Raw genomic sequence first — 56177 nt, 5'->3', positions numbered from 1 at the left:
GATGCGGCAGGTATTCCGTTGATTTATGTCAACCGTCAGCCAGTAAACGTGGACCAGCTTCCCGAAAAGCAGGCCTTCGTGGCTTCCGACGAGAAAGAGTCCGGAACGCTCGAAACCAAGGAAGTTTGCCGCCTTCTGAAGGAGGCTGGGAAGACAGAGGCGAAAGCCGTCGTCATGATGGGCGAGCTCTCCAACCAGGCCGCCCGCATGCGCACGCAGGACATCAAGGACGTGATTGCGACGCCCGAGTGCAGTTTCATCAAGATCGTTGAGGAGCAGACCGCCAACTGGTCGCGCACACAGGGCGCCGACCTGATGACCAATTGGCTATCTGCCGGCGTGGAGTTTGACGCTGTCATTGCCAACAACGATGAGATGGCAATTGGCGCGATCCAGTCGCTGAAAGCTGCCGGAAAAGACATGAAAGACGTGATTGTCTCCGGCGTGGACGCCACTCAGGACGCGCTTGCTGCCATGGCCGCTGGCGACCTCGATGTCTCCGTCTTCCAGAACGCTGCGGGGCAGGGCAAGGGCGCTGTAGATGCGGCCCTGAAGATTGCGCGCGGCGAGACCGTCGAGAAGAAGGGCTATGTGCCGTTCGAACTCGTTACGCCGGCAAATCTCAAAGACTACCAGGCCAGGAACTAAAACAGATCGTAGCGTCGAAGGAGGCGGAGATGCCGCCTCTTTCGATTTCCGAGCGATGGAGGATAAGCCATGGTAAGTCCCACCACAGCGGCAGCTATCAAGCGCGTACTCGAGGCCACGGAAGCCGACGGCCTGCTTGCAATCGAGGGTATTCGCAAAGAGTTCCCGGGTGTTTTGGCGCTCGACAACGTGCAGCTTCGCGTCAGACCCGGAACTGTCCACGCATTGATGGGCGAAAACGGGGCTGGCAAGTCGACGCTCATGAAAATCATCGCCGGGATATACCAGCCAGACGCTGGTGAAATACGTCTTCGCGGTGTCCCGACAGTGCTGAAGTCACCGCTTGACGCGCTGGAGCAAGGGATCGCGATGATCCACCAGGAGCTCCAGTTAATGAACTGGATGACAGTGGCGGAGAACATCTGGATCAGACGCGAGCCCAAGAACCGCCTTGGACTCATCGACCATTCCAAGATGGTGACGATGACGGAGGAGCTTTTTGCTCGCCTGAACATCGTACTCGATCCACGAGCTCAAGTGTCCGAATTGACAGTAGCTCAAAAACAGATGGTCGAGATTGCGCGCGCAGTCAGCTACGAATCCTCCGTCCTCATCATGGATGAGCCGACATCGGCGCTGACAGACCGTGAAGTTGAGCATCTTTTTACGATCATACGTGACCTCCGCTCGCGCGGCATAGGCATCGTCTACATTACCCATAAAATGAACGAACTCTTTGAGATCGCCGACGAATTTACCGTGTTTCGCGATGGGAAATATGTCGGGACACATTCTTCAAAGGATGTAACCCGCGACGACATCATCCGCATGATGGTTGGACGTGAGATCACCAACATGTTTCCCAAGATCGACTGCCCGATCGGCGACGTCGCTCTTGAGGTTCGGAATTTGACGATTCCCGGGGTCTTCCATGACATCTCGTTTTCGGTCCGGCGAGGAGAGATCCTCGGCCTTGCGGGTCTCGTGGGCTCAAAGCGCTCCAACGTCGCCGAAGCGCTGTTTGGTGTTCAACCGGCAGCGTCAGGCGAGATCGTGATCGATGGCACGCCGGTAAAGATCGACAGTCCGAGCGCGGCCATGGCCCATGGCATGGCCTTTCTGACCGAGGATCGAAAGGAAACGGGCTGCTTCCTGATACTGAATTGCCTTGAAAACATTCAAGCCGCGCTGATCACGCGGTCGCACGTCAAAGCCGGCTTCGTCGATCAAGCAACAGTGACAAGACTCTCGGAGGAAATGGCCGCCAAGCTTCGTGTCAAGACGCCGAACCTCCAGGAGACCGTCGAGAATCTCTCGGGCGGGAACCAGCAGAAGCTCTTGATCGCACGCTGGCTTCTGACCAAACCGCGGATTTTGATCCTCGACGAGCCAACTCGCGGCATCGATGTCGGCGCTAAAGCGGAGATTCATCGCCTGATAACGGCCCTTGCCGCCGAAGGTGTGGCGGTCCTGATGATCTCATCTGAATTGCCGGAGGTCCTCGGGATGAGCGACCGGATCATGGTCATGCATGAAGGGCACGTTTCGGGCTTTCTTGATCGCGCCGAGGCAACTCAAGTGAAGATAATGAACCTCGCAGCACGCTAGTGTTCATTACGGGAGGAAAGATCTTATGACGAACGCGACATCACAATCGGCATTGCCGGCCACCCGACCCCGGCGACGCGTGCCGGCGGAACTGAGCATCCTGCTGATTCTTGTCGGCATCTCGCTGACATTTGAGATTCTGGGCTGGATCCTGCAAGGCCAGAGCTTCCTTGCCAACACTCAACGCCTCTCGATTATGATCCTCCAGGTATCGGTCGTGGGCATCATCGCGATCGGCGTGACCCAGGTCATTATCTCTGGCGGGATCGACCTGAGTTCCGGTTCGATCGTCGGTGCGACTGCCATGATATCCATGAGCCTGGCGCAAGTCGGCACGTATGATCGAGCAGTCTACCCCCACTTGACTGATCTGCCGGTAATACTGCCGGTTGCGGTGGGCTTGGTCGTCGGTCTGCTCTGTGGCATGATCAACGGCCTTTTGATAGCGTACACGAAAATTCCCCCCTTCATCGCCACCCTTGGTATGATGGTCACGGCTCGCGGTTTTGCCAAGTGGTATACGAAGGGGCAGCCGATCAGCTTTCCGACCGACAGTTTCGCTGCACTCGGAAAAGGTTTGGCCCCCATCTTTATCTTCCTTGCGGTCGCAGCGATCCTGCACATCGTTCTCCGCTATACGCGCTACGGCAAGTTCACTTATGCCGTCGGCGCCAATCCCCAGGCGGCGCGGGTGTCGGGTATCAACGTCGAGCGTCACACCGTCAAGATTTATGCCGTAGCCGGCTTGTTGTCTGGCCTTGCTGGTATTGTCGTCGCTGCCCGAGGTCTGACCGCGCAGGCCGGCATGGGCTCTATGTACGAGCTTGATGCGATTGCAATGGCTGTTATCGGCGGCGTTTCGCTCTCTGGCGGCCGCGGATCAGTCATTGGCACGATGATCGGAATGGTCATTTTCGGCGTGATTATCTCAGGTTTCACCTTCCTGCGGCTGGACGCCTATTACCAGGAAATGCTGAAGGGCGCGATCATTGTGGCGGCTGTCGTCGCCGACGTCTATCGCCAACGCAAGCGTATCAAGAAGAGCTGACGGATGGGCGGCCCCTGCCGCCCTCTGTCTTCGATAGGCGAAGATGGGACGACCCGAAATGAAGAAGCTGCTCATAACGACCGCGCTTTGCCTTCTAGCCGCGCCGGCCTTTGCTGGCACGCGCGTGGCGGTGACAATGACGTCGTTCGATAACCCATTTCTGACGATTCTGCTGAACGGAATCCGCGATGAAGCAAAACGGGTAAAAAATGTCGAACTCCTCACAGAGGACGCTCAACTCGATCCTGCCAAACAGCTCAACCAAATCCAAAACTTCATTGCCAACGGTGTTGATGCAATCATCGTGAATGCCGTTGACGGCGACTCGACGGCCGCGATCACACGGGTGGCAGCTGATGCGAAGATCCCGCTCGTCTACGTCAACCATCCGCCGGCCGAACTCGCTTCGGGATTGCCGGAAGGCACAGCCTTTGTCGGTTCCAACGAACTCGATTCCGGCACGATGGAAGCGAAAGCCGCCTGCAAGCTTCTGGGCGGCAAAGGTCGCGCCGTAATTCTGATGGGGCCGCTTGAAAACCATGCAGCCCTTGTGCGCACAAAGGATGTCGAGGCCGTCTTTTCTCAACTAGATTGCCGGATCGATATCGTCGAAAAGCAGACAGCGAACTGGAACAGGACCCAGGCGCAGGATCTCGTATCTTCCTGGCTGACGGCTGGGCTGAAGTTCGATGCGGTGGTTGCCAATAATGACGAGATGGCCATTGGCGCGGCTCAGGCTTTGAAGGCGGCTGGCGTCGCGATGAACGACGTTGTCATCACCGGCATCGATGCCACGCCAGATGGACTGGCCGCCATGAAGGCCGGAGACATCGACGCGACAGTTTTCCAGAACGCAACAAAGCAAGGCGAAGCCGCAGTCCAGACGGCTGTCAAGTTGGCAGGAAAGCAGGCCAGCGAGCGCACCCTTTGGGTACCGTTCGAACTCGTCACCCCCGACAACATGGCCGCCTACCAAAAATGACGGCCGCGGCCGCGGTCGATCTCCTCCCGGATCCCGCGGCCCCACCAATCGACGCCTTCTAAGGCATGTCGCTAAAACACGAAGGAACCAACATATGCGTATCGCCCTTGACCCGTTTATGCATCGTCATCTCAGCCTCGAGGAGCTGCCGCGGAAGGTCCGTGAGCTCGGCTATGAATGGATTGAGCTGAGCCCCCGCGCCGATTTTCTGGAGTGGTTCAAGGCTCCACGGGTTTTCCCTGAGCGTATCAAAACCTTCAAGAAAGCGCTGGCCGCCGAGGGCGTGAAGATCGCCTCACTGTTGCCGATGTATCGCTGGGCCTCGAATGACGAGACCGAGCGTCAGGCCGCTGTGCGTCACTGGAAGCGCGCCATCGAAATCGCGGTGGAGATGGAAGTCGATACGATGAACTCGGAATTCGGGCGTGGTCCGCACCCCGACAAGGGCTCGTGCTACTGCTGCCACACCGGGTCGATGATCGAGGCCTGTGAAGACGCATGGTGGCGCTCGATGGAGGAACTTGTACCGATCTTCGAACGTGAGAACATCAATTTACACGTCGAGCCGCATCCCGAAGACTGGTGCGAAACCTTGCAGCCCGCGCTCGACATCATCCGCACGGTGAATTCGAAGAACGTCAAGTTCCTCTATTGCGCCCCGCACACCTTCTACTTCGGCGACGATACCAAGGCGATGCTGCGCGAGGCAAAGGACGTTCTCGCGCACGTTCATGTGGCCGATACCTTCAATCACAAAGCGTCTTCGGGTCTGCGCTATATTCTCAACCCACCGGGTACCCAAGCGCGTGTTCACCAACATCTCAATATCGGCCAAGGCGAGGTTCCCTGGGACGACTTCTTCGGCACGCTCGCCGATATCGGCTTCGACGGCATTATGACCTCCTGCGTCTTCGCCTGGGAGGACAAGGCGGACGAGTCCGGACGGTTCATGTGTAGCGAAATGAACAATTACATCAAAAAGTACCGAAAGTGAGGCTTTCCAATGACTGTTAGAATAGGTGTCATCGGCACCGGTGCAATCGGCCGAGACCATGCACGCCGCATCAATCAGGTTCTTGGCGGGGCGACAGTCGTCGCGTTGAGTGACGTGAACCGCGCCTCGGCCGAAGCGGTGAAAAGCGACATTGCGCCTGACGCTGCAATTTTCACCACCGGCGAAGAACTGATTTCCTCACCCGATGTGGACGCTGTGCTTGTCACCTCTTGGGGTGCCACTCACGAACAATATGTACTGGCGGCGATCGCTGCCGGTAAGCCATGCTTCTGCGAAAAGCCTCTGGCGACAACCGCCGATGGCGCCAAGCGCATCGTCGATGCCGAAGTTGCGCACGGCAAACGACTTTTACAGGTCGGTTTCATGCGCAGATATGATGCGGGTTATGTCGCCCTGAAGCAGTTCGTGGATACCAAGATCGGTGCGCCGATCATGGTTCATGCCGCCCATCGCAACCCAGCCGTCCCCGAGCAGTATGTTACGCCGATGGCCATCCACGACACGATGATTCACGAAATCGACGTGCTGCGCTGGCTGTTGAATGACGACTACGTTTCCGCTCGTGTGCTGTTTCCCCGTTCGGCAGCGCGCAGTCATGCCAAGCTTAGGGATCCCCAGATTGTCATTCTGGAGACTGCCAAGGGCACGATCATCGATGTCGAAATCTTCGTCAACTGCCACTACGGCTACGACATTCAGTGCGAGGTCGTTGGCGAAGACGGTGTCGCCACTCTGCCTGAGCCGATGGCAATCCAGACGCGTCTCGGCGCCAAGCTTCAAAACGATATCCTCACCGATTGGAAGGATCGCTTCATCGCCAGCTACGACGTTGAGCTGCAGGACTTCATCAACGCCGCTACCAAAGGCACGGCGGCTGGCCCGAACTCCTGGGACGGTTATGTGGCGGCAATCACATCCGATGCCTGCGTAGCCGCGCAGGAGACAGAGGGTGCCGCAGTCGCGATTAATCTTCCCACTCGCCCTGCGCTTTACAACTGAGGTCCTCCATGCGTTTTGCCATCAACCACATCACCGCGCCCAAGCTGTCGCTTGAAAACTTCTTTACGGCGGCTCGCGACCTGGGTCTGACGGAGGTCGAGATCCGCAACGATCTTCCCGACATCGTCGGGACGGTGAAGCCTGAAGTCGTCAAAAAGGCCGCAGCGAGCGCCGGCGTCACGATCATTTCGATCAACGCGCTCTATCCGTTCAACGTCTGGTCGGGTGAATTACCGAAGAAGGCTGTGGCGCTCGCCGACTATGCGGCCGCTTCCGGCGCCAAGGCGCTTGTCATGTGCCCGCTAAACGACGGCACGAAAGTGTCGTTCGATGATCTCGTCGCGGCGCTGAAGGCCATGAAGCCCATCCTTGAGGAGCGCGGACTGACAGGCCTCGTCGAACCTCTCGGCTTCCCGATCTCCTCGCTGCGGACCAAGAAGGAAGCGCTTCGCGCCATCGACGCGGCTGAAGGAGGCGGCATCTACAAACTCGTGCACGATACCTTCCATCACCACCTGGCCGGCGAGACAGACTTCTTCCCGGAAAGGACGGGTCTGGTCCACATCTCGGGCGTCGTCGATCCGAATGTCGCCGTGGACGAGATGCTCGACGCCCACCGCGTGCTCGTCGATGCCAAAGATCGGCTGGAGAACATTCCGCAGATCAAGGCGCTCATCGCCGCAGGCTTCGAAGGCCCCTACAGCTTCGAGCCTTTTGCCGAGGAAGTGCATGCACTGGCAGATCCGGAAACCGCCGTGCGCGAGAGCATCAGCTACGTCTCGGGCAAGCTCTGAGCCGACAACCCGCTGCCTGCGCCTCGAGCGGCGCGGGCAGCATGTACGTTAGGCAATTGCAGCCGGGTGCCGGAGGAAGAAATGAACAAGTCATTGGATGTCATCACGATCGGACGCTCGTCCGTGGATCTTTACGGGGTACAGATTGGCGGTCGGCTGGAAGACATGGGGTCATTCCACAAATATATCGGCGGCTCGCCGACCAACATGGCCGCCGGCACCGCCCGCCTCGGCCTGCGCTCGGCGCTGATCACCCGCGTCGGCGACGAGCACATGGGCCGCTTCATTCGCGAGGAGCTTGCGCGCGAAGGCGTCGACGTCACCGGGGTCAAGACCGATCCCGAGCGGCTAACGGCACTCGTGCTCCTCGGCATCCGGGACGAGGACCGCTTTCCGTTGATCTTCTACCGCGAGAACTGCGCCGACATGGCGCTCTGCGAAGATGATATCGACGAGGCGCTGATCGCCCGTTCCCGCTCGGTCGTCGCGACCGGTACCCATCTCAGCCATCCGCGCACGGAAAAGGCCGTGCTCAAGGCCCTGGAGCTCGCGCGCAAGAATGGCGCGCGGACCGCGCTCGACATAGATTACCGTCCGAACCTCTGGGGCGTGGCCGGCCATGGCGACGGCGAGAGCCGCTTCGTCGAATCCGGCAAGGTGACCGCCAAGCTGCAATCGACGCTGCGTCTCTTCGACCTGATCGTCGGCACGGAGGACGAATTCCATATCGCAGGCGGCTCGACGAACACGATCGAGGCTCTGCGAGCCGTGCGTGCCGTCTCCACCGCCACGCTCGTCTGCAAGCGCGGCGCGGCCGGCGCCGTCGCCCTTACCGGTGCGATACCGAATACGCTCGACGAGGGAGAAAGCGGCCCCGGCTATCCGATCGAGGTTTTCAACGTTCTCGGCGCAGGCGATGGCTTCATGTCGGGCCTCATCAAGGGCTGGCTGGAGGATGCGCCCTGGCCACGCGCGCTTCAGTATGCCAATGCCTGCGGCGCCTTCGCCGTCAGCCGCCATGGCTGCACGCCGGCCTATCCGTCGTTGGAGGAGCTCGACTTCTTCCTGAAGCGCGGCATCAAGGACAAGGCGCTGCGCAAGGACGCGGAACTCGAGCAGATCCACTGGGCGACCAACCGCCACAATGACTGGTCGACCATGCGCGTCTTCGCCTTCGACCACCGCATGCAGCTGGAGGCCATGGCAGGTGCCACGCCCGAAAAGATTGGCCGTTTCAAAGAACTCTGCCTGGAGGCGGCCCTTAAGGTTCAGGGCGGCCGACCAGGCTATGGCATCCTCTGCGACAACCGCCTCGGCCGCCGTGCGCTTCACGCCGCGTCAGGCACTGGCCTTTGGGTCGGCCGACCGGTCGAATGGCCGGGCTCGCGTCCGCTGACGCTGGAACCCGAACTTGGCCCCGACTTCGGCGGACTTGACGAGTGGGCGCTTGAAAACGTCGTCAAGGTCTTGTGCTTCTGCCATCCCGACGACGATGCGCAGATGCGAGCTTCGCAGGAAGAGACGATCAAGCGGCTGTTCGCGGCGGCCCGTCGCAACCGGCTGGAATTCCTGCTCGAGATCATTCCGTCCAAGGTCGGCCCGGTCGATGACGACACGACGGCGACCCTCATCCGGCGGTTCTATGAGATCGGCATCTATCCGGACTGGTGGAAGCTTGAGCCGATGGCCAGCAGTGCCGCCTGGGAAAAGGCTTGCGCTGCGATCAATGAAAACGATCCGCACACGCGCGGCATCGTGGTGCTCGGTCTCGACGCGCCGGAGGCCGAACTCGCCGCGAGCTTCAAGGTCGCGGCAGGCTTCCCGCTGGTCAAGGGCTTTGCGGTCGGCCGCACGATCTTCGCGCAGGCCGCACGCGACTGGCTTGCTGGCACCATCGCCGATGCTGAGGCGATCGAGGATATTCAGGCCCGCTATCAGCGGCTCTGCACAATCTGGGACGAAGCGCGCAGCGCAAGCCAGGACAATCACGCGGCGGGACCGTCGCGCAGGAGGGTATGACATGACGGGAACCATTCGCCTTACGGCAGCACAGGCAATGTTCCGCTGGCTGGCCGTACAGATGACTGAGGAGGGGGAGCGCTTCATCGAAGGCGTCTGGGCGATCTTCGGCCACGGCAACGTCGCCGGAATTGGCGAGGCTCTGCATGGCATTGGCGATAAACTGCCCACCTGGCGTGGCCAGAACGAGCAGACCATGGCCCATGCGGCAATCGCCTATGCCAAGACCAAGCGCCGGCGCAAGGCTATGGCGATCACCTCGTCCATCGGCCCGGGCGCGACGAACATGGTGACGGCTGCAGCGCTCGCCCATGTGAACCGCCTGCCCGTACTATTCATCCCCGGCGATGTATTCGCCAACCGCCGGCCGGACCCGGTTCTGCAGCAGATCGAGGATTTCAATGACGGCACTGTCACCGTGACGGACTGCTTCCGTCCGGTCAGCCGCTATTTCGACCGCATCACGCGTCCCGAGCATCTGCTGACCGTCCTGCCTCGCGCGATGCAGGTGATGACCGATCCCGCAAATTGCGGCCCGGTCACACTTGCATTTTGCCAGGACGTGCAGGCCGAGGCCTACGACTGGCCGGAAAGCTTCTTTGAGCCGAAGACGTGGCGCATCCGTCGTCCAGAGCCAGATCCGCGCGAAGTCGACGATGTCGTCGCAGTGCTCAAGGCCTCTTCACACCCGGTCATCGTCGCAGGTGGCGGTGTGCTGTATTCCGGCGCAGAAGCCGATCTGCTCGCCTTCGCCAAGGCGCACAATATACCGATCGTCGAGACGCAGGCCGGCAAGGGTGCAATCGACTGGCAAGAAAGGCTCAACTTCGGCTCGCCGGGCGTCACCGGCACCGATTGCGGCAACAAGATCGCCGCCAAAGCCGACCTGATCCTTGGCCTCGGCACCCGCTTCCAGGACTTCACGACCGGCAGCTGGGCGATCTTCAGCAATCCGAGCCGCAAGCTCGTCTCGATCAACCTCGCCGGCTATGACGCGGCCAAGCACGGCGCCATCCCGCTGGTCTCCGACGCCAAGGTGGCGCTGCGGCGCATTTCCACTGCGCTCGGTTCGCACCGTTTCGCCGATCCGGATTTCGCCGCGCGCGAGGCCTGGTTCAAGGCGACCGATGCCGTTATAGCGGCCCCCGGAACGCCGAAGCCGAATTTCCGGCCCTCCGATGCCCAGGTCATTGGCGCGGTGCAGCGAATTTCGGGTCCAAAGACGGTTGCCATGTGCGCGGCTGGCACCATGCCCGGCGCCCTGCAAGTGCTCTGGCGGGCGGCCGCCGGCGGCTATCACATGGAATACGGCTATTCCTGCATGGGCTACGAGGTCGCCGGCGCTTTCGGCATCAAGCTCGCGGCACCGGAAAAGGAAGTCGTGTGCTTCGTCGGCGACGGCAGCTACATGATGGCCAATTCCGAGCTCGCGACCGCCGTCATGCTGCGCGTGCCCTTCACCATCGTGCTGACGGACAACCGTGGCTATGGCTGCATCAACCGTCTGCAGCAGGAATGCGGCGGTGCTGAGTTCAATAACATGTACAAGGACTGCAATGTCGAGACCCAGCCGGAGATAGACTTCGTCGCGCATGCGACTTCGATGGGCGCGTATGCCGTCAAGGCCGCCGACATCGCGCAGCTCGAAACCGAAATCGTCTCGGCGCGCAGCCGGGACATTCCCACGGTGATCGTCATCGATACGGAAGCGGAAACCGGAGCCGGCATCGGCGGCGCCTGGTGGGATGTCGCCGTGCCGGAAGTCGGCACCACCGAAAAGCTCAAGAAGGCCCGCGCGCACTATGAGGCGAACGTGGCCCGCCAACGCATCAACTAACCCTCGCGACAATGCCTGGAAGGACCGAACCATGATATTTTACGGAACAAATCCTATTGCCTGGTCCAACGACGACGACCAGACGATCGGCGCGCATCTGACGCTGGAGGATTGCCTGTCGGATTGCCGCAAGATCGGGTTCGACGGCATCGAGAAGGGCCACAAGATGCCCGACGAGGGCGGCGCGCTGAAGGCCAAGCTCGGCGAGTTCGGCCTGCGTTTCGTTGGCGGCTGGCATTCGACTAACCTTCTGGTGAACGACATCGTCACCGAGAAGGCGGCGCTGCAGAAGTTCATCGACATGACGAAGGCTGCCGGCGGCGACCACATCAATGCCTGCGAATGCTCCAACACCGTTCACGGCAGCGACGGAACGCCGGTCAACAACCGCCCCGTCATGAACGAGGAACAGTGGAAGCGCTTCTCGGAAGGCTATGAGGCGCTTTCCAAGTATGCTGCCGATCAGGGCGTCAAGATGGGCTATCACCATCACATGGGCACGATCATCGAGAGCGCTGCCGACATCGACCGTTTCATGACGATGGCTGGCCCCTACACCCGTCTTCTGCTCGACACCGGTCATTGCACCTTCGGCGGGGCGAACCCGGAAGAAGTGGCGAAGAAATACATGGGCCGCGTGACGCATATCCATGCAAAGAACATCCGTCCGGAAATCATGAAGCAGGTCCGTTCCGAAAACCTCTCCTTCCTCGAAGGCGTGCGCCGGGGCGTGTTCACGGTTCCGGGCGATCCGGAAGGCTGCGTCGATTTCGCGCCGGTGCTGAAGGTCGCGGCCGAACATGACTATTCGGGCTGGCTGGTGATCGAGGCCGAGCAGGACAGCGCGGTTCGCGAGCCCTTCCACTACCAGAACATGGGCCTGAAGGCGTTGAAGTCGATCGCCCGTGACGTCGGACTGGACAAGGCTGCCGCCAGAGCAGCCGGATAAGGAAAAAGCGCAATGAGCATTCTCCTGCGCCGACCGTTCGGCAGTCATGGCAAAGTCCACGAGATTACCCCTCAATCGGCGGGCTGGCGCTATGTCGGCTTCAGCCTCTACCGCCTGCGGGAAGGCGAAACCGTCGGCGAGGCGACCGGCGGCATGGAAGCGGTCGTGGTCATGGTCGAGGGCAAGGCCCGCTTCACCGCGGCCGGCAAGGACTGGGGTGAACTGGGTGAACGCATGAACGTCTTCGCGAAGACCCCGCCCCATTGCCTCTACGTGCCGAATGGCGAGCAGTGGGAAGCGCGCGCCACGACCGATTGCACGGTCGGCGTCTGCCTTGCCCCCGGCAAGGGTGGCCACAAGGCACGACGCATTGGCCCGGACGGCATCCAGCTCACGGCGCGCGGGGTGGGCGCCAACCAGCGTTTCATCAACAACATCGCGATGGAGGCCGAGGACTATTGCGATAGCCTGCTGGTGACGGAGGTCTTCACGCCGGCCGGCAACTGGTCATCCTATCCGAGCCACCGTCACGACGAGGACGATTTCCCGCGGATCACTTATCTCGAAGAAACCTACTATCACCGGCTCAATCCGGAGCAGGGTTTTGGCGTGCAACGGGTCTATACCGATGACGGCTCGCTTGACGAGACGATCGCGGTGAAAAACCACGACGTGGTGCTCGTCCCTCGCGGCCATCACCCCTGTGGCGCGCCCTACGGGTTTGAAATGTATTACCTCAACGTCATGGCAGGCCCTTTGCGCAATTGGCGCTTCGTTCCTGATCCAGCGGTCCAATGGATCATGGATCGTGATGCACGCTAGGTGAATAACCCGCAGTGCCTGTAGGGGCGCTATCGGCCAACGGTTAATAGGATCTCCCTTGCCCCTCATCAAGCTTCACATACAAAAAGGCCGCTCCGAAGCCGAAGTCGAATTGCTACTCGATACGGTGCATGAGGTCATGTTGTCCGCGTTCAATGTGCCAGAACGTGACCGCTATCAATTGGTCTTCGAACACCAGGCTTCGCATTTTCGTGCTCTGGATACTGGCCTTGGCTTTCAGCGAACGCAGAATTTTGTTCTTGTCGAAGTCGTCTCGCGGCCTCGGTCGAGGACGGAAAAGCTTGCCTTCTATCAAGGCTTGGCCGCGCAATTCGAGGAAAAATGCGGGATTTCTGCCTCTGACATCATGGCGTCGTTCGTGGAAAATACCGATGAAGATTGGTCCTTCGGCGCGGGAGTAGCGCAGTTCGTCACTGGCGAATTATGAAGACTTTTGGAGGATCCACCTACGCACCGTCAGGCATCATCGATGCGAACCGAATGTTTGTTAGGGGGGTCGAATGAGCAGCGAACACCGACGGCCACCAGAAGATTTCGAAGCTTTGCGGTCCTTAATCAATGCCAAGCACGCGCTGTTTCCTAAGCGTCTTGCCCAAGTTGCGCGCCATGTTCTCGATAATCCTGATGAGGTTGCGTTGGGTTCGATCGCCTCCATCGCAACTGCAGCGCAGGTAACGCCTTCAACCCTGATACGTTTCGCCCAGTTCCTCGGCTATGACGGCTTCAGCACACTACAAGCGATTTTTCGAGAGGCTGTCCGCGCAAAGATCGCGCCAGGCGAAAAAGGCGGAAGCCGCCGATCAGGACGGGAAGGTGTCGCGCGCGAAGCGCAGGTGTTTTATGAAACGATAGAGGCCTGTCATCATTCGCTCGAAACATTATCCAAGACAATCCGCGTGGCTGACATCAAAGCTGCAGCGGAAATTCTTTCCTCAGCCAACTGCGTGTTCATCCTTGCGGGGAACGGCACTTTTCCGATGGCTGCCTTGCTTCAACATTGCCTGACCCGATTGAGAATTCGTTCGACCTTGCTAACGGACATTGTCGGCGGCGACGATGTGCTCGCGTTTGCAACGCCGGACGATGCGGCAGTCATCATCAGTTGCGCACCCTATGCTGAGGAAACGACGGTACATGCGTCAAACCTATCGGATCGAAGAATTCCTGTCATTGCTCTGACGGACTCCAACTTTTGGCCATAGCACCTACGGAAGGAAGAATTGGAGCCACCGAGGGAACGGTGCGCGCAGCTTTTTTGCTGCAAGCGCGCACCGTTTGAGGTGGCCATGGCCAGCCAAAGTATCTCTAGAATGTGAGTGTTCACAACTCATTCCGGAGAGACCGACCATGACCAGTCAGAATTCTATACCCACCGCTGCCGTGTTGGTAGCCATCGACATCGCCAAGGTTCGCAATGAAGTGTTGATCGAAGCACCCGGCCATAAACGCCGCCGCCGGTTGGCAATTCTCAACACCCGTGCGGAGCATGATCGTCTGATCGAAGTCCTGCAGGCTTATGGCCAACCGGTGGTCTGTGCTTTTGAGGCAACGGGCAATTATCACCGACCCGTCGCCTGGCGTTTGGTCGAAGCCGGCTTCGAGACGCGGTTGGTCTCGTCGCTGGCACTGGCCCGCACGCGAGAAGCCTTGCACAACAGCTGGGACAAGAACGATCCCAAGGATGCGCAGGTGATCCTGCACATGTTGAGGATCCATTCGACACAAGTCTATCATGATCCCTTGCGTGCCGGCATCAACGACGTTCAGGAATTGTCGAAGACACACGAAGCCATTGCTAACGCCAAGACCGAGATCCAGCATCGCATCCTGACGCATTACCTGCCGCTGTATTTTCCTGAGATTGATCGCTTCAGGGGCAACAGCCGTAGCGACTGGTTCTTCGCTTTCCTCGATGCGTTCCCCACACCCGCGAGCATCACGACACTGACGAAAGAGGAGTTCGTCGAAGCGGCATGGGATGTTGTCGGCAGGAAAGTCAGCAAGTCACAGATTTTAATGGATATTTATGAGACGGCATGCACATCGATCGGCTTGCCATTGCCGCTGGATGCGCCTGCCATTCGCATGTTTCGGATGGTTGTGGCCGAAGCCCGTAGCCTGATCCGCCAACGTAACGAGATCGAAACACAGGCCGATGAGCTGCTGCGACACAGCCGCGATTATCAGCTTTTGCGGCAGATACCTGGGATCGGTCCCATCAACGCGCTGACGATCATCGCGGAGGCTGGGGATCTACGCCGCTTTCACCATCACCGTCAGTTTCTCAAATTCTGCGGGCTGGATCTGTCGACACAACAATCGGGCCAGTATCGTGGCCAGACCCGGCTTTCCAAATTCGGCAACGCGCGGCTGCGACGGACGCTGTGGATTGCTGGACAAGTTGCCATCCGCCAGCGTGAGAACGGCTTCCGGCATAAGTTCGAACGCTACATCGCAAGGGATCGTGACAATCCCGATCTCCGCCGCAAGGCAATGACCGCTATTACCGCCAAGATGGCGCGTGTCGTACACGCCGTCGTCAAAAGCGGTTCAGACTACCGGCCCTTCGTTGAAGGGCGGGTACCAGGTGGAAGAACCTCTGTCAGGTAGGGCCGTGAGGGCATCCCATCGGATGACCCTGTAGACAATGCTTGGGTCTTCCACCTGGATCAGAAGCTCGTGTTAAGGACGGTGAGGGCCAAAATGATGGACCCTGTGTTTGCTATGGACGAGACCTTTTCCCATTCCAGTGGAGGCCGCCTGGTTCGACGATGTGACTTGACGAGCGTCATGCAGCGCGAGCATGCTGACGAACAGAGAAACTTTGCCTGCCAAGCCCATTTTCTTCCGCACTTAGGACGTTGTCGGAACTCGCTTCGGTCAGGTTCAGGGTGATCGAGTCGGGCCATGATGGGCTCTTGCTCGCCACGGCTGGGATCGCGCTCAGCGAAGCCTTGGCAATCTGCACGCGACAGACCCGACAGAACGCAGCGAACACTATATAACCCGCCGCTTCTTCGAGGTTTATTCGGTCAGCCCCGCTTCGGTGAAGCTTATACCGATAGCATTCCGGATCGCGTCGAGTGTTGCCATCGTGGCAAGCGATGCATCCAGCGGCCGGCAGACGCTTTCCAGTTGTCCTTCCGAAATCGCCCATGCGACGGCCGCAGCTTCATAGTAGAGGCCCTCGAAATGCGCGCCCCTGGGCTCGTCATATTGGAGCCGGGCGGATCCATCCAATGACCAGATTTCGAAGCAGCCAGGCAGGTGGAATTCCGTGTTGAACCGGATCGACCCACTGGTACCGACGATGGCAGCGTTCGTCGGGGTGAAGCCGTAGAGCGTGGTCGACATCGTGCCGAGCGCTCCACTGGCGTTGGCGAGAACGACCGACAACTGCCCGTTGACGCCGGCGGAATCGGCCTGTCCGATGCCAACGACCTTCTTTGGCACGCCAAGGAGTTTTGCCAGCAGCGAGACCGGATAGGTGCCGAGGTCGAGAAGCGGTCCGCCGGCAAGGCGCGCGTCGAAAATACGGTGATTGCGCGGCAGATATTCGCCGTACTCGGTGTAAACAGACAGGATGTCTCCGATTGCTCCAGCATCCAGCACCTGTTGGAGCACATCGAATTTCGGCAGGAAATAGGTCCACAGTGCTTCCGCGAAGAACACCCCCTTGCGGCGGGCGGCTGCGACCATGCCTTCGGCCTGTGCGCAGTTGAGTGCCATAGGCTTCTCGACGAGCACATGTTTCCCCGCCTCGATCGCCAGCAGCACATGTGCGTGATGCAGATTGTGCGGCGTCGCTACATAGATGACGTCAAGATCATCGGCGGTGACGAGCGCCTCGTAGCTGTCATAGGCCCGTGCGATCCCCCACTGCGCGGCAAATGCATCCGCCGCGACGCGCGATCGCGAGCCGACGGCGGCAATATCCTGGCGCGTATGAGCCTTGACCGATTCCGTGAACTTGGTGGCGATCCAGCCGGAGCCGAGAATGCCCCAGCGAAGCGGCGGGGCGTCCATGGCGGACAGGGTCCGCGCGGCGGGCAGGGTTTGCGGAAACGACATGTCTTTTTATCCTCCCATGATCGGTGAGCGCCCGTCGCTCAGCCGGCGATCCGCTGCCAGGTGTTCTTCTCCAGTGACCGTTCCATCGCGTCGATGATGCGCTCGTTGGCAAGGCCGAACTCGAAGTTCGGAAAGCAGTCCGGCGCGTCGACGATGCCCTCGATCAGGTCGCGCACCTCGATGACCTTGACGTCGAAGTAGCCGAGGCCGCCGCCGGCGAAGTCGAAGCCGAAGAAGGCGGAAAACTGCGGAACCTGACTGCCGGCATAGATCGTCTTGAATCCGCGGTCGGGCTTCGGATCGTTGAAGCGCGCGATCTTCAGCTCGTTGAACCGCTCGCCGTCCATGATGAGCGTGCCTTCCGTGCCCGACACTTCCCAGTAGATGCCGAAGACCTTTCCCGCTGCCACGCGCGACGCTTCGATCGTGCCGCCAGCGCCGCTTTTGAAGCGAACGAGCGTCTGGATCTGATCCTCGTTTTCCACCACCGCGCGCGGTGCGTCGCTGCCGGCCTTTGCACCGTAGCCGGAGCCGCCTTGCGCAACCGGCCGCGTCGGAAAGAAGGTCTGCGTCTGCGCGATGACACTGTCGACGTCGCCCATCAGATACTGCGCGACGGAGATCACATGGCTGCCGAGGTCGCCGAGCGCGCCGGAGCCGGCGTCCTTGCGCGTGCAGCGCCAGGAAAACGGCAGGTCCGGATCGTTGAAGAAGCCCTGGTCGAACCAGCCCCGGAACCGCATCGGCACTCCGATGTCGCCCCGGTCGATCAAGTGCTTGGCGAGCATGGCGGCGGGCGTCTTGATGTTGTTGAAGGCGACCATGGTCTTGACGCCCTTGCGCCTTGCGGCGGCGGCCATCTCCTCGGCTTGGGCCAGCGTAACGGAGAGGGGCTTTTCGCAATAGACATGCTTGCCGGCCGCAATTGCGGCGAGCGCCATCTCATGATGCAGGGCGTTGGGCGAGGTAATGTCGACGACGTCCACCTCGGGGTCCTCGACCAGCTTGCGCCAGTCGCCCGTGCTCCTCTCGAAGCCGTAGCGGGCAGCGGCCCCGGCCGCCAGCTCTTCGGTGGCATCAGCCAAAAGGCAGAGGCGCGGAATGGCGGGCAGGTCGCGGTAGAGCATGCCCGCGCGGCGATAGGCATCGGCATGGGCCTGACCCATGAATCCGGAGCCGATCAGGCCGATGTTAAGGATTGTCTTGCCCATAAATTTTCTCCCGATGAAGCTGCTCAGGCAGCAAAAGTGTCGAGGATGTGGCGGAAGGCCGCGGTGACGGCCGGCAGCGGCGGGGCAAGCGCCGGGTCCTGCTCCGCCTCGACCACCAGCCAGCCCTGATAGCCGCTTTGCCGAACAAAGGCTGCAAGCGGGGCGAAGTCGACGATTCCGCCGCCGGGCACAGTGAACATACCCCTGCGCACGCCGGCATTGAAGCTGAGGTCGCCGGCACGGACCTCGGCGATGACCGGCCCGCGCACGTCCTTCAGGTGAATATGGACGATGCGGTCGCCGAAGCGCTCGATCAGCCGGGTGTAGTCGAAGCCGCCTGCGGCGGCATGGCCGGTGTCGAGCAGCAGTCCGGCGGCCGATCCCGCCTTGTCGAACAGGGCAGAGACCTCGTCAAATGTTTCCGCCACCATCATGAGGTGATGGTGATAGGCCAGCGTCAGCCCGTATTCTCCGGCCAGCCTTGCACTGAAGTCGGTGAGCCGGGCCGCATAGGCGGCGATGTCCTCCTTCGGCATCACGCACCGTGCCGACATCGGCGCATCAAGCGGCGCACCGGGCGCCATCATCGCCACCTCGCCATAGACCAGCACCGTTGACCCCATGGCGCGCAGGAGTTCGGCGTGGGTGGCAACCGCGGCCATCTCCGCCTCGACACCGCGCTCGGCAAGCTCTCCGGAATGCCAGCCTGAGGCGAGCGCAAGGCCACGGCTTTCCAGGAGCGGCGCCAGCGCCTCGCGGCTGCGCGGCAGCTTACGCCCGAGCTCGACGCCTTGGTAGCCGGCATGGGCGGCATCGTCCAGGCAGGTCTCGACCGCTATATCAGCACCGAGATCCTCGAGCACGTCATTGGCCCAGGAAAGCGGGCTTACAGCAAGGCGTACCCCGTCCGGCAGCGCCGCCAATTTCTCTTTCGTCATGATGTCCTCCTGGATGAAAGTGAAGGCGCTAAGGTCGCCAGTCCGGCCCGATGCGGACGGGCATGCCACTCTGCATGGAGACAAGTGCCGCCTCGGCGATACGCTGCGCCTCCAGTCCGTCCCGGATGCCGGCAAGCGGCCGGCCTCCTGTTTCGATCAGGGAGACAAAGGCCGCCATCTCATTGCGATAGGCATCGGCGAAGCGCTCGATGAAGTAGTTCATCGGGGCGGAGGCGCGAAAGCCGTCGGCATCGGCGATGGTCACTCCACGCTGCGGCCGGTTTTCCACATAGAGCACCTCCTTCGAGCACAGAACTTCCAGCCGTTGATCATAGCCGAACGGCGCGCGGCGGCAGTTGACCATCTGCGCGAACCGGCCGGAGACGGAGGTCAGCGTCACCATCGCCGTATCGATGTCGCCGGCTGCGCCGATCTCCGCATCGATGAGACAGTTGCCGACGGCGTAGACGGTGGCAATGTCCTCGCCGAGCAGATAGCGAGCCATGTCGAAATCATGGATGGCCTGGTCGCGGAACATGCCGCCGGAGCGCTCGACATAAGCGCGCGACGGCGGCGCGGGATCGCGGGTGTGCATGACGATGTGCTCAAGGGCACCCGCCTCCCCGCTGACGATCCGCTCGCGCACGAAGCGGAAATCGGGATCATAGCGGCGCTGGAATGCCAGAAGGCAGACAACGCCGGAGGTCTCGACAGCGCTGGTGACGGCCTCCACCGTTACGAAATCGAGGCTGACCGGCTTCTCGCAGAAGATCGCTTTGCCGGCGCGGGCCGCCTGAAGGAGCAGCCCGGCATGCGTATCGGTCGAGCTGGCAATGACGATCCCGTCGACCGACGCGTCGGAAAACACGGTATCGGCCGAGACGATGTCCGCCCCGATCCTTGCCGCAAGGCCGGCCCGCTGCTCGCTTGCGACCGGGTCGACGAGGTACTTTACTCGCACCGAAGGCAAGCTGGCGGCATTCAACGCATGCACATGCCCGATACGACCCGCGCCGAAGACAGCGAGATTTGTCATTGATTGCCTCCCATTCTTGCCCGGGCGCCGTTTCCGCCTCCATCCCGTTGCCTGCAGATTAGCCGAGTGCTACTGAAGGAGAACGTCAATTTTGAAGAGATTTCTTCAAACAGGGATCGGGCGATGGCAAAACCGACGGCGCGGGATCTGGCTGCTGCGGCAGGGGTATCGCTTTCCACGGTCGATCGAGTTCTCAACAACCGCGGCGGAGTAAGCGAGGACAAGGAACGTCGCGTGCTCGAATATGCGCGCAAGCTTAAGATCGACCGGGCGCTCAATCAGCGAGCCGCACGCACCCTTCGCATCGCCGTGTTGCTTCAGTCACGCGCCAATCCGTTTCACGCTGCGGTGCAGGACAGTTTTGAAGCCGCAAATAGGGATTTCCTCCAGTATAATCTTCAGTTTCAAGTCCACCACATCGATCCAACGCGGCCGGCGGCGACGGTGACCCTCGTAAATGCACTCTCCTCGCGCTGTGATGCACTGGTCATCGTCAGCCCTCAGAACGAGGACATCGCAGCCGCCCTAAGGGCATACGGTCGGAACGGAAAGCCTGTCATCACTCTGGCGACCGATATTCGTGATGCCGAAAGATACGCTTATGTTGGACCAGACAACAGGAAGGCAGGCCGTGTCGCAGGCGATTTGATGGGGCGCCTGCTTGGCGAGCAAGGGGGTGAGATCGTCGTCATCTCCGGCATGCTCAGCATGATTGGCCACGAGGAGCGCGAGATGGGTTTTCGCGCGGTTTTGCGCGAGCGCTATCCCCAGTGCAAGGTAGCAGAGGTCCTCGAGAGTATGGAGCGTGGGGAAAGGGCAGGTGACCTCGTCTTTAATGCCTTGAAAGGCAACCCTCGCATTCGAGGCATTTACAACGCTTCCGCGGGAGCGCGCTCGGTGGTCAGCGCGATGAATGCTCTCGGGAGAAGGAATGAAATCGTCTTCATCACGCATGAATTGACTGACGAACGCCGCCAATTGATGCGCGAGGGCCTGATTGATGCCATCATCGATCAGGATCCGGCGCTTGAAGTGCGAGCGGCAGTTGAAGCACTGGCTGCCCATTTCGGTCGCAAGGACGACCCACCTGCTTGCCTTACCACGTCAATCCATATTCACATGATCGAGAATTGTTGAGGCAACATATTTGCTGTCTCTTGTGGCGTCAAAACGCCAAGAAGTGCGACGTTTTTTTGCAGTACTAGCAGGTGATCGCCAGGAACTGCCCGGCATCTGCAGCATCTTGCAGGCTCGGGCGAGACAGCGTTCGCATGGGACTGTACCTTGCTTGCTGAAGTTGTCAAAGTTGACAGAGTTGCCTCAAGAGCCTTTCCCTTGTTCAGGAGATCAACCCAATGGCACAGAAGCTTCAATCAAGCACTCAAACCGGTTCCTTTCAGCCGGCCGGCAAACGGGCCGGTCAAAGCATGGCCGTGTTTGTTGTCAAGGGCGATCCGATGAAGGCGCTCGCCGGATTCAAATTGCCAGAAGGTGCTGAGGTCGCCGTCGTTTCGTCGAGGCCAGAGACGACGCAAAAGATCAGCGAAACACTCGGCAAACGCGTCAAGAGCGCGGCCCAAGTCGTGACCTCAGGAAGCCCCGCGGGAAAGAAGGCGGTGATCAATCAAGCCGCGTTCGAGCCCGATGCGCGCAGTCTTGCATTGGTCGAGGGCGTGAGGATCGCCCAGAAGGACCTGGAGGAGGCCGGCGGCGCCTATGACCTCGATCAGGTCCGGACCTTGATGCAAGGCGTCTCTCGTCAGGCGGTCGACAAGCGGGTCAATGACGGCAGCCTGCTGGCGGTCCCCGGGCCCAGCAATCGGCGCGCCTATCCGACGCCGCAGTTCAACCGCGATGGCTCGATTGTCTCAGGCCTGAAGGAGGTTCGCCAGGCATTACCCACTAAGAACGCTTGGCTGATCCTGAATTTCCTCGCGCGGCCTGAGGCGCGGCTCGGCGGCCGCAAGCCGATCGACGTCTTGAAGATCGGCGATATTCCCCTCGTTGTGGAAGCGGCGCGCCGATATGGCGAGCAAGGTGCGTGACGCCACCGCTTCCGCCGAGCGATCTGCATTCGCGCCACCCTGAGCTGATAACGCTTCCGGACGGAACCGATCTCCATCGGTTCTATACAACCGCATATGATCCTATCTATTTCGATCGGTCCGTCCTTGGCCGCTTCAATGCGCCAGACGGATCATACGGTGTGCTCTACGTGGCGCAGGAAATCCACGGAGCCTTCGCAGAGACATTCCTCCGCTCGCCAGGACACTCTTTGATCGATACTGCCTTCCTGCATCGCAAGGCTTATGTCCGCATCCGTTTGGAGAAGGCCCTGAGGCTGATCAGGATGACCGGTCCTGGACTTGCAATCCTCGGCGCGACAATGCGGGTTTGCCATATGACGCGCGCGATGACATCGTCGATATTCGCTGACGAGGCCGGTGAGGTTCTCGTTAGAGCCAAGGTTTGCAATGTCGCCGACGTGGTATATCGCCCGCACGTCAGTCCGGCATTGTAAGGAGAGATCGAGCGAATTTCCTCAAGGATAGGGCTTGAAGGGTTCGCCATTTACAGTCTCCATGGGTGCGTTTGCTACGCGACATTCATAAGTCGGGATTCATGGTCTGCATAATGTATGGACATGTCGTCGGGAACGAGAACAAGGAGCCATCATGACCCACCCGAATTTTGATCTTTCTGGCCGCCGCGCCCTCGTCACCGGAGCAAGCCGCGGCATAGGTCAGGCAATCGCGATTGCATTGGCGGAGGCCGGTGCGGATGTGGCGATCACAGCGCGGGCGGTCGAGGGGCTCGCCGAAACCCGGGAACTGATCGAGAAGTCCGGCAGTCGCTCGGTGACGCTTGCCCAGGACGTGCGCGACGTCGAGGCCTGCAGAAGCGTCACGAGAGCGGCGGCCGAGGCGCTGGGCGGCCTCGACATTCTCGTCAACAATGCCGGGTTCGAGAATGTTCGGCCGTCCTTCGATGTGGACGAGGCGCTCTGGGAATCGATCCTGTCGACCAATTTGAAGGGGGCCTTCTTCTGCGCCCAGGCGGCCGGCCGGATCATGGCGGAGGCGGGCGGTGGAGCTATCGTCAATCTCTGCTCGTTGACCTCCTATGTCGGTATTCCGACGGCCGCACCCTATGGCGCCTCGAAGTCCGGCCTTCTCGGCGTGACGCGGGCGCTGGCCACCGAATGGGCAGCGCACAACATTCGCGTCAACGCCATTGCGCCCGGCTATTTCCGCACGGCCATGACCGAGGTCTTCTACGAGAACGAGGACTGGCAGTCGCGCATGCTGGCCAAGATTCCGCAGCGCCGTTTTGGCAAGGAGAGCGACATCGGCGGCGTCGCGGTCTTCCTTTGCAGTGATGCTGCGGCTTACGTCACCGGCCACTGCATTCCAGTCGACGGCGGCTATCTCGCCTCGATCTGAGATGGGGCGTCGCACGAATGGTTCGTCCGATGGTGCAAGCCGTACCGGACACTCGTCGGGCGTGCTTGCCTTTCTGTTCGCGGACGACAAGACTGTCGGTGGAGTTGAGCTTTTCGCATCTGCACAAATATTGGTCAGGCGACTTTATGGCGTAAAAAATACGCAAGCTTGATTGACGGTACTTGTACAAATATGTATAGACAACTTAACGCAAAACTCGGTCGGTTGCCTGTCGACCGGGACGGTAGAATGAAGCTTCGCGTCGGCCTCGTTCGTCGAACGGAGCAAGACAGGGGAATGTCACGGGCGTTGTTGCTGCCGAACTCCGTCCGGCTGAATCAACCGGTCAGATCGCTGTTTCCGTGAAGGATGTGGGCATGGTCTTCGGTGATGTCCATGCCGTCAGGAATGCCGTCTTCGACCTGCCGAAGGGACGGTTCTTGACCATTCTCGGCCCGTCTGGTTCCGGCAAGACGACTCTTCTGCGCATGATCGCCGGTTTCGACCGACCAACCAGCGGCGAAATCTTCATCAACGGCCAGCCGGTCAGTGCTGTGCCGCCCCACAGGCGCGCGATCGGCATGGTGTTCCAAAAGCTCGCACTCTTCCCGCACATGACGGCGGCCGAAAACGTCGCCTTTCCGCTCAAGATGCGCCGCCATGATGCGCGCACGATCCCGGAAAAGGTGGACCGCTATCTCGATCTCGTCCGACTGGGTGGCTATGGCAGCAGGCGCATCAATGAGTTGTCCGGCGGCCAGCAGCAGCGTGTCGCCATCGCCCGCGCCCTGGTGTTCGAGCCGGACCTGCTCCTGCTTGATGAACCGCTTGCCGCGCTCGACCGCAAGCTGCGCGAGGAGATGCAGCTCGAGTTCCGCCGCATCCAGAAGGAACTCGGGGTGACGACGATCAATGTCACCCATGACCAACGCGAGGCCCTGGTGGTGTCCGATGAGGTCATCGTCATGAGCGGCGGCGAGATCCAGCAGAAGGCCCGTCCAGTCGACGCTTATCGCGCGCCGTGCAATGCCTTCGTCGCCAACTTCATCGGTGTCACCAATTTTATTGACGGCAAGGTCGTCGACCTGACTTCTTCACGCGTCGTGTTCGAGGCGAACGGCCTGCGCCTTGCCGGCGTGGTTGCCGATGCCGCGCTTGTTGCCGGTGCGCCCTGCGCCGCTGCCGTTCGTGCCGAGCAGATCCGCATCGCACAAAAGCGCGGGAGCCTCGACGGTCTCGAAACGGTGGTGGACGGCCAAGTGGTCGACTGCATCTTTGAAGGCGAGCGCGTCGTCTACGAAATTCGGGTTCCGGGGCTTGCCGGCGTGCTGATGCGCGTCTTCGACCACGATCGCGAATCCCACTTGCAATTCGGTCCTGGCGAAGAGGTTCGTCTCGGCTGGAATGCCAGAGATATGCATGTCTTTCAAAAATGACCCCGAGAAGGTCTAGCCAGAGGAGAATGTGTAATGTCGCATGAAAAGTTCCTGTCCGCGCAGATCCGCCGCCGGACGCTGCTTGCGTCCATGGCCGCGGCCGGCGCCTCGGCCGGCCTCTCGACGCTCGGCGTCAGCCGCGCCTTTGCCCAGGAGCCGGAAAAGCCGGCCGAAATCATCGTTCGCGCCTGGGGTGGTAGCTGGGTCGATGCGCTCAAGGCCGGCGTGTCCGACAGCTTCACCAAGATGACCGGCATCGCCGTTCGCCACGACCTGACCGAGGACAACGAGATCCAGCCGAAGGTCTGGGCCGCTGTTGCTCAGAAGCGTGTCCCGCCGATCCACATCAACTGGGACACGACGACGAACGCGACCAAGTCGGCGCTGCGCGGGGTGACCGAGGACCTGTCGGACTTGCCGAACCTCAAGAACGCTACCGATCTTGCCAAGCCGGTCGGTCTCGAGGGCTATCCGATCGTCAACACATACGGCTATGTCTACGTGCTCGCCTATCGCCCGTCTGCCTTCCCGAACGGTGCGCCGAAGTCCTGGAAGGACCTGCTCGATCCCAAGCTCAAGGGTCGCATCGCGCTCTACAATGATGGCATCGGCTTCCACTTCCCGGCCCAGGTTGCCGGCGGCGGCAAGCTCGAGGACATTCCGGGCAACATGCAGCCGGCCTGGGACTTCATTTCCAAGATCAAGGAGCAGCAGCCGCTGCTCGGCGAGGACCCGGATTTTACCACCTGGTTCCAGAAAGGCGAGATCGACGCCGCCTGCACCATCTCGACCAACGCTCGCGAAGCCAAGAAAAACGGCATCGAGATCGCGTGGGTCGTGCCGGAGGAAGGCGCCAAGTTCGATACTGACGGCCTGTGGATCCCAAAAGGCCTGCCGGAGAACGAGCTTTACTGGGCCAAGCAGTACATCAACCACGCCCTCACCAAGGAAGCCCAGCAGATCTGGCTCGACGGTCTCGGTCTGCCAGGCGTCGTCCCCGGCGTCAATCCGCCGGCCGATCTCGTGGGCGATCCGTCCTATCCGACCAAGGAAGAGGACTTTAAGCACCTGATCCGCATCTCGTCCAAGGTGCAGGTCGAGAACGAGAGCCAGTGGTTCGCCAAGTTCAAGGAAATCATGCAGGGCTGAAGCCTTGTCGGCCCGCCGCGTCCCCTCTGGCGGCGGGCACTCCTTCTTTCGTGAAACAGGATCGGTATCATGCGCGCTCCCCGTGCCGCATATCCTCTGACATGGCGCGTCATGGATGTGCTTGAAGGCCTTGCGGCCATCGTCTGGCCATCGAGTTTCCGGCGAGGCCTGCCTTATCTCTTGTTGATGCCGGCGGTTGTGCTCGTGGGGCTGCTCGTGCTCGGTCTCGTCCAGATCGGCGACACGAGCCTGAGAACACTCGATACCAATACCTTCCTAATGTCGGAGAACTACACGCTCGCCAACTACCAGCGCGTTCTGACGGAGCAATTCTTCGCGACGGTGGCCGGTCGCAGCCTCATGGGCGCGGTGATTGTCACGGCAATCACGCTGCTGTTCGCCTTCCCATACGCCTACCTGATGGTGCGCACGCCGTCGTCGGCGCTTCGCAGGTTCCTACTCGTGGCGCTCTTCTTGCCCTTCTTCATCGGCCAGGTGGTGCGCGCCTATGGCTGGCTCATCATTCTCGGCAACCAGGGAATGGTCAACGAGGCGCTCGGTCTCGTCGGTGTGCCGCCTATGCGACTGCTCTACAACTACCCTGCAGTTCTGTTCGGCCTTGTGCAATACATGCTGCCCTTCGCCGTCCTGATGCTGGCGCCTGCTCTGACCGCGATCCCGAGTGAGCTCGAGGCGGCGGCGGCCTCCCTCGGCGCCGACTGGGTTCGCACCTTCCGCCATATCGTCCTGCCGCTCTCCCGGCCAGGGCTCGTCGGCGCGGGGCTCGTGGTCGTCACGCTTTCCCTCACCGATTTTGCCATTCCCGCCATCCTCGGCGGCGGCACGCAGGACTTCATCGCCAACGCGATCTACGACCAGTTCTTCCGCACCTCCGACCAGGGTCTAGGGGCGACGCTGTCGCTTATGCTTGTCGCCGTGGGCTCCATCCTCGTCGGCGTCGTGTTCATGCTCTTCGGCGCGGGCACGCTCGCCATCGGGGGAGACCGCAAATGACCGGCAGCCGAAGCAAGTTCATCGTCATCTGGGCATTCGTCGCAACTGCGCTCGTCATGCTTTCAGCGCCCACTATTGTGGTGCTCGGGGCCTCCTTCACGGCCGGAAACATCATCACCTTCCCACCGGACGGATTGTCGCTGAAATGGTATGGCGCAATCGCGCAAGCGAGCGATCTCCGGCAGGCCTTCGTGCGTTCGCTGATCGTCGCCGCGATATGCACGGTGACCGCCATCCCCGTCGGCACGCTCGCCGGCATCGCACTCGCGAAGTACCAGGTACGGTTTGCTCGCTCCATCCAGATCTACCTACTGCTGCCCTTCACCATTCCGCTGATCGGCTCCGGCATCGGCATGATGCTCGTCTTCGGACAGATGAACGTCCTAGGCAGGCTGTGGCCGGTGGGTATTGCGTGCTGCGTCATCAACCTGCCCTTCATGATCTGGGCCGTAACGGCGAGTGCCAGCAACCTGTCGCCGGATCTCGAGCTGGCAGCGGCCAATTGCGGGGCCCCGCCGCTGCAGCGCTTCCTCTACATTACCCTTCCAGCAGTGCTGCCGGGCGTGATCACCGGGTCGCTGCTGATGTTCATCCTCGCGCTCAACGAGTTCCTGGTCAGCCTGCTGCTCGTCGATGCCCGAAGTGTGACGCTGCCGGTGCAGATCTACAATTCCATCCGCTCGATCATCACGCCCGATTTGGCTGCCATCTCGGTGGTATTCATCGCCTGCGCCGGACTTGCGATCGCGTTGCTCGACCGCCTGGTCGGTCTCGACATCTTCCTCAAATCGAAATGACCTCTTCGGCCCCCGCGGCCGGCCAGACATCAAGGACAAGACGATGACCAACGTGTCTTTCTACGATTATTCCAAGCTAAACGTCGAGGAAAAGGCGGCGCTGCTGCGCCGCTCGGAAACCGACATCTCGAGTTTCGTCGAAAAGGTCGCGCCGATCCTCGAAGCCGTGCGCACAGAGGGTGACAAGGCGCTTGCCCGGTTCGGCCGCGAATTCGACAAGGCAGATATCACCGAGGCCAATCTCAAGGTCACCGAGGCGGAGTTCGATGCGGCCTTCAAGCTGGTCGATGCGAGCGTCATCGAGTCCATAAAGTTCGGCATCGACAATATCCGCAAGTTCCATGAGGAGCAGAAGCCGGAAGCCATGTGGCTGAAGGAAATCCGTCCCGGAGCCTTTGCCGGCGACCGCTTTACGCCCATCCAGTCGGTCGCGCTCTACGTGCCGCGTGGCAAGGGTTCCTTCCCGTCGGTGACGATGATGACTTCGGTTCCGGCCGCGGTTGCAGGCGTCCCGAACCTCGCCATCGTCACACCACCGGCGCCGGACGGCTCCGTCGATGGCGCAACCCTCGTTGCAGCACGACTTGCCGGCGTCGAGACCGTCTACAAGGTCGGCGGTGCCCAGGCCGTAGCGGCGGTTGCCTACGGAACCGAAACCGTCAAGCCGGCGCTGAAGATCGTCGGCCCCGGCAGCCCTTGGGTTGTCGCTGCCAAGCGCTCGCTCTCCGGCGTCATCGATACCGGCCTTCCGGCGGGCCCGTCCGAGGTGATGATCCTTGCCGACGATACGGTCCATGGTGGACTTGCCGCACTCGACCTTTTGATTGAGGCGGAACACGGCGCGGATTCGTCGGCCTATCTCGTCACCCACAGCCGCCGGGTCGCCGAAGAGGCGCTCGCAGCGCTTCCCGAGCACTGGACGAAGATGACCGAGCAGCGCGTCGCTTTCTCCAGGGCCGTGCTCACCGGCAAGACGGGCGGCGTAGTACTCACCTCCTCGATCGAGGAGAGCTACGAGTTCGTCAACGCCTATGCGCCTGAGCATCTGGAACTTCTGTCGGAAGAGCCATTTATCCATCTCGGCCATATCACCGAGGCTTCCGAAATCCTGATGGGCACCCATACGCCGGTCAGCATCGCCAATTTCTCCCTCGGCCCAAATGCCGTGCTGCCAACCAGCCGCTGGGCGCGCACCTTCGGCCCGCTGTCGGTTGCGGATTTCGTCAAGCGTAGCTCCGTCGGCTTTGTAACGGCATCCGCCTATCCGGAATTTGCCCGGCACTCGCACAATCTGGCAATCTACGAGGGCTTCTCTTCGCACGCTCTGGCCGTCTCGCCGGTGCGCGATGCCTACCTGAAGAAGGGCGCCTGAACATGAAGGCCGTGCGGCTTTACGATGCCAAGGTCCTGCGGGTGGAGGAAGTGGCCGAGCCATCGGCCCCGCCACCGGGCTTCGTCAATCTCCGGATCAGGGCCGCCGGTATCTGCGGCTCCGACCTTCACAACTACCGCACCGGTCAGTGGATCTCGCGTCGTCCCTGCACGGCGGGGCATGAATTCTGCGGTCGCGTGACGGCTGTCGGAGGAGGCGTCAGCCATGTTGCGGTTGGGGATGTCGTCTCCGCGGATTCGCGCATATCGTGCGGCACCTGCCCAGCCTGTATGAGCGGCCGCAGCAACGTCTGCGAGACGCTCGGCTTCGTCGGCGAGGTCTGCGACGGCGGCTTTGCCGAGGCGGTGCAACTACCAGCCCGGCTGGTCGTCCGTCACGATCCGCAGCTTTCGCCGCATATCGCCGCCATGGCCGAGCCGCTGGCAGTAGCGCTGCACGCCGTGCGTCGTCTCGCCGTCCCGGCCGGGGAACCGGTTCTCGTGATCGGTTGCGGCACGATCGGCGGGTTGAGCGCCCTTCTTCTCTGCCGGCTGCATGACGGCCCGCTGCTGCTGGCCGATCTCAGTGCTGAAAGGTCGGCTCTCGTTGCCGAGGTGACCGGCGGCACGGTCGTTTCTCTTGATAAGGCGCAGATCGAAGCAGCACTTTCCGGCGGACGGCTGCGTCATGCCCTCGATGCCACCGGCAGCATCCAGGCGATTAAACTGGCGCTTGACATCATGTCGAGCGGTGGAGCGCTTGCGCTCGTCGGCATCGGCCACGGCAAGCTCGACTTCGACCCGAACATCCTAGTCGAGCGGGAGATATCGCTCATCGGCAGCCATGCCTTCGCTGGCGAGCTGCCCGAGGCCGTCGGGCTGCTCGTCGAGCTCGCGCCCGCGCTTCAACGCTTCATCGAGGTGCTGCCGGCGCTCGACGACGTGCCCGAGGCTTACGAACAGCTGTTGCGGGGCGAGGGCAAGGCCCTGAAGTCGATCATCGAGGTGGCGGGCTAGTCCGGTCCGTCACATGATTCCGGATGCCAGCCTGTCAAGGCGGCGGTGGAGGCAGTGAACCATGAATGCACTTTCAGATTCCGCATCGCCGCTTTACGAGAAGGTGAAGGCATTTGTCCTCGGCAATATTGGCAGCGGCAAATGGGCCCGCAACAGCCGCCTTCCGTCGGAGAACGAACTCGTCTCGACGCTGGGCGTCTCCCGCATGACCGTCCACCGGGCGCTGCGCGAACTCACCTCCGAGGGGCATCTGCGCCGCATCCAGGGCGTCGGCACCTTCATCGCTCCGCCCAGGCCGCAATCGACGCTGATCGAGATCAGCAACATCATCACCGAGATCAAGGCGCACGGCAGCCGGCACCGGGCCGAGGTGGTCGTGCTCGAGCGTATCGAACGACCGGAAGCCGAGCTTCTGCTCGCCTTCGAGTTCGAAACCGTGAAACCCGTCGACCATTCGGTCGTGATCCATTTCGAGAACGACCTGCCGGTCCAACTCGAGGAACGCTATGTCAATCCCGACCTCGTTTCCGGCTATATCGACCAGGATTTCAGAACCCTCGCTACCTATGACTACCTGCAGAACGCCACCCCGCTGACCGAGGTGGAGCATCTCATCAGTGCCCTGCCGGCCGGCGAGAATCAGGCGCGCCTGCTGCACATTCGTCCCGCCGACTGCTGCCTGGTTCTGCATCGCAAGACCTGGACCGGGCCGGTCGTCGCTACCGTCAACACGTTCACCTATGTCGGCAGCCGCTATTCGCTCGGCAGCCGCTATCTGCACGGCGGCAAGTGACCGCCGATCCCCATACTTAGAACGACCCATCCGGAAGAATGTCATGAGCCAGACCATGAGCCGCACCGCGGAAATCAGGAAGATAGCCAAAGCCGGGGACGACAAGGCGGAACGATTGCTGGCCGAACTGCTGCGCGACCTTTTCGAGATCGAGCCGAAGAATGTCGTGATCAATCACGATCAGTACAGCCTCAATTCGCTCAACGGCTTCTTCGAGACCGCCGATGGTGCATTCTTCTTCAAGTTCCACCAGGAAGAGGGCGAGGAGGCCATGAGCGGCGAATATTACCGCGCCGACATCCTGGCTCGGGCTGGCTTGCCGGTGGACCAGCCTCTGCTGATGTCGGCGCTTCCGGGTGATCAGATCCTCGTCTATCGCCGTCGGACCGATCCGCGCTTCTCCGATGTGCTGCGGACGCTGGACCTGAAGGATGATGCCGCGGCGCGGAAAAGGGCTGTGGACGCCGAACGCAGGCTGAACGAAGCCGTGTTGAGGGTCTATCTCGACACGCTCCATCCGGTGAGCGCCGATGAGGTTGCGGCCGAGCCGATCCACCGGCTGTTCTCCGAGCGGCTGATCGATCCGCCCGCCGGCACCTATCCGGGCGGGCGCATGGCGAGCTTTTATGTCGGCAAGGACTTCGTCTTTCCCAACTTGACGCTCGACTGGGAGACGTTTTCACGCTGCCGCATTTCGGTCAACGGCATCGAATACCGGGACAGCATCGGTGCCCTCTTCCATGCAGCGCACGAGCGGCTCGACCCGTCGCGGCTGGCTGATGCGGGCGGGGTGACTGCACATGGCGATGCCCATAACGCGAATGTCTGGTACGAGGAGCGCGACGGCGAGGCGCGTTTGTCCTTCTTCGACCCCGCGTTCGCCGGCGAGAACATTCCAACGCTGCTCGCCGAGGTGAAGACGACCTTCCACAACATCCTCGCCCATCCGCTGTGGCTCTATGATCCTGCCATGGCGGCCGAGCACCACAAGGCCAGCGTGGTGCTTGACGGCGATCTGCTGCGGGTTGCGACCGATTTCGAGCCGAGCCCGGTCCGACGCTCCCTTCTGGACGTAAAGGCCGAAGCTCTTTGGCGTCCCCTGCTTGGCGAACTGAAGGCGCGGGGCATGCTTCCGGCCGACTGGCGCCGGGTCATCCGGCTGGGCCTTTTCCTCTGCCCGACGTTGGTGATGAACCTGCGGGCCGGCGCCACGACCCATAACCCCGTTTCCTCGCTCATCGGCTTTTCCGTCGCGGTGATGGCCGGCAGCGAGCCAGTGGCAGGCGAGGATGCAGTTTCGCGCCTCCTGGACATGATCGATCCCGACAGAGGCTGACATGATCCTACCTTCCTGGCCGCCGAGGATGTAACCGAGATCAACTTGTCGCTCCCGCGAATACCGCGGACCGGTCGGCCTGCGCTGCCTCAAATGCTCGAGAATGCATAAGTGCCGATCGAGTCGCCTGCTCGAAAGGCCGCAACGTGCTAAAATAAATGAACACAGCGCTTGAGCGCGACGACCTATGCGGTCGTTCGGTCGCATCCAGTCGGTCAGCCGATTGTGACTGACCGGCGCCCGGTCGTCTTCTCCAGGTCGTCATCGTACTCCGTCCTTACCCGCTCGAGTCGGGCGTCTTCCTGGTCCAGACCCCATCGACGGTCGAGAAAGAATTCGAGAGCTTTTCGTGTCTCGACGCAGAGCAATTCACCTTCGAAGCCGTATTCAGTCCGCACGACGGCCGCCTGCTCCGGTGTGAGGCCGGTTTTTGGCCCGAGCCATATCCTTGCGCGCATGTTCCAATCCTTGTCGTCGGGGAACTGCTCTGACAGCGCACGCGTCTCAAAACTACTTCCGGTGCTGACGCGAATGGGCAGATAGGTTCGATACGCCTCATGCTTGAAGCTGAAGGCTCTCACGTGAACCTTTTCGCCATCTGACACGAAATGTGTGGGGACAATCCATTGTCCGGCATCCGCACCAGACGTCATCGACGTATACTGGATGTGAATCGCCCACCTGTTCCTCATCGCTTGATAAAGACGCGACACCACAGAAGCATCAGCGCGACGTTCCGGCTGGGGTAGGGTGACAGAGAGGGGCAGGTTGCTTTCAGCCAGCACGGCCGCAAAAGCCTCGTTCAACGTGGAAGGGACAAGAGGCTTATGGTCGAGGGCTGCCAGATATGTCTTCCGCACAGGATCGTAGGTGGGAGGCGTATGCCTGGCACGCTCAAGATAAAGGCGGAAGTCGAGAGCTGCCTGAGCGGTAGAGATGTCAAAGCGGTCGATCAGATCGCGCCGGTTGGCCATGCCGCGCCACGTAAGACACTGATCGAGAAAGATCAGTCGCTCGCGCTGAGCATGTTTGAGGTCGTCGAATTCCATAACGGGAAAAGTAGCTTGACTCGCGCGCGACTGTCCATCTAAAAATTATACATGTAAAAAATAGACGGGTTTACTCATGCGACTGCTTCACACTGCGGACTTGCATCTCGGGCGTCAGTTCCATGGCATGTCGCTTGAGGATGACCATGCGGCGATCCTCGACCAGATCCTGCAAGCGATAAACATGCACCGACCCGATGTCTTCATAATCGCCGGCGACATTTTCGATCGCGCATCTCCTCCCGCAACCTCGGTGCGGCAATTCAATGCCTTTCTCGGCCGAGTGGCGCGAGAGACGGAAGCGGCCGTGGTCATGATTGCCGGCAACCATGATTCTGGCGACAGGATCGGCGCCATGTCAGTCCTGACGGACGTACGGCGAGCATTGATCCGTGGACCGCTCTTGGCGAACGAAACACCTCTGATCCTGCATGACGCAGCTGGTCCGGTTGCCATTTCCGCCCTGCCATACGGCTACGAATTCGCCGCACGCGACTGCTTCGGCGATGAGACGATCGCAATGCCCGAACATGTCATTCGGGCCCAGGTCACCGCGGCGCGGCGGCATCTTCCGGAAGGAGCGCGCTGGGTCGTGGTTGCCCACGCCTTTGTAGAGGGCGGCAGTTCCAGTGAAGGAGAGCGGCCTCTGGCACGGGTCGGTGGCATTGAGACGATTCGCCACGACATGTTCGATGGCGCCCACTACGTGGCGCTTGGTCACCTGCATCTGCCGCATTCGGTCGGCATGCCGCACATACGCTATGCCGGTGCGCCGCTGGCTTTCGGTTTTGACGAGGCTGGAAGCGTAAAGTCGATGAGCCTCGTCGATCTCGATGAACAGGGCAGGGTAGCGATCACCGCACTCCCATTCGCGCCTACGCGGGGCGTTAGGGTCTTGCGCGGCAAGTTCGCTGACCTGCTGCACGGGGAACCATCGACTGATTTCATCAAGGCAGTGCTGACGGATGATGCGCCGCTGATCGATCCGATGAAGCGTCTTCGCGAGCTATACCCGAATGCTTGTCAGCTGACTTATGCACGAGATGAGCGTGCGCTCGACATCATGTCCGAAATCAAGGTGCAAGCCACTCTGCATGATCCGGCAAAGGTCATTCGGGAGTTCCTGACGCAGGTTCGCAGCGAAGACCCGGTCGACGCGGAGCTGGCGTTGATCGGGTCTGCCCTTTCTGATCTTCGAAGCGTGGAGGCGGAGGTATGAGGCCGGTCAGACTGACGATGCAGGCATTCGGTCCTTATGCCGGCAGGGTCGTGGTGGACTTCCGTGACGCAATTGCCTCGGGCGTTTTCGGCATCTACGGGCCGACAGGGTCCGGCAAGTCATCGATCTTCAGTGCCATGACCTTCGCGCTGTTCGGGGAGGCGGCTAAAGCTGAACAAGAGACAGCGTCGCTTCGCTCCGATCATGCTGATCCCGGCGTTCCGACCGAAGTCGAGTTCGTATTCGATATCGCTGACAAGCGCTATGTTCTGCGTCGGCGGCCGGAGCAGACCCGGCCCAAACAGCGTGGTGACGGTGAGACCCGGGATACCCATGAAGCCTGGCTTTTTGACGCGACCGGTCTTGCACTCGAGGACATAACCGACGCGAACTCCGGCCAGGTCATTGCGGAAAAGAAGACCGGTCCAGTCAAAGAGGCTGTGTTCCAGCTCCTCGGCTACGGTGCTGAACAATTCCGGCAGATCGTGCTGTTGCCACAGGGTAAGTTCGAGACGTTCATGGCGGCAAAGACCGATAAGCGGCTCGAGATCCTGCGTGAGCTCTTTGATGTTTCCATGTATCGGCGCATGGCGGCAAAGTTCAAGGAGGATGCGGCGGCGGCTGAGCGGCGGGTTCGGCAAGAACGTGAAGTGTGCGCAGGGCGACTTTCGGCCGAGGGTTTTGAGAGTCCCGACGCGCTTGCGGCCGGTATTGACGAGGCGCAAGTCGTCCATGACGCGGAAACCCTGAAGGAGATGGCGGCTGCACAGACGTTCGATGCTTCACGGACGGCACTTGCTGCAGCCCGTCAGCTCGAGGACCAGTTTCGAGCCGCCGAGAAAGCCAGGTCGGATGTCGAAGCCCTCATTGGAAAGGCTGAGCAAATCCGTGAACTGCAGGAGCGCGTCGACAATGCCAAGCGTGCCCAAGCGCTCCTGGACGTCGAGCGCCACGCGAAAGGTGCCGAGACGGAAAGTCTCGAAGCTGAGGAAACAATGGGAGCGGCCGCGGAGGCAAACAACGCAGCGGCGGAAAAAGCTGGAGCCGCCGCCAGAATGCACGAAGAGGAACGGGAAAGATCGGGAGAAATTGAGGCCCTGCGGCAAGCGGTCGGTAGGATTGGACGCCATCAACTGACCCTTTCCGATGCAAGCCTTTACGCCGAGAAGGCGGATGCAGCCTTAAAGGCCGTTCAGCAGGCGAAGAAGGCTTTCGATCGCGTCGAGGCGCGTATCGAGGAAATGCGTGGCCGGAAACTCGAAAAGGAGCGGGCACTCGGATCCACTCGGGAGAATGATGCCGCGCGCCAGCGGCTAGTCCATCAGCGATTGCTCGTTGAAAATGAGCTTAAAACAGCCGAGCTCCATCAGACTGCTCTCGACGTCGCCGACAGGGCGCGCGTCGAAATGCAGGCGTTGAAAGCGGAGAACGAAGAGGCGGTCCAGTGGGCACAGGCCGCGCGGTCGTGCTTTGCCGCTGCAGAGGCTGCCCTTGCGGAGGCCCAAGCTATTCATTTGGCTGCCAAGCTTGCAGCGGGCGGGGCCTGCCCTGTCTGCGGATCGACCGAGCACCCTCTTCCCGCTGTCGGCAGGGCCGAGCATGCCGGTCTCGATCAGTCGTTTAGAGATGCGAAGGCCCAATGGGAGGCAGCGCAAAGGTCCGAGCAGGACGCTTCTCGCCTTTTCGCTTCCGCGCAAGCGAAATGGCAGGAACGCCAGGAAAGACTGGGCGCACTCCCTAAGCCTGAACAGCCGGCCGCCGATCTGCGCACCGCGATTGCCGGCTTGGGCCGGCAGATCGAAGAGCTCGGCCCGGCGATCGATCTCGTTGAGGCTGAGGCCGCACTGACCACATTAGCGACCGAGATTGGCTCAACGGAACAGGAGCGCGACAGCCTCCGCACGGCGTTCGAGAGATCGAAAACCAATGAAGCGCTCGCGCGCGATAGGTTCGAGCAGGCGATCGCGACGGTTCCCCAGGAACTGCGGACGCCGGACGCTCTGATTGCCATGCTCGCCGAACATGAACGCCAGCTCGCAGCTCGAATGGATGCGGCAAGAGTTGCGGAGGATGCTGCACGCCGATCCCGTGAAGCCGCGATCATTGCCAATACGGCAGCAGACGCGGCCAGGCAGGCGTATGAGAACGCAATTGTTCGCCGAGATAAGGCCCAAGCGGAGTTCCAGGCCCGTCTGGCGAAGAGCGGCTTGATGGAACCTCAATTCAACGGTTTCAAGCAGCTGATCGGCACGATCGAGGCTGATGCTCAGGAGATCGCAGATTACCGCAATGCATTGACGATAGCGCATAGCAACGAAGAGACTTCGACACGCGCGGTGGAGGGCCGCGAACGGCCAGATACCCATACTTTGCAAGAGGCTTATGACACGGCAGACGAGACGCTCGATCTTGCCAAGACGGCGCGTGCCCAGGCGCAGGCGCGGCTACGGCAACTCGAGAAGCTTCAGCTCGATATCGCCAGTCAACTGAAGCGGCTCGACGAGATCGAAACTGAGACGGCCTCGCTCCGCACGCTTGCGGCCCTGTTCAATGCTGAAAATCCGTTGCGGTTGGACCTTGAGACTTATGCGATCGGTGCGATGTTCGACCAGGTGCTGGTCGCAGCAAACCAACGGCTTGGTCCTATGAGCGGTGGCCGCTTCAGCCTCGAACGTGAAATCGAAGGTGGAGCAGGCCGCTCGCGCCGCGGCCTTGGTATCCGGGTGTTTGATGTACACACCGGTAAGGCACGTCCCACGTCGACACTGTCAGGTGGTGAGACGTTCATGGCCGCCTTGGCCTTGGCGCTTGGTCTTTCTGATATCGTCGAGAGCGTGAGCGGGCAGGTGCGGCTCGACACCATTTTCATCGACGAGGGCTTCGGCAGCCTCGATACCCAAAATGAGGCCGGCACGCTCGATCAGGTTCTGCAGGTACTTACCAATCTCGTAGGTCAGAGGCGCGTGGTGGGTCTGATTTCTCACGTGCCATTGGTGCAGGAGACAATTCCGAACGGATTCTATGTGCGAAAAGAACCGCGGGGAAGTTTCGTCGAGGCACGAGGAATGAATTGAAACATGGCCGTGGCAGATGGTTGACCGCTTGTTCCGGGAGGAGAGACGACGTCTGCGGTTTCCTTCTGACCCACCGGGACCTCAGCCAAGCTGTGTCGTGGGCCGATGTGCGAGGCTTTAAACAGGTGATTCTAGTTTCATTTCCGTGGATGTGTGCCTGTTAGCTCCTTCAAATGCAATTGCGGTTAGCATCAGGGCATTCTTTCGCAAAGCTTTCTTGCGGCTTCCGCCACTCCGGCGGTTCTTTCTGGGATGAACTCCGCCTCGCAAAGATCATTGATCGTCTGACGCCGGCGAATGAGCCGCGACGCCGCGCCGTCGAAGAGATATTCGGCGGCATGCATGCGGCTGTTGTAATTCGACGACATTGACGCGCCGTAAGCCCCAGCATTGTGGAAAACCAGGAAATCACCGACCTGGGCGGGCGGCAGGTTTCGGGTTTCGACAACGCTGTCCGGTCCCTGGGTGAGGACGTCACCAGACTCGCAGAGCGGGCCGGCGATCACTGTCGGGCGCAGGCTGGAAGACGAGAAACACCGCCCGTCGCGCGGCAGCACGGAAATCTCGTGATAGCTGCCATAGAGGGCTGGCCGCATCAGATCATTGAAGCCTGCATCGCAAAGAGTGAAGTGATTGCGGCCCATCTGCTTCGTGGCGCGGACCTCCGCCAGCAACAATCCGGCCTCCGCGACGAGGAAGCGCCCTGGCTCGATCTCCAGCCGCATGGGGTGGCCGAACCGGTTTTCAGCTTCCTTGCGGACCTTGTCCCAAAGCTCGAAATAATGCGCCGTATCGACGGCCTTTTCATCCTCACGATAGGGAACGGAGAGACCGCCGCCCGCCGAGATCGCCTCGAGATCATGATCCAGATCGCGCAGCAGACCAGTCATAGCATGACACACCTGCTGCAGGTGTCTGTAATCGACGCCGGATCCGATGTGCAGGTGCAATCCGACAAGGTGCAGGTGGTAGCGCCGCACCAGTTCCACGGCATGGCGAAGCTCGTCATGCCAGATGCCGTGCTTGCTGCTCTCGCCACCGGTGTTCGTCTTCTTGCTGTGGCCGTGGCCGAAGCCGGGGTTGATCCGAAGCCAGACGCGATGGCCCGGCGACACCTCCCCTAGCTGGTGCAGCATGTCGGTCGATCCGGCATTCACCTCCACCTTGTCTTTCACGACGCGGCGAAGAGTCGAACGGTCGAGGATATCGGCGGTATAGACGATACCCGACGCGCCGCTGGCCGTGCGGCCGCTGGAAAAGCCCGCACGTTGCGCGCGCTCGATTTCCCCGAGCGATACCGCATCCACATGCACACCCGCCTCGCGCATGAGGGAAAGGATATGGATGTTGGAACATGCCTTTTGGGCGTAACGGATCACGTCGAAGGCGCCGAGCTGCTTTATCCGATCGCGGATCGTCGGAGCGTCGTAGACCCACAAGGGCGTTGCATGTTCGTTCGCGAGGCGGGTCAGGAGGTTTGCAGGAATATTCTTCATGGCGCGGGCTTCTCATAGGCGGCCTGGCAGCGTGCGCAGGGCAGGATTGAGGACAGGTGACAGACAAAATGATGAGGCAGGCTTCGGCAATAACGGCCAGGCGGAGTGCTTCGCTGAGATTGAACAACCCAGTGCCCAACGCCGACGATATTATAAGAGATGTGCTCGATGAGCCTCCAAGCTTTGCATTTTTGTGATTGCGTCTGTGGGGATGCAATTTCACTTGGTTTCACCATGAATATCGTCATATTCAAAATATCAATAATTTCACCATCCTTTCATTTTTGATATACGTGCAAGAAGGGGAGCCAAATGAATGTCCGTCACGCTTCGGCATATCGAGGTCTTCCACGCCGTCATGACCACCGGCAGCGTCACTGGTGCCGCCGACATGCTGAAGACTTCCCAACCCACCGTGAGCCGGGAACTGGCACGTTTCGAATATCTCATTCAAATCAAACTGTTTGAGCGCATACGGGGGCGGCTGCGACCGACTGCGCATGCGCTGCAATTATTCGAGGAAGTGCAGCGCGCCTATTTTGGGCTGGATCGAATTGTCCGCACCGCCACGGCGCTACGCCGGTTTGAGCAAGGCCAGCTTTCAATCGTGTGTCTTCCGGTATTTTCGCAATCACTCCTGCCGCAAACATGCAGGCTGGTTGCCGAGCGGTTCCCCGATGTGGGAATAAGCATCACCCTCCAGGAATCGCCTTTGCTGGAGGAATGGTTATCGGCTCAGCGCTACGACTTCGGGCTGACAGAAATCGGACATGCACCGCAGGGTACGGAAGCAACCGCGCTGGTGATGCTGGATGAGGTCTGCGTGCTACCGGACGGGCACCCTCTCTTGAGAAAGACAATCCTTTCTCCGGGCGATTTCGAGGGACAACCTTTTGTCAGCTTGTCGGCTACGGACAGCTACCGACAGCAGATCGACAGGATATTTCGGGAGACCGGTATAACGCGCCGAATGGTCATCGAAACTCATAGCGCCGCGTCCATCTGCGCCATGGTGCGTGAAGGCGTCGGCCTTGCGATCGTCAATCCCCTGACTGCCCTGGATTATGCGCACAACGGCGTGCACATTCGCCCATTCTCTGTATCGATACCGTTTTCCGTCAACATCGTGCGGCCAATCCATCGGCCGCCGTCGCGCTTGGTGGAGGTTTTCCAGAGCGAGCTGACCGAACAAGCCAAACTCATCAAAAAGCAGATCGCTTCACTCGTCAGCCTTTAGCCAGCACATTTCGTACAGCGCTAGCCGAGGCGACCGCGATAAGAACGGTCGGCAGATCCCCTCGATATCAACAAGTCGTCCGGAGTTTTGCGACAGCCGAGCAATTTCCGGTATCGCCGCATATGAAGTCAGCGCGGGCGGCGACTTCTAAACGGACAGGCAGAAAACCCTCTGACCTTCGGCTTAAGATCCTGCTCCCGACGCCAGCAATGCTGCTCACTCTGATGCGTGACGGGATCGGCCCACCGGTCATGTCCTGCGAGGTTGTTCAAACCATTGCCTGAAGGGCAGCATTGAATGGGTTCTGTCCGAAATGAGCGATTCCCCGTACAGGGGCAAAATAAGCGTCAGCCATACAATCTCGCTTTTAGAGTGCAATTTCATTTGATATGGCTTGAGACGAAGAGCTTGGGCACATTGAGGTTCCACTTTGCCGTCGTAAACACCGGTCTCAATCCGTTTTCACCCTCATAGGACAGGATAGCTTCGCGCTCATCCTGACGATCACGTTCATCGGGTGGTGGCCTGAGACCGGTTGGCATTGTTGAAATTGTGCCATGCGCCAGCTTCGGCTGTCTCAGCTCTTCCGTCGCCCGAAACATCGCCAGCCGTGCCCGCCATGGGCTAATCTTATCACCGTCTTGATGAGCTTCCTTCAGGAAGACCAAGACGACATGAGCAATCTTCTTAGAGTTGAATGGACGATTATCCCTCGAATTCCGCCGCAGCCGTGGCTCGACTGCAGTGGATGCTCTGCCCCGAAACCTTTTGAATGCAGCGGAAAGACGAGGCTGAATGCCAATGGCAAAAAGCTTGATGCCTGGCTGATCTACACGTGCTCGGCGTGCGGCAAGACCTGGAGCCGGCCTATTTTCGAACGCCGCAGTATCGGCGACATTGACGCCAAAACGCTGCTGGCCCTCCAGAGCAACGATCCCACCTGGATCAGCGCCCGAGCCTTCGACCTTGTCGCACTGAGACGAAAGACCCAGCGTATCGTCGAGTTCGACGATGCTGATGTGCGGAAGGTCGTTCTCAGTATGACGCCGGTATGGTCCTCGGTTGAAATCAACATGGTCGTGCCGATGCTAGCAAGCATTCGCGTCGACAAGCTGATCGCCTCCGAGTTTGGCTTGTCCCGCAACCGCGTGCAGTCACTTTGGGCCGCTTCTGCGCTCCGATCTGACACCGATGGGGGAGATATGCTGCGACGGCGCGTCAGGAACGGGTCGCGGCTGGTGCTCGATGTTGTCGAGCTGAATGATCGAGTATCCATCGAGATGGCCGCGTGTGGTCGATAGTTGGCAGCCCCGCACGCGCAGCAGGGTCGCAATCCGCTGCGCGTGGTTTCTTGCGGTTGATGGCAGTTAGCGGACTAGCCGACGCACCATGATGACATCGTCGATTTCTTTCCCCACGTGCACAATGCCGCTTGGGATTTTCGGTCCACCTGAGAAAATCCCTCACGGTTGTAGAAACGTATGGCCGCTGGGTTTTCGGCGCTCACAGCCAGTTCCAATTGCACGATGCCGTGATCAAGCGCGTACCGCCCGGATCATAAGCACAAACGCCGCCAGATCACGCCATCTGGCGAAACGCGGTGCGGCCACGCACGCCTCCGGCGTCGGTTGTGGCTCGCGAACGTCAACAATCCGAAACCCTGCATGGGCGATGCCATTGAGGTATTCACTGAGCGTGCGGGGAAAGCGAGGCACCTCAAACAGCGCTACGTCCTCAACGCTCGGCCGGTCACCAAAGCGCCAACTCTCAACAAAATTGGTTTGGTCGAAATATCGAGCAACGACCAAGCCAGTCGGCTTTCCTTTGACATCCCTCTGCCACTGTAATCCGGGGGTAATGAAACAGGGGTGCAGAACGCTGAACGCAATGCATCCACCCGGCCGCAGGAGCCTGAAGGCCTCCCGCATCGCCGCTGGAAAATCCGGCCCGTCCATCAAGGCCATCGTCGATACGACGGCATCGAAGGAGGCATCCTCGAAACCGGTGTTTCCGGTGTAGGATGCGACCTCATACCGGATGCAGAGTGGGACGTGGTGCTCAGCCTTACGTGCATGTCCAATCATTTTCTCGGAAAGATCGATGCCGGTCATTCGTGCACCCAACTCGGCGAACCGTCTGGTGTTGGAGCCTTCGCCGCAGCCAAAATCGATGACGTCCAATCCTGCGATACTTGGCAGAAAGGCTTGAAACGCCGGAAAGGTGAATAGCTCGCGATAAGTGTCGTAGCCGTTCCGGACATCATGTGCCCATTGATCGGCATTGTCGTCCCAACGGGCAGCAACTTCGGCTTCAGATACTTGGGTCACTCTTTGCTCCTTCGAAAGGCCCGCCGGCGACAGGAAAGAGCCTCGCACGCCTTTGGCATTTACGCCCGCGGGGATAGTTTCCCTTCTGATCGAGACAACTTCGTTAAATTGGAATCGTTGAAAAATACCGCCACAAATCATCGCTTCATGATGAAGTCACCTCATTTCAACGGCGATATTTTCGTGACTATCGCAATACCTTGCAATGATAGCAGCAGGCCTAACTCTGGCCTCCTGCGAAGGCGATCAGATTTCCGTCAACGTCTCGCACGATGAAGGTGCGAGCACCCCAAGGCTCAGTCCTCAACGCTTGGTGAAAAGTGACGCCCACGCTTTGATACTCCAAGAATAGCGGTTTCGGATCATCGAGGATGAATGTTGCCGAAAGCGCGTCACGTTCCCGTGCTCGAAAATCGCTTTCGAATACCGGGCCGCCAACCTTTCGTATGTTCAAGCGTCCGCCGTCGCGAAACAGCTGAGCGTAGAATGGTGGTTCCCCATATGAAAATGCAATCTTGAAGCCGAGCTTCTCGACGTAGAACCGGCACGCTACGTCGATCTCGGAAACGAAGAGCTGTGGCTCTGCTGCCAGGATAAGGGTCTTATTGCTGGTCTTGGTTGCTGATGCTGTCACGGATTCGATTCCTCTGATCAGCGCTGGCCAACTCTCGAAACCGTGTTTTCTGGCGACAAGCTCCTGTGCGTCGCTGAGCTTGAAGTCTGTCTCCAGAACTTCGCTGTCGGGCAGCTCCCCGAACCGAGCTAGAAACGACCTGATCTGCGCCGCGCCCGCTTCATGGTGGCGTTGTCTACAACGCGACCACTTTCTGTGAAAATGCACGGAAGGTTGACCCCTTTCGGCGCAGACATTGACCCTGGCGGAGGCAAAATATCTCATTTTGTTCGATTGCGGAATTTAGCGTGCTCTCGGGGCTCAATGTTCGATGCACGCTGCGGGCTCGAACGCTAGGTCGAAACACCGTTCCTTGAATGGCCGAACCCGGCGCGTCTTCTCGGAGCCGCAAATTGCTCTTCCTGCCGCAAACCGGCCGATCCTGTGCCCGGCTGGCCATTCAGTCGCCGGCACCTTGGTATTTACCGGTGGCGTACCGCCAGTGAGCGATGGCTATCAGCACCCGAATCGGGCCGGCCACGAGAGCCACAGGTCCGACCCGGTCTCCGAGGATCGGGATGGGCTTGCCGAGCAGGGCGATGTCGGGGGCGATCGTTTCTGGGTGGATGGAACTTTGTAGGTTAATGAAACAATCCGCAGGGCGAGACTACGGCACGCGGTCAGGTGCAACTATGCCACCTTCATTCTCCAGTATGGCGATACGTTTAGCTTCAGATTTTGTAAACTTCAGACGCACACCGATGCCACGGCCGTTGTCAGAAATGAAAACAGCGCCGGCGTTTTCCAAAGCTGATTGCAAGGCAAGCACTTCATCATCAGTTGGTTCGGCGAGCTTGCGCTCAAAAATCCATGACGGTTTCGATGCTAACACCGGCAGATATTGCGAGACGCTCGCGGGAGAAGTCGATAAGTGCCCGTGCCGCACGACATTGGGAGCCAGTGATCATAATTCACCCTCCGTTGCCAAACACGATTCGACCGACGAATGGACAGGGTCAATCGTAAGATGGCACAACGAGCGCTGCAACTATCGCCCGCTCTGATTTCAAGCGCGAACTCGCTATCACAACATTCTATGAGACGGCTAAAACCATCAGCTTGTGCTGCCGGCCATCTCGTGCGGCCCAGTTCATCGTCTGGCCGGCGGCCAAGCCGAGAAGCGCAGTCCCAATGGGAGTGAGGATAGATATCTTTCCTTCAGAGATATCGGCGTCTCTCGGGAAAACAAGCGTCACCCTTCGTGCATCGCCGGTATCAGTCTCATACTCTACCGTCGATCCCATGAGCACGACGTTTCCGGGCACCGAGACGTCGGCTACCACACGTGCGCGTTCGAGCTCGAGCAAAAATCCATCGGAAATCTCGGGAAAGCGCTCGGTCGCGACGAGGGCAAGGTTGGCTCTACGCGACAGGTCGTGCGCAGCCCGTCGGCCGCCGGAAATTCGGCGATCGCGGGTTTGAACGAAAAAGGATCTCCGCCGATGAAAAAACTCCTCCTCGTACCTGTCCTGACACTGGCCGGCTCGCTTTGTGCCATGGCGGCGCAGGAAGTCGCAAAATCGCCACCGGCCGCCCCTTATCAGCAGGTCAGCAAGCTGGTGAAGTTGCCCGACTTCCTGCCCGGAATGGGCCAACTCTTCGTCGATCCCGCGACACTGCCGGCCGGTCCGTTCCTCGCATATGATCACGACGGAAGGCTTGTCAGTACGATCTATATGCTGCCGACAAAGGATCTCAATCCGGACAAGTCATTCGACAATCTTGCGGCGCCCGGCGGCAACGTCGACCATGTCGACGTCTATTACAATGCCGGCCATCCAGGCGTGGAAGAGCCGCATGTCCATGTGGTGCTGTGGCATGTCGCAGCGGCCGGCGAAGCGAGCGTCGCCAAATGAAGATCGCGCGGCGGGACGTGCTGGGCTTGGGCGGTGGGCTGGTTGCCGCTCTTTCCCTGTTCCGGCGGGAGGTGTGGGCCGAAGAGGTGGTGGAAATTAAGATGCAGGGGCGCGCCGATGGCTCGCATGTCTGGTTCGATCCGATTGGTGTTCTGATCAAGCCCGGTCAGATGGTCCGCTGGATCAACCTCAACCCCGGCAATTCGCATACGACCACCGCCTATCATCCAGCAAACTTCGGGAGACCGCTCCGCATTCCTGAAGCGGCAAAATCCTGGGCTTCAGACTATCTCCTGCCTGACGAGTGCTTCTCGGTTACCTTCACCGCGCAAGGGGTCTATGACTATTATTGCATTCCCCATGAGCACGCTGGAATGGTCGGTCGCATTATCGTCGGCAAACCAGAAGCCCATGGTGGCTGGATGGAGGGGCCGGTCGCAGGGAGGCGCGGCCTCCCGAATGAAGCCCTCAAGGCGTTCCCGATGGTCGAAGAAATAATGACCAACCGGATAGTCCGCCAACTTTAGGAGCCGCGCCGACAGGTTGAGCAGTTGTCGCTACGGAGGGGGACCGGAGTTTCCTGACGGCCGTCGGTGAACAGGAGATGGCTAACCATGGCAGAGATGGCGTTTCCGAAAAAGATTCCGCTACAATCGCACGCGCAGCGCAGCGGCTGCGCTCAGGCAGCCCAACAGCACGAGCGCGCGGTGCATCGTCTTGCGTTCTTGGGCGAGATGACCGGCGGTATTGCCCATGATTTCAGAAACCTTCTGACGGTCATCGAATCCGGCTTGAGGCTGGCCGAAAGAAGGGCCGATCAGCCGGAAAGCGTGCGCGCCTATATCGGCGCGACGCGGGAAGCCGTCAATCGAGGCGTCGAACTGACGTCCCAGTTGCTCGCCTTTGCAAATGATAAGAAACCCGACCTCCAGGCGCGCGATTTGAATGAGCTCGTCCGCTCTTTCGAGCCTTTCCTCAGATATGGCGCGGGCGCTCACATCCGCGTCAGGCTCGAACTTGGTTCCGACATCCCGAGGTGTCTCGTCGATCCGACGTTGCTCGACGCCGCCGTCCTTAATCTTGTCCTCAACGCTCGCGATTCCATGCCAAGCGCGGGGGTGAGATTTGTATCGCAACAGAGCGGCTTGTCGAGGCGGATACTGCGCCCGGCCAGCCGGCGCCGGGAACCTATGCACGCCTTCGCGTCCAGGATCGCGGCTGCGGCATGCCGTCCGAAACTCTGCAAAAGGTGCTGGACCCATTCTTCACGACCAAGGGCGAAAACGGCACCGGAATGGGATTGTCACAGGTATACGCGACTGTGCAGTTGGTTGGCGGCCATCTACGCATCGCCAGTGAGCGAGGAACCGGAACCACAGTCGATCTTCTGTTTCCATCGACCGAAGAGGCCGCTTAGGCCCCCATGTTGCCCTCGGAGATGGCGCGTAGCCCCACCAGGGCGGGGCCAACAACGCTGTCGTCAGCATTTGCAGACCTCACTGCGTAAACCGGGTAAGAGAATTGCGGCATTTCGGGTACGAGGTGGAGCTGCCCCGCCGCAATATACGGCTCCACCGCGCTCATCCTGAAATATCCGGAGCCGCCGCTCGCAAGAACATAGCTGAGCGCCAGGGGACCGAGATCGAACGAGAGGTCCGGTGTGACATCCGGGAAATTCATGTCGTGGTGCAGCACGAAATCCGGCCCCCAGTCCATATAAACGTAGTTCGTCGCCTCGAGGCGCTCCGCTCCGCGATAGGTTGTCACAAGCACCAGCTTTTCTTCCATAAGGAGATCGATTTTGAGGCCGGGGCGATGTTGGGGCGCATACATGATCGCAACATCAACCAGCCCCGAAGCGACCTGATTAATCAGGTCCTGCGGCACGTCGACATGTACGCGAAGCGCGATATCGGGAAGGGAATGACGAATCCATCTGACCCAGTTCAGCAGGAGTGGTTGCGCAAGCGTGACTTCGCTGCCTATCGTTAGCACCGCTCGGTGGCCTGCCGGCACGGCGACCTGTTGACGAGTGCGCTGCCATAACTGGACGAACGCCGGTGCGTGGCGCAGGAACTGCTCGCCAGCCGGCGTGAGAGACGCTCCGCCTTTATTCCGAATGAAGAGCGGTCGGCCAAGCAGTTGCTCGAGGTTGCGAATACGCGCGCTGACGGTGGTCTGGGCAACATTCAAGCGTTCAGCGGCGCGAATAAAACTTCCCGTTGAAACTATTTCCAAGAACGTACGGGCGAGTTCAATGTCCATTGAAGAATAGCATAAACGTTGCGCTCAAATGTCAATCAAATTCGTTTGCTAAATACTGGTCGCCCGGTAAGCTTTGGTAATTCCAAGCGCTCCGTGCTGCACAGCGTCAGTTGTCTTGGCCTGAACTCGTCTTCAAGCCCGCGCAGCATTGACACGCTGCACGACAGGACAAACCATGTCGATCAGAGAAAAGAGCGAGGGCGACCTCCTCACGACGCTTGGCGCGGTTGGCAGCAGATACTTCGTCTATCGCCGCGGCGGTAGTTTCGGACGAGCCAGTTGCGCGACCGGCACAACCCATATCGCGTGGCCGCCACCGACATCCACGCCAGTCGTCGGAAACACTCGCGCTATCGACGGGCGGTTTTTATCGATGCGCCAGCAAGATCTCCCCGAGTACGACGGCATCGTTGTGGATCGCGTCGGTCGCTCCGTAAGCAAGCGTGACGGGACCTTTCAGCGACAGGTCGCGCAATCGATCGAATTCGTCGCGATGCTCCCGGATCTCCATGGAATATCGGCTGCGAAATTCCTCCCAACCGGCTCGGTCGTGTCCGAACCATTTCCGCAAGTGAGTGCTTGGCGCCAGTTCCTTGGCCCAAAAGTCAATTGCCGCATCGGTCTTCTTCACCGCGGGACCACAAGGCGATTCTGTAAACTTGCTGATCGGTGCTTGAACGAAACATCCAGCAACAAAATTGCACGCAACAAGCTATTAAATTCGTTTGCTTAACGCGTCCAATGACAACAAGCTGCCGGGCAGAGATGGCGACCGGCAGCCACATTGAGATCAAGGCACCGCGAAACAGAGTTCGCCCTTCGCCCCCCCCGAGGAGACCTCTAAAGCCAAGGAGAAGACGAATGACTCCTAAGCACACAAACACAACTGGGCCGGATTTGGTGCGAGGTATCGGACTTGCCGATCTTCCCGACGGCAGTAAGCTTGTCGGCCATTGCGGCGATGCGAAGGTGCTGCTCATGCGTCGCGGGCCGCAGATATTCGCCGTGGACGCACATTGTACGCACTACAACGGTCACCTCGTCGACGGTCTGGTCTCCGGCGACACCGTTCGCTGCCCTTGGCATCACGCATGTTTCGACTTGAGGACTGGCGAGGCTCTGCGCGCACCGGCTTTCAGGCCGCTGGCATGCTGGTCGGTGGAGCAACGCGACGGCAAGATCTTCGTAGTCGGAAAGCGCAAGCGTGCAGAACCAACAACACGCGAGCCGTCTGCGGAAGCAATGCCGGGGAAGATCGTCATCGTCGGCGGCGGTGCGGCCGGCTTTGCCGCGGCCGAGAGGCTGCGGCGCGAGCAGTATCCTGGCAGCATTGTCATGCTCAGCGACGACGAAGCGCCGCCTGTCGACCGGCCGAACCTTTCAAAGGACTACCTGTCCGGTAAGGCGCCGGAGGACTGGGTCCCACTGCGGGGAGAGGGCTACTATTCGAAAAACCAGATTGACCTCCGTCTCGGTACGCAAGCGGTCCGCATCGATCCGCACACCCGTGAGGTCATCCTCGCTAGCGGAGGCTCGATTCCCTATGACAGGTTGCTACTTGCGACCGGTGCAGAACCCGTTCACCTGACCATTCCAGGCGCCGACCAGCCCCATGTTCATACGCTACGCTCGCTTGCCGATTGTCGGGCCATAATTGAGCAGGCCAAGACTGCCAAGCGCGTCGTCGTGCTTGGCGCCAGTTTTATCGGCCTCGAGGTCGCCGCCGCCCTGCGCTCTCGCGGAATGGACGTCCAAGTCGTTGCACCCCACAAGCAGCCACTGGGGCGGGTTATGGGTCCACAGATGGGCGATTTTATCCGGGCCCTTCACGAGAAGAACGGCGTCGTTTTTCACATGGAGGACATCGCGAGCAATATCAATGGCAACGAGGTGGTTCTTCGCAGCGGCAAAACGCTAACCACTGATCTCATTGTCGCCGGCATCGGCGTACGACCGCGGACCAGCCTCGCGGAAATGGCAGGGCTGACTGTTGATCGCGGTGTCGTCGTGAATAGCTTTTTGCAAACCAGCGCCCCCGGAATTTTCGCGGCCGGTGACATTGCGCGATGGCCCGATCCCCATAGCGGAGAGGACATTCGCGTCGAACATTGGGTAGTCGCCGAGAGGCAGGGGCAAACTGCGGCGCTTAATATGCTCGGTCAGAATGAAAAGTTCGCAGCCGTGCCGTTCTTCTGGAGCCAGCACTACGACGTCAGGATCAATTATGTCGGCCACGCCGAACGATGGGATAAGATCACGGTCGAAGGGGACATCGCTGGCAGGGACTGTCTGCTGCGCTTCAAGCGTGACGGACATTTATTGGCAGCCGCTTCGATTTCCCGTGACATCGACAATCTGACGATCGAGGTGGCGATGGAGCGTGAAATGGCGGCCCGCTGACGATGCAGAGGCGCAAACGGTTCGCACCGCCGCAGTGATGGAAATGGAGCTGAACTATGTCGAGCTTACTTCACAATCTCGGTTCTGGCGTGCAGGTTGCACCTGCCAAGCACTACTCGAGGCTAATTAAGTTTATCGACGAGATCGCCAAGCGTGAGCCTCACGAGACATCTACCTCGGTCGATATCTTCTCGAACGATGACAATAAGTGGTACTGCCAGATTCGCTGCGGCGAACAAAGGACTCAGCCAATTGGGCCTTACACCAAACGGCAGGCAGAGCGGATTCAAGACGCTCGCAGGACACGAATCGCAGAAAAGGGCACCGCCTGGCTCATCTTCGAGCAAACCGATGGGGACTGAAGATGACGCATCCATCCATTTCGCTGTTGTGCGCGACAATCTGCGAAGTCGCACTCCAGGCACTGGAACTCGCCACGTCGAAAAGGACCATTTGCGGGTATCTTTCAATTGAGAAAGATCAAGCTTGCGGCGCCCACCAAGCCGGCATGCCTGCCGAGCTGCGCCGGCACTACCGGCACGTCGCGATAAGCGGGCATCGCTCGCTCCTGAATGGTGGCCTCGATGGGTTTTCGAAGGAGATCATAGCCATAGGAAATTCCACCGCCCATGACGATCATGTCGGGAGAGTAGAGATGGAGCAGATTGGTAAAGCCGATACCCAACCAGCGGGCTTCCCTGTCAATCAGCCCAAGTGCTGTTTCGTCACCGCTGCGCGCCGCCTCGACGACGTGTCGGCCCGTCACGTCGCCGTCGTGGGACAGCGTTCGCAGCGCCGAGCCGTCGCCTGGCTTTGTTAAAGCAGTAGCGCGCCGGCCGAGCGCAGTACCCGACGCTACCGCCTCGAAGCAGCCCACCGCCCCGCAAAGGCATCGTTCGCTCTCGCTCGTGATGGTCATATGGCCGATTTCGCCTGCGAGCCCACGGCGCCCATGCACGATCCGGCCATCGGAGATCACCCCGCCGCCAATGCCGGTAGACACGGTGACGAAAACCAGCGAGGCCGCGCCGCGGCCGGCCCCGAAACGCCATTCGCCGAGAGCGGCGGCGTTCGCATCGTTCTCCAGCCGCACAGGCAGGTTTAAGCGGTCCTGAAGACGGCTCGCGAGGGGTACTTCACGCCAGCCCGAGAGGGTCGGTGGTGCGGTAAGGATGCCCGCGACCGGATCGAGCGGGCCGGGCGCTCCGATGCCGATACCAAGCGGCTGGGCGTCGGGAACTTCCGAGCAGGTTTTCTCCGCGAGCATCGCGATCTGCTCGATGACCGCATCCGGTCCATCCTTCGCAAGCGTTGGCATGGACGCGAACGCCAGCAAATTGCCACCGTCGCCAACCAGCGCGGCGCGCAGCTCGGTTCCACCCAGATCGAATGCAAGAGCAATCCTGCTCATCAGGGCTGGGTCTCCAAAGCATGCAGCCAAGCGATACGGCCCGGCAGATCCTTGTCGCCGAACGCCAGCGATCCGAGCACCACCGTCTCCGCCCCAGCTGCCCGCAACAGTGGAACGGTCTGTTCGCGAATGCCGCCGTCTGCCGCAAGTACAATCTTTCTTTCGCGTCCGACACGCTTGATCAACGACCGCGCTTCGCGCAGTCGGTCGCAGGCTTTGTCCGAAAGGCTTTGTCCCTTGACGCCGATCGAGGTCCCGAGCAGCGTGAAGAAGGCGACCTCAGCGAGGAACGGTTCTGCCTCGGCGACCGAAGTTTCCAGCCGCAGTACGACGCCGGCTTCGGCCCCAAGCTGTCTTGCGAGTTCGACCGCGCGCAAACCGGCTTCGCCGGTCTCGGCATGAACACTAACGAGATCGGCACCCGCCTCGATGAACTGGCGTGTTTGCTCCTCGACAATCTCGGCCTCGACCATCAGATGCACATGAATAGGTTTTGCCGTCAGCTTGGCAATGCGGGCGACGAAATCGGGAAAGAACAGGAAGCCAGGCGTGAAGCGCGCGTCGGCAACGTCGATATGGTGAAGATCGACATAAGGCTCGATGCGGTGAAGGTCGCGCTCCATGTTGGCAAGATCTGCGGACCAGAGCGAAAACTCGCCGAGCAGTCTGTGCCGGGGCAATGCGGCGATGGCGCCGCCCGAGAGAGATTTCGCCGTCATAGGTGAGCAACGCTCCAATGTTTGAATTCTGTGTCGAGGAATTGCAGAATGACTGTTCGGACTGCGGCGAAGTGAGCTTCGGTCGCCGCCGCCTTCGCAGGCACTTCGAGGAAATGCGCATTTGGAAGCGTGTCAGCCATCAATTGTGCGACGGCGAGAGGGTGAATGGCATCCTGCCGGTTGCCGAGGACGAGGGCGGGAATAGCGAGATTTGCCGCGTCCTCTTGCGAAACGCCGGTTCCATCCGAAGCGATGTCGCCCAGCACGTCAGCGAAGGCTGAGGCATCCGGGCGTTCGAAATAGCCGAGCAGGGAAGCAAGATTGTCCGGCGCTTCCACACGCAGACGTTGCGCCGTCGCCGACTTTGCAAAAAGCGCCTGCCCATCGGCAAGCGAACGGGATCGAAGCAATGCCGCGATCTCGCGGATCGGTGCGAGGTTGTCGGGGGCGCGGGCAAACGACCAGGCCGGGCGTACCAGGATGAGGCCCTTGACGCGTTCGGGATGTGTTTTTGCCAAATGCAGCGCGATGGCTGCGCCCAGGGAGATGCCGCCGGCGATGAACCGGCCTATCCCCTTTTCGTCTGCAGCGGCGACGACGTCGGCTGCAAACATCGCAATCGAGAAGGGGCGTCGCGTGCCAAGCGTCGAGCTGCCATGCCCGCGGCACTCAGTGGTGATCCGCCGCCAGTCGAGTCCCTGAGGGAGAGCCTGTGCGACCTGCGCCTCGCTGCCTCCGAGCCCGTGTTGAAAGACCAAGGCGCTGCCTGTCCCGCAGTCGTGGACTGAAAGGTCGGTATCGTCTCGTCTGAAGGTGATGTGCGTCTTCATCGGATCAGATCCGAAAGGAATCTGGCGACGGCGGGTGCTTCCACTGCCGCAAGGCCGTGCGTGACGAGCGGACCGTCGAAACCGGTCACACGCAGACCGTCGACAAAGGCAGGGAAATCGACGATGCCCTGACCCGCTGTCGCGAAGCGGCCATCGGCATGGCGGTCCTTCGCATGGGCCATCGTCACATGACCAGCCGAGATATCGATCGCCCTTTCGACGATGTCGGACACTTCGGCTGGCGACGCCCGCTCGAAGAGATTTGCCGGATCGAGCACGATGCGCAGCCGCTTCGAACCCATCTCTCCGATCAGCCGCACTGCATCAGCGGCAGACGTGACGATGTTTGCTTGTTCCGGCTCGATGCCAAGAGCGATGTCGTGCCGCTCGGCGAACCCCAGCGCCTTTTCCATTTCGGCCGCCATATCGGCCCAGGCAGATGGAAGCGCATTGTCCGGATGATACATCCATTGATCCTGGGCATTGCGGCTGCCGGTGCAAAGCGTCACCAGCGGGATCTGCAAGGCTGCTGCTGTTTCGATCACTATCTTGAGCTGTTTAGACCCCATATCCCGCACGGATTTGTCCGGGTGGGCCATGTTATAGGTGCCTGAAAGCGCCGCGAGCGAAACACCGGTTTCTCTGGATGCCGCCCGGATCGCGGCAATCGTTTCCGGTGCCACTGCATCGGGCATCGAGGGCAGGCCGACACAGGCGAGATTGAACTGTGTCGTCGCAAAGCCGCTTTCACGCACGGCCGATAGCACTCGCTGGGGATCGGTGCCGGGGAAGGTCTTTGCAAAGATGCCGAGCTGCATCAGACCGATCCCGTGACGGTTGCGAGTTCCACACGTTCGCCCGTCTCTACCGAGCGGGCGATGGCGACCATGGCGCGGATGGAGGCGATGCCGTCCTGGATATCGGCCCCGCGCATCGGTGCGCCGTTCAGCACGGTATAGGCAAGCCCTTCCAGCTGCCTGCGGAAGAAGTGCCCATCGGCTCCCAGCGGCTTGCGGGTCGTGGCGTCCTTCTCGTGGAAGATCTCGACCTCACTCGCCCTGAGGTACCAGGGATTGAAGGTCTTGGCGATTACTGAACCATTTTCGCCATAGAGGTGGAAACCCTCATGCCAGTCCATGCGCACCGCGACCGTCAGATCGAGATGACCGAGCGCGCCGTTGGCGAACTCGGTTTCCACGAACCAGCAATAGGCGTTGGCGCGCTCGAGAAGGCGGGCTCGGACCGCGACGATCCCGCCACACAGGAAACGGGCGGTATCGACGAGATGCGAGCCATGCGCCAGCATGAAATACTGGCGCAGGTCAGCCTTGGGATTTCCGGCGGGTTTTCTGGCGAACTTGCTGGTGATCGGCAGTGGCTGGACCGCGTCGGTATTTGTGTAGCGGTGGGTGGAGTCGCAGTACCAGGCTTTCAGCGCGAAAATCTCGCCGATATCGTCACGGACAAAATCCCGTGCAGCCTCCAGCGCTGGGTCGAAACGCTTCATGTGACCGACCTGCAGCACTTTGCCGGATCGCCTGACGGCGTCGGCGAGCGCCTGGCCTTCCTCGATCGTCAAACCCGTGGGCTTCTCGCAAAGCACATGTTTCCCAGCATCGAGCGCCTTGATCGACATCGGCACATGATAGGCGTCTGATGTGGCGATGATGACGGCTTCGAGCTCCGGATCAGCAAGCATTGCGTCATAATCGGCATACATCTTCTGAGGCTCATATGTCGCGCCCATGCGCGCAAGCAGGTCGGGCGCTGCGTCACAAATTGCATAAAGGTCGGCGTTCCTGGCCTTCGCGCAGGATTCGAGATGGGCGAACTGTGCGATCGGGCCGCAGCCGAGCACGCCCACACGCAGCCGACGGTCTTCCTTGCGGATCATGACTTCTTCCTCAGGCGCCGTAGCGGCGCATCGTTTCACGGTTCGTCCTGACGGCAGTCGCAGGGTCAGCGGCGGCTGTGTCCGATTCCTCTTCCAGTACCAGCCAGCCATTGAAGCGCGGCCCCGCAGCGACGATGTCCATCACGGCGGGCGTATCGCAGACCCCCTTGCCAAGCATGGCCCATTTGCCGTTCGCATCGACATCCTTCAGATGCAGATAGCGGATGCGGTCCTGATAGGTCCGCAGCGTATCGATCACATCCCCATGGCCGCGCAGGATATGGCCGGTATCCGGCACCCAGCCGACCAGGTTCTTGTCGATAAGCGAGAAGATCCGGTCATAATCGGCACGGTCGAACAGAAGCGTGTTGTGGTGCGAACTGGGATGCAGGGCGATATCCACGCCCGAAGCTTTGCCCAGTTCGCCAGCCCGATTGTAGAACTCCGCGGCGATCTCGAATTTCGCCTTCCGTGGTCCTTCGGAGACCACTGTCGCCGAGCCGATCGAAACGAGGGCGCCGGAAAAGACGGCCGCGAAATCGATCCAGCGCTGTGTGGTCCTGAGGTCGTTCTCGATCTCTTCCTTGACGGTGAAGCCGCTTTTCGAGCCCATCGCGAAAGCCACCAGCGTCAGGCCATGTTTCTGAAGGCTCGCGGCGAAATCATTGGGACTATCTGCGTAGTGGCCGATCATCGTGTCGGTAATCTCGATGCCCGCATAGCCGCCCTCGGCAATGGCTTCCAGCAGTTCGTCCGGACCGCCATTCGAGTTTTTCCCGAGCATTTCCCACGTGAATGTCTGGCAGCCAACTTTCAGGTCTTTGCTACTCATGCCAATTCCTTGATATCGTCCGGCGTCAGGCTTTCGATCATATGCCGCTGAACCGGGATGATCGGCGCCGTTGGCATGATGGGTGAGACGGGGGGCGAAACCCCACGCTCTGAAAGTGAGATCTGATGTGTCCACCATGCCAGCAGAGATCGCCTGGCGCCGCTGTTGAAGCCCAAAACCACAAGAGCAAGATGTTCACTGAAAAAGCACTGCCCCGCGATTCTCCTCCCCGCGCTCGCTAAGCGACGTTCGTTGCCCGTCTCAATTTAGTAACGTCTACCTCCCTGGCGAGCCACGCACTGCTGCCGGGTCTCTATTTCCGCATGTTTTATAAAAAATTATCGCGCGTCAAGAAATAAAATGTTTCTATGGCGCCTGTTCGTGGCAGCGATGCCCATCGATAGTCGAAATTATCGGAATTGGCGGGAGGCCAATTAATGAAAGCATATTCCGGAACCAGGCTGGGCATCGGCGTTATCGGCTGCGGCAATATCTCGATGACCTATCTGCGCAACGCTGCCCTGTTTGCCGGAGTCGAATT

54 protein-coding genes and 4 pseudogenes (2 of these 58 running past the window's edge) are annotated in these 56177 nt (G+C 60.2%); 38 read left to right on the top strand and 20 right to left on the bottom strand.

All coding sequences use genetic code 11. The features are described from left to right. The 14 genes and pseudogenes from ACZ9DP_RS11615 to ACZ9DP_RS11550 form a co-directional block, all read left to right on the top strand. A protein-coding gene (locus tag ACZ9DP_RS11615; RefSeq protein ID WP_476201777.1) for a sugar ABC transporter substrate-binding protein crosses the window boundary here: on the top strand, nucleotides 1-648 show its 3' portion. It extends 294 nt beyond the left edge of the window; the window shows 648 of its 942 coding nt (coding positions 295-942); its start codon lies beyond the left edge, outside the window; it ends in the stop codon at nucleotides 646-648. Between the two features lie 69 nt (nucleotides 649-717). Then, the gene (locus ACZ9DP_RS11610; protein ID WP_476201776.1) at nucleotides 718-2256 is read left to right on the top strand and encodes a sugar ABC transporter ATP-binding protein; all 1539 of its coding nucleotides are present in this window, start codon (nucleotides 718-720) and stop codon (nucleotides 2254-2256) included. A gap of 25 nt (nucleotides 2257-2281) precedes the next feature. After that, entirely contained in the window at nucleotides 2282-3304 is a 1023-nt protein-coding gene (locus ACZ9DP_RS11605; protein ID WP_239601473.1) for an ABC transporter permease, read from the top strand. Nucleotides 3305-3362: 58 nt separating this feature from the next. Next, nucleotides 3363-4286 (top strand): sugar ABC transporter substrate-binding protein, encoded by a 924-nt coding sequence (locus tag ACZ9DP_RS11600; protein WP_476201775.1) that lies wholly within the window; start codon nucleotides 3363-3365, stop codon nucleotides 4284-4286. A 94-nt stretch (nucleotides 4287-4380) separates the two neighbouring features. After that, nucleotides 4381-5280: a sugar phosphate isomerase/epimerase family protein gene (locus ACZ9DP_RS11595; protein WP_074071298.1), complete on the top strand. Its 900-nt coding sequence runs from the start codon at nucleotides 4381-4383 to the stop codon at nucleotides 5278-5280. A 9-nt stretch (nucleotides 5281-5289) separates the two neighbouring features. Then, nucleotides 5290-6300 (top strand): Gfo/Idh/MocA family protein, encoded by a 1011-nt coding sequence (locus ACZ9DP_RS11590; protein ID WP_476201773.1) that lies wholly within the window; start codon nucleotides 5290-5292, stop codon nucleotides 6298-6300. Nucleotides 6301-6308: 8 nt separating this feature from the next. Next, the gene (locus ACZ9DP_RS11585) at nucleotides 6309-7094 is read left to right on the top strand and encodes a TIM barrel protein (protein ID WP_283073425.1); all 786 of its coding nucleotides are present in this window, start codon (nucleotides 6309-6311) and stop codon (nucleotides 7092-7094) included. 81 nt (nucleotides 7095-7175) lie between these two features. Further along, nucleotides 7176-9113: a bifunctional 5-dehydro-2-deoxygluconokinase/5-dehydro-2-deoxyphosphogluconate aldolase gene (locus tag ACZ9DP_RS11580; RefSeq protein ID WP_476201772.1), complete on the top strand. Its 1938-nt coding sequence runs from the start codon at nucleotides 7176-7178 to the stop codon at nucleotides 9111-9113. A gap of 1 nt (nucleotide 9114) precedes the next feature. Next, complete coding sequence (gene iolD / locus ACZ9DP_RS11575; protein WP_476201771.1) at nucleotides 9115-10950, top strand: 3D-(3,5/4)-trihydroxycyclohexane-1,2-dione acylhydrolase (decyclizing); 1836 nt, start codon at nucleotides 9115-9117, stop codon at nucleotides 10948-10950. A gap of 31 nt (nucleotides 10951-10981) precedes the next feature. After that, nucleotides 10982-11899 (top strand): myo-inosose-2 dehydratase, encoded by a 918-nt coding sequence (iolE, locus tag ACZ9DP_RS11570; RefSeq protein ID WP_239601466.1) that lies wholly within the window; start codon nucleotides 10982-10984, stop codon nucleotides 11897-11899. Nucleotides 11900-11911: 12 nt separating this feature from the next. After that, nucleotides 11912-12721 carry a 5-deoxy-glucuronate isomerase gene (gene iolB, locus ACZ9DP_RS11565; protein WP_476201770.1) on the top strand — a complete coding sequence of 270 codons (810 nt, stop codon included), beginning with the start codon at nucleotides 11912-11914 and terminating at the stop codon, nucleotides 12719-12721. Between the two features lie 58 nt (nucleotides 12722-12779). Further along, nucleotides 12780-13169, top strand: coding sequence for a tautomerase family protein (locus tag ACZ9DP_RS11560; RefSeq protein ID WP_476201768.1), 390 nt, complete (start codon nucleotides 12780-12782; stop codon nucleotides 13167-13169). A gap of 73 nt (nucleotides 13170-13242) precedes the next feature. Next, a complete protein-coding gene (locus ACZ9DP_RS11555; protein ID WP_476201766.1) occupies nucleotides 13243-13944 on the top strand; it encodes a MurR/RpiR family transcriptional regulator in 702 nt (233 codons plus the stop codon). A gap of 145 nt (nucleotides 13945-14089) precedes the next feature. Further along, a pseudogene (locus ACZ9DP_RS11550) lies at nucleotides 14090-15386 on the top strand (IS110 family RNA-guided transposase). 380 nt (nucleotides 15387-15766) lie between these two features. Here ACZ9DP_RS11550 and ACZ9DP_RS11545 read toward each other — a convergent pair. Genes ACZ9DP_RS11545 through iolG form a run of 4 tightly spaced genes read right to left on the bottom strand, consistent with a single transcriptional unit; the run spans nucleotide 15767 to nucleotide 19998 of the window. Continuing rightward, nucleotides 15767-16813 (bottom strand): Gfo/Idh/MocA family protein, encoded by a 1047-nt coding sequence (locus ACZ9DP_RS11545; RefSeq protein ID WP_476201764.1) that lies wholly within the window; start codon nucleotides 16811-16813, stop codon nucleotides 15767-15769. A gap of 38 nt (nucleotides 16814-16851) precedes the next feature. Beyond that, nucleotides 16852-18024 carry a Gfo/Idh/MocA family protein gene (locus ACZ9DP_RS11540; protein WP_476201763.1) on the bottom strand — a complete coding sequence of 391 codons (1173 nt, stop codon included), beginning with the start codon at nucleotides 18022-18024 and terminating at the stop codon, nucleotides 16852-16854. 23 nt (nucleotides 18025-18047) lie between these two features. After that, on the bottom strand, nucleotides 18048-18962 hold the full coding sequence (gene iolE, locus ACZ9DP_RS11535; protein ID WP_476201761.1) for a myo-inosose-2 dehydratase: 915 nt from the start codon (nucleotides 18960-18962) through the stop codon (nucleotides 18048-18050). Nucleotides 18963-18990: 28 nt separating this feature from the next. Further along, on the bottom strand, nucleotides 18991-19998 hold the full coding sequence (gene iolG / locus ACZ9DP_RS11530; RefSeq protein ID WP_476201760.1) for an inositol 2-dehydrogenase: 1008 nt from the start codon (nucleotides 19996-19998) through the stop codon (nucleotides 18991-18993). A 123-nt stretch (nucleotides 19999-20121) separates the two neighbouring features. On the opposite strand from iolG, the gene ACZ9DP_RS11525 reads away from it, so the two are divergent. The 12 genes from ACZ9DP_RS11525 (at nucleotide 20122) to ACZ9DP_RS11470 (ending at nucleotide 32354) form a co-directional block, all read left to right on the top strand. After that, nucleotides 20122-21135 carry a LacI family DNA-binding transcriptional regulator gene (locus tag ACZ9DP_RS11525; protein ID WP_083636046.1) on the top strand — a complete coding sequence of 338 codons (1014 nt, stop codon included), beginning with the start codon at nucleotides 20122-20124 and terminating at the stop codon, nucleotides 21133-21135. 320 nt (nucleotides 21136-21455) lie between these two features. Then, on the top strand, nucleotides 21456-22043 hold the full coding sequence (locus ACZ9DP_RS11520; RefSeq protein WP_476201759.1) for a hypothetical protein: 588 nt from the start codon (nucleotides 21456-21458) through the stop codon (nucleotides 22041-22043). Further along, nucleotides 22040-22519: an RES domain-containing protein gene (locus ACZ9DP_RS11515; RefSeq protein WP_476201757.1), complete on the top strand. Its 480-nt coding sequence runs from the start codon at nucleotides 22040-22042 to the stop codon at nucleotides 22517-22519. The genes ACZ9DP_RS11520 and ACZ9DP_RS11515 overlap by 4 nt, the downstream gene beginning before the upstream one ends. Nucleotides 22520-22673: 154 nt before the next feature. Beyond that, nucleotides 22674-23441, top strand: a complete 768-nt coding sequence (locus ACZ9DP_RS11510) for an SDR family NAD(P)-dependent oxidoreductase (protein WP_476201755.1) — start codon at nucleotides 22674-22676, stop codon at nucleotides 23439-23441. A 377-nt stretch (nucleotides 23442-23818) separates the two neighbouring features. Beyond that, a complete protein-coding gene (locus ACZ9DP_RS11505) occupies nucleotides 23819-24877 on the top strand; it encodes an ABC transporter ATP-binding protein (protein WP_476201754.1) in 1059 nt (352 codons plus the stop codon). A gap of 33 nt (nucleotides 24878-24910) precedes the next feature. Next, a complete protein-coding gene (locus tag ACZ9DP_RS11500; protein WP_074071309.1) occupies nucleotides 24911-26026 on the top strand; it encodes an ABC transporter substrate-binding protein in 1116 nt (371 codons plus the stop codon). A 69-nt stretch (nucleotides 26027-26095) separates the two neighbouring features. Continuing rightward, on the top strand, nucleotides 26096-27040 hold the full coding sequence (locus tag ACZ9DP_RS11495) for an ABC transporter permease (protein ID WP_476201752.1): 945 nt from the start codon (nucleotides 26096-26098) through the stop codon (nucleotides 27038-27040). Beyond that, nucleotides 27037-27837 carry an ABC transporter permease gene (locus tag ACZ9DP_RS11490; RefSeq protein ID WP_074071311.1) on the top strand — a complete coding sequence of 267 codons (801 nt, stop codon included), beginning with the start codon at nucleotides 27037-27039 and terminating at the stop codon, nucleotides 27835-27837. Before ACZ9DP_RS11495 ends, ACZ9DP_RS11490 begins: the two co-directional genes overlap by 4 nt. Before the next feature lie 43 nt (nucleotides 27838-27880). Beyond that, nucleotides 27881-29209: a histidinol dehydrogenase gene (hisD, locus tag ACZ9DP_RS11485; RefSeq protein ID WP_476201750.1), complete on the top strand. Its 1329-nt coding sequence runs from the start codon at nucleotides 27881-27883 to the stop codon at nucleotides 29207-29209. 2 nt (nucleotides 29210-29211) lie between these two features. Further along, the gene (locus tag ACZ9DP_RS11480; protein WP_476201748.1) at nucleotides 29212-30225 is read left to right on the top strand and encodes a zinc-dependent alcohol dehydrogenase; all 1014 of its coding nucleotides are present in this window, start codon (nucleotides 29212-29214) and stop codon (nucleotides 30223-30225) included. A 61-nt stretch (nucleotides 30226-30286) separates the two neighbouring features. Continuing rightward, nucleotides 30287-31018 carry a histidine utilization repressor gene (gene hutC, locus ACZ9DP_RS11475; protein WP_476201746.1) on the top strand — a complete coding sequence of 244 codons (732 nt, stop codon included), beginning with the start codon at nucleotides 30287-30289 and terminating at the stop codon, nucleotides 31016-31018. 43 nt (nucleotides 31019-31061) lie between these two features. Further along, entirely contained in the window at nucleotides 31062-32354 is a 1293-nt protein-coding gene (locus ACZ9DP_RS11470) for a hypothetical protein (RefSeq protein ID WP_476201745.1), read from the top strand. Between the two features lie 215 nt (nucleotides 32355-32569). On the opposite strand, the gene ACZ9DP_RS11465 is transcribed toward ACZ9DP_RS11470, so the two are convergent. Further along, the gene (locus ACZ9DP_RS11465) at nucleotides 32570-33403 is read right to left on the bottom strand and encodes a BrxR family transcriptional regulator (protein ID WP_476201743.1); all 834 of its coding nucleotides are present in this window, start codon (nucleotides 33401-33403) and stop codon (nucleotides 32570-32572) included. A gap of 76 nt (nucleotides 33404-33479) precedes the next feature. Here ACZ9DP_RS11465 and ACZ9DP_RS11460 point away from each other — a divergent pair, with 76 nt between their 5' ends. Beyond that, nucleotides 33480-34622, top strand: a complete 1143-nt coding sequence (locus tag ACZ9DP_RS11460; RefSeq protein WP_476201741.1) for an exonuclease SbcCD subunit D — start codon at nucleotides 33480-33482, stop codon at nucleotides 34620-34622. Next, complete coding sequence (locus ACZ9DP_RS11455; protein ID WP_476201739.1) at nucleotides 34619-37696, top strand: AAA family ATPase; 3078 nt, start codon at nucleotides 34619-34621, stop codon at nucleotides 37694-37696. Before ACZ9DP_RS11460 ends, ACZ9DP_RS11455 begins: the two co-directional genes overlap by 4 nt. Nucleotides 37697-37887: 191 nt before the next feature. Here ACZ9DP_RS11455 and lysA read toward each other — a convergent pair whose 3' ends face one another. Then, the gene (gene lysA / locus ACZ9DP_RS11450; RefSeq protein WP_476201737.1) at nucleotides 37888-39192 is read right to left on the bottom strand and encodes a diaminopimelate decarboxylase; all 1305 of its coding nucleotides are present in this window, start codon (nucleotides 39190-39192) and stop codon (nucleotides 37888-37890) included. A 316-nt stretch (nucleotides 39193-39508) separates the two neighbouring features. Between lysA and ACZ9DP_RS11445 the strand changes: the two genes are divergently transcribed. Then, nucleotides 39509-40429, top strand: a complete 921-nt coding sequence (locus ACZ9DP_RS11445) for a LysR family transcriptional regulator (RefSeq protein WP_239601423.1) — start codon at nucleotides 39509-39511, stop codon at nucleotides 40427-40429. Between the two features lie 380 nt (nucleotides 40430-40809). On the opposite strand, the gene ACZ9DP_RS11440 is transcribed toward ACZ9DP_RS11445, so the two are convergent. Next, a complete protein-coding gene (locus ACZ9DP_RS11440) occupies nucleotides 40810-41097 on the bottom strand; it encodes a hypothetical protein (protein ID WP_476201735.1) in 288 nt (95 codons plus the stop codon). A gap of 6 nt (nucleotides 41098-41103) precedes the next feature. Between ACZ9DP_RS11440 and ACZ9DP_RS11435 the strand changes: the two genes are divergently transcribed. Further along, nucleotides 41104-41730 carry a DUF1062 domain-containing protein gene (locus ACZ9DP_RS11435; protein ID WP_476201733.1) on the top strand — a complete coding sequence of 209 codons (627 nt, stop codon included), beginning with the start codon at nucleotides 41104-41106 and terminating at the stop codon, nucleotides 41728-41730. Nucleotides 41731-41796: 66 nt separating this feature from the next. On the opposite strand, the pseudogene ACZ9DP_RS11430 reads toward ACZ9DP_RS11435, so the two are convergent. The 6 genes and pseudogenes from ACZ9DP_RS11430 to rnk all read right to left on the bottom strand — a co-directional run. After that, nucleotides 41797-41975: pseudogene (locus ACZ9DP_RS11430) on the bottom strand (N-acetyltransferase family protein); the annotation flags it as partial. Beyond that, entirely contained in the window at nucleotides 41965-42897 is a 933-nt protein-coding gene (locus ACZ9DP_RS11425; RefSeq protein ID WP_476201731.1) for a class I SAM-dependent methyltransferase, read from the bottom strand. The pseudogene ACZ9DP_RS11430 and the gene ACZ9DP_RS11425, both read right to left, overlap by 11 nt. Nucleotides 42898-42976: 79 nt before the next feature. Then, nucleotides 42977-43390 (bottom strand): VOC family protein, encoded by a 414-nt coding sequence (locus tag ACZ9DP_RS11420; RefSeq protein ID WP_476201730.1) that lies wholly within the window; start codon nucleotides 43388-43390, stop codon nucleotides 42977-42979. A gap of 439 nt (nucleotides 43391-43829) precedes the next feature. Then, nucleotides 43830-43967 (bottom strand): annotated as a pseudogene (locus ACZ9DP_RS11415) (ABC transporter permease); the annotation flags it as partial. 69 nt (nucleotides 43968-44036) lie between these two features. Next, nucleotides 44037-44261, bottom strand: coding sequence for a hypothetical protein (locus ACZ9DP_RS11410; RefSeq protein ID WP_476201728.1), 225 nt, complete (start codon nucleotides 44259-44261; stop codon nucleotides 44037-44039). Nucleotides 44262-44463: 202 nt separating this feature from the next. After that, on the bottom strand, nucleotides 44464-44802 hold the full coding sequence (rnk, locus tag ACZ9DP_RS11405) for a nucleoside diphosphate kinase regulator (protein WP_476202268.1): 339 nt from the start codon (nucleotides 44800-44802) through the stop codon (nucleotides 44464-44466). A 69-nt stretch (nucleotides 44803-44871) separates the two neighbouring features. On the opposite strand from rnk, the gene ACZ9DP_RS11400 reads away from it, so the two are divergent. From ACZ9DP_RS11400 to ACZ9DP_RS11385, 4 genes and pseudogenes are all read left to right on the top strand, one after another. Beyond that, nucleotides 44872-45285, top strand: coding sequence for a DUF5602 domain-containing protein (locus ACZ9DP_RS11400; RefSeq protein WP_476201727.1), 414 nt, complete (start codon nucleotides 44872-44874; stop codon nucleotides 45283-45285). Continuing rightward, on the top strand, nucleotides 45282-45812 hold the full coding sequence (locus ACZ9DP_RS11395) for a plastocyanin/azurin family copper-binding protein (protein ID WP_476201725.1): 531 nt from the start codon (nucleotides 45282-45284) through the stop codon (nucleotides 45810-45812). The genes ACZ9DP_RS11400 and ACZ9DP_RS11395 overlap by 4 nt, the downstream gene beginning before the upstream one ends. Before the next feature lie 87 nt (nucleotides 45813-45899). Beyond that, a pseudogene (locus ACZ9DP_RS11390) lies at nucleotides 45900-46133 on the top strand (two-component sensor histidine kinase); the annotation flags it as partial. A 275-nt stretch (nucleotides 46134-46408) separates the two neighbouring features. Continuing rightward, nucleotides 46409-46702 carry an ATP-binding protein gene (locus ACZ9DP_RS11385; RefSeq protein WP_476202267.1) on the top strand — a complete coding sequence of 98 codons (294 nt, stop codon included), beginning with the start codon at nucleotides 46409-46411 and terminating at the stop codon, nucleotides 46700-46702. Here ACZ9DP_RS11385 and ACZ9DP_RS11380 read toward each other — a convergent pair. Further along, a complete protein-coding gene (locus ACZ9DP_RS11380; RefSeq protein ID WP_476201724.1) occupies nucleotides 46699-47550 on the bottom strand; it encodes a LysR family transcriptional regulator in 852 nt (283 codons plus the stop codon). The genes ACZ9DP_RS11385 and ACZ9DP_RS11380 overlap by 4 nt on opposite strands. Nucleotides 47551-47725: 175 nt before the next feature. On the opposite strand from ACZ9DP_RS11380, the gene ACZ9DP_RS11375 reads away from it, so the two are divergent. The 3 genes from ACZ9DP_RS11375 (at nucleotide 47726) to ACZ9DP_RS11365 (ending at nucleotide 50312) form a co-directional block, all read left to right on the top strand. Then, nucleotides 47726-48283 (top strand): hypothetical protein, encoded by a 558-nt coding sequence (locus tag ACZ9DP_RS11375; RefSeq protein ID WP_476201722.1) that lies wholly within the window; start codon nucleotides 47726-47728, stop codon nucleotides 48281-48283. 128 nt (nucleotides 48284-48411) lie between these two features. Continuing rightward, complete coding sequence (locus ACZ9DP_RS11370) at nucleotides 48412-49950, top strand: FAD-dependent oxidoreductase (protein ID WP_476201720.1); 1539 nt, start codon at nucleotides 48412-48414, stop codon at nucleotides 49948-49950. 56 nt (nucleotides 49951-50006) lie between these two features. Further along, nucleotides 50007-50312, top strand: coding sequence for a hypothetical protein (locus tag ACZ9DP_RS11365; protein ID WP_476201717.1), 306 nt, complete (start codon nucleotides 50007-50009; stop codon nucleotides 50310-50312). A gap of 104 nt (nucleotides 50313-50416) precedes the next feature. On the opposite strand, the gene ACZ9DP_RS11360 is transcribed toward ACZ9DP_RS11365, so the two are convergent. Genes ACZ9DP_RS11360 through ACZ9DP_RS11335 form a run of 6 tightly spaced genes read right to left on the bottom strand, consistent with a single transcriptional unit; the run spans nucleotide 50417 to nucleotide 55636 of the window. Continuing rightward, the gene (locus tag ACZ9DP_RS11360) at nucleotides 50417-51361 is read right to left on the bottom strand and encodes an ROK family protein (protein ID WP_074071331.1); all 945 of its coding nucleotides are present in this window, start codon (nucleotides 51359-51361) and stop codon (nucleotides 50417-50419) included. Then, nucleotides 51361-52080, bottom strand: a complete 720-nt coding sequence (locus ACZ9DP_RS11355; protein ID WP_476201715.1) for a ribulose-phosphate 3-epimerase — start codon at nucleotides 52078-52080, stop codon at nucleotides 51361-51363. The genes ACZ9DP_RS11360 and ACZ9DP_RS11355 overlap by 1 nt, the downstream gene beginning before the upstream one ends. Beyond that, nucleotides 52077-52910, bottom strand: a complete 834-nt coding sequence (locus ACZ9DP_RS11350) for an alpha/beta fold hydrolase (RefSeq protein ID WP_476201713.1) — start codon at nucleotides 52908-52910, stop codon at nucleotides 52077-52079. The genes ACZ9DP_RS11355 and ACZ9DP_RS11350 overlap by 4 nt, the downstream gene beginning before the upstream one ends. Continuing rightward, nucleotides 52907-53728, bottom strand: a complete 822-nt coding sequence (locus tag ACZ9DP_RS11345) for a sugar phosphate isomerase/epimerase family protein (protein ID WP_194731623.1) — start codon at nucleotides 53726-53728, stop codon at nucleotides 52907-52909. The genes ACZ9DP_RS11350 and ACZ9DP_RS11345 overlap by 4 nt, the downstream gene beginning before the upstream one ends. Continuing rightward, a complete protein-coding gene (locus ACZ9DP_RS11340; protein WP_476201711.1) occupies nucleotides 53728-54804 on the bottom strand; it encodes a Gfo/Idh/MocA family protein in 1077 nt (358 codons plus the stop codon). The genes ACZ9DP_RS11345 and ACZ9DP_RS11340 overlap by 1 nt, the downstream gene beginning before the upstream one ends. 10 nt (nucleotides 54805-54814) lie before the next feature. Then, nucleotides 54815-55636, bottom strand: coding sequence for a sugar phosphate isomerase/epimerase family protein (locus ACZ9DP_RS11335; RefSeq protein ID WP_476201709.1), 822 nt, complete (start codon nucleotides 55634-55636; stop codon nucleotides 54815-54817). A 437-nt stretch (nucleotides 55637-56073) separates the two neighbouring features. Between ACZ9DP_RS11335 and ACZ9DP_RS11330 the strand changes: the two genes are divergently transcribed. Continuing rightward, a protein-coding gene (locus ACZ9DP_RS11330) for a Gfo/Idh/MocA family protein (RefSeq protein ID WP_476201707.1) crosses the window boundary here: on the top strand, nucleotides 56074-56177 show its 5' portion. The gene runs 1045 nt beyond the window's last position; 104 of the gene's 1149 nt are visible here — the first part of the coding sequence; the start codon lies at nucleotides 56074-56076; the stop codon falls past the right edge of the window.

Source organism: Rhizobium sp. USDA 4016 (assembly GCF_056279705.1).
The sequence above is the reverse complement of the archived record's forward strand: the minus strand, read 5'-3'. Positions and strand labels throughout refer to the sequence as shown.

Coding starts and splice junctions, on each gene's coding strand:
- ACZ9DP_RS11610 (WP_476201776.1), top strand. CDS start 718: ATGGTAAGTCCCACCACAGCGGCAGCTATCAAGCGCGTACTCGAGGCC.
- ACZ9DP_RS11605 (WP_239601473.1), top strand. CDS start 2,282: ATGACGAACGCGACATCACAATCGGCATTGCCGGCCACCCGACCCCGG.
- ACZ9DP_RS11600 (WP_476201775.1), top strand. CDS start 3,363: ATGAAGAAGCTGCTCATAACGACCGCGCTTTGCCTTCTAGCCGCGCCG.
- ACZ9DP_RS11595 (WP_074071298.1), top strand. CDS start 4,381: ATGCGTATCGCCCTTGACCCGTTTATGCATCGTCATCTCAGCCTCGAG.
- ACZ9DP_RS11590 (WP_476201773.1), top strand. CDS start 5,290: ATGACTGTTAGAATAGGTGTCATCGGCACCGGTGCAATCGGCCGAGAC.
- ACZ9DP_RS11585 (WP_283073425.1), top strand. CDS start 6,309: ATGCGTTTTGCCATCAACCACATCACCGCGCCCAAGCTGTCGCTTGAA.
- ACZ9DP_RS11580 (WP_476201772.1), top strand. CDS start 7,176: ATGAACAAGTCATTGGATGTCATCACGATCGGACGCTCGTCCGTGGAT.
- iolD (WP_476201771.1), top strand. CDS start 9,115: ATGACGGGAACCATTCGCCTTACGGCAGCACAGGCAATGTTCCGCTGG.
- iolE (WP_239601466.1), top strand. CDS start 10,982: ATGATATTTTACGGAACAAATCCTATTGCCTGGTCCAACGACGACGAC.
- iolB (WP_476201770.1), top strand. CDS start 11,912: ATGAGCATTCTCCTGCGCCGACCGTTCGGCAGTCATGGCAAAGTCCAC.
- ACZ9DP_RS11555 (WP_476201766.1), top strand. CDS start 13,243: ATGAGCAGCGAACACCGACGGCCACCAGAAGATTTCGAAGCTTTGCGG.
- ACZ9DP_RS11545 (WP_476201764.1), bottom strand. CDS start 16,813: ATGTCGTTTCCGCAAACCCTGCCCGCCGCGCGGACCCTGTCCGCCATG.
- ACZ9DP_RS11540 (WP_476201763.1), bottom strand. CDS start 18,024: ATGGGCAAGACAATCCTTAACATCGGCCTGATCGGCTCCGGATTCATG.
- iolE (WP_476201761.1), bottom strand. CDS start 18,962: ATGACGAAAGAGAAATTGGCGGCGCTGCCGGACGGGGTACGCCTTGCT.
- iolG (WP_476201760.1), bottom strand. CDS start 19,998: ATGACAAATCTCGCTGTCTTCGGCGCGGGTCGTATCGGGCATGTGCAT.
- ACZ9DP_RS11525 (WP_083636046.1), top strand. CDS start 20,122: ATGGCAAAACCGACGGCGCGGGATCTGGCTGCTGCGGCAGGGGTATCG.
- ACZ9DP_RS11520 (WP_476201759.1), top strand. CDS start 21,456: ATGAAGGCGCTCGCCGGATTCAAATTGCCAGAAGGTGCTGAGGTCGCC.
- ACZ9DP_RS11510 (WP_476201755.1), top strand. CDS start 22,674: ATGACCCACCCGAATTTTGATCTTTCTGGCCGCCGCGCCCTCGTCACC.
- ACZ9DP_RS11505 (WP_476201754.1), top strand. CDS start 23,819: ATGGTCTTCGGTGATGTCCATGCCGTCAGGAATGCCGTCTTCGACCTG.
- ACZ9DP_RS11500 (WP_074071309.1), top strand. CDS start 24,911: ATGTCGCATGAAAAGTTCCTGTCCGCGCAGATCCGCCGCCGGACGCTG.
- ACZ9DP_RS11495 (WP_476201752.1), top strand. CDS start 26,096: ATGCGCGCTCCCCGTGCCGCATATCCTCTGACATGGCGCGTCATGGAT.
- ACZ9DP_RS11490 (WP_074071311.1), top strand. CDS start 27,037: ATGACCGGCAGCCGAAGCAAGTTCATCGTCATCTGGGCATTCGTCGCA.
- hisD (WP_476201750.1), top strand. CDS start 27,881: ATGACCAACGTGTCTTTCTACGATTATTCCAAGCTAAACGTCGAGGAA.
- ACZ9DP_RS11480 (WP_476201748.1), top strand. CDS start 29,212: ATGAAGGCCGTGCGGCTTTACGATGCCAAGGTCCTGCGGGTGGAGGAA.
- hutC (WP_476201746.1), top strand. CDS start 30,287: ATGAATGCACTTTCAGATTCCGCATCGCCGCTTTACGAGAAGGTGAAG.
- ACZ9DP_RS11470 (WP_476201745.1), top strand. CDS start 31,062: ATGAGCCAGACCATGAGCCGCACCGCGGAAATCAGGAAGATAGCCAAA.
- ACZ9DP_RS11465 (WP_476201743.1), bottom strand. CDS start 33,403: ATGGAATTCGACGACCTCAAACATGCTCAGCGCGAGCGACTGATCTTT.
- ACZ9DP_RS11460 (WP_476201741.1), top strand. CDS start 33,480: ATGCGACTGCTTCACACTGCGGACTTGCATCTCGGGCGTCAGTTCCAT.
- ACZ9DP_RS11455 (WP_476201739.1), top strand. CDS start 34,619: ATGAGGCCGGTCAGACTGACGATGCAGGCATTCGGTCCTTATGCCGGC.
- lysA (WP_476201737.1), bottom strand. CDS start 39,192: ATGAAGAATATTCCTGCAAACCTCCTGACCCGCCTCGCGAACGAACAT.
- ACZ9DP_RS11445 (WP_239601423.1), top strand. CDS start 39,509: ATGTCCGTCACGCTTCGGCATATCGAGGTCTTCCACGCCGTCATGACC.
- ACZ9DP_RS11435 (WP_476201733.1), top strand. CDS start 41,104: ATGAGCAATCTTCTTAGAGTTGAATGGACGATTATCCCTCGAATTCCG.
- ACZ9DP_RS11425 (WP_476201731.1), bottom strand. CDS start 42,897: ATGATTTGTGGCGGTATTTTTCAACGATTCCAATTTAACGAAGTTGTC.
- ACZ9DP_RS11400 (WP_476201727.1), top strand. CDS start 44,872: ATGAAAAAACTCCTCCTCGTACCTGTCCTGACACTGGCCGGCTCGCTT.
- ACZ9DP_RS11395 (WP_476201725.1), top strand. CDS start 45,282: ATGAAGATCGCGCGGCGGGACGTGCTGGGCTTGGGCGGTGGGCTGGTT.
- ACZ9DP_RS11380 (WP_476201724.1), bottom strand. CDS start 47,550: ATGGACATTGAACTCGCCCGTACGTTCTTGGAAATAGTTTCAACGGGA.
- ACZ9DP_RS11375 (WP_476201722.1), top strand. CDS start 47,726: ATGTCGATCAGAGAAAAGAGCGAGGGCGACCTCCTCACGACGCTTGGC.
- ACZ9DP_RS11370 (WP_476201720.1), top strand. CDS start 48,412: ATGACTCCTAAGCACACAAACACAACTGGGCCGGATTTGGTGCGAGGT.
- ACZ9DP_RS11365 (WP_476201717.1), top strand. CDS start 50,007: ATGTCGAGCTTACTTCACAATCTCGGTTCTGGCGTGCAGGTTGCACCT.
- ACZ9DP_RS11360 (WP_074071331.1), bottom strand. CDS start 51,361: ATGAGCAGGATTGCTCTTGCATTCGATCTGGGTGGAACCGAGCTGCGC.
- ACZ9DP_RS11355 (WP_476201715.1), bottom strand. CDS start 52,080: ATGACGGCGAAATCTCTCTCGGGCGGCGCCATCGCCGCATTGCCCCGG.
- ACZ9DP_RS11350 (WP_476201713.1), bottom strand. CDS start 52,910: ATGAAGACGCACATCACCTTCAGACGAGACGATACCGACCTTTCAGTC.
- ACZ9DP_RS11345 (WP_194731623.1), bottom strand. CDS start 53,728: ATGCAGCTCGGCATCTTTGCAAAGACCTTCCCCGGCACCGATCCCCAG.
- ACZ9DP_RS11340 (WP_476201711.1), bottom strand. CDS start 54,804: ATGATCCGCAAGGAAGACCGTCGGCTGCGTGTGGGCGTGCTCGGCTGC.
- ACZ9DP_RS11335 (WP_476201709.1), bottom strand. CDS start 55,636: ATGAGTAGCAAAGACCTGAAAGTTGGCTGCCAGACATTCACGTGGGAA.